General features: G+C 57.2%; 57 protein-coding genes and 5 tRNA genes (2 of these 62 only partly in view). 23 read left to right on the forward strand and 39 right to left on the reverse strand.

Translation table 11 applies throughout. From position 1 onward, the window contains the following. The 5 genes from H7850_RS10965 to H7850_RS10985 all read right to left on the reverse strand — a co-directional run. Window positions 1-196, reverse strand: partial view of a branched-chain amino acid ABC transporter substrate-binding protein gene (locus tag H7850_RS10965; RefSeq protein ID WP_227369568.1) — the start only. 917 nt of this gene lie to the left of the window's left edge; only the first 196 of its 1113 coding nucleotides appear in the window; the start codon lies at window positions 194-196; its stop codon lies beyond the left edge, outside the window. Window positions 197-430: 234 nt separating this feature from the next. Continuing rightward, window positions 431-1249 (reverse strand): endonuclease VIII, encoded by an 819-nt coding sequence (gene nei / locus H7850_RS10970; RefSeq protein WP_227369569.1) that lies wholly within the window; start codon window positions 1247-1249, stop codon window positions 431-433. Between the two features lie 3 nt (window positions 1250-1252). Beyond that, the gene (uvrB, locus tag H7850_RS10975) at window positions 1253-3280 is read right to left on the reverse strand and encodes an excinuclease ABC subunit UvrB (RefSeq protein WP_227369570.1); all 2028 of its coding nucleotides are present in this window, start codon (window positions 3278-3280) and stop codon (window positions 1253-1255) included. Between the two features lie 69 nt (window positions 3281-3349). Continuing rightward, entirely contained in the window at window positions 3350-3754 is a 405-nt protein-coding gene (locus H7850_RS10980) for an OsmC family protein (RefSeq protein WP_227369571.1), read from the reverse strand. A 22-nt stretch (window positions 3755-3776) separates the two neighbouring features. Continuing rightward, on the reverse strand, window positions 3777-3968 hold the full coding sequence (locus H7850_RS10985; protein ID WP_227369572.1) for a hypothetical protein: 192 nt from the start codon (window positions 3966-3968) through the stop codon (window positions 3777-3779). A 137-nt stretch (window positions 3969-4105) separates the two neighbouring features. On the opposite strand from H7850_RS10985, the gene H7850_RS10990 reads away from it, so the two are divergent. Continuing rightward, window positions 4106-5152 carry a YgfZ/GcvT domain-containing protein gene (locus H7850_RS10990; RefSeq protein WP_227369573.1) on the forward strand — a complete coding sequence of 349 codons (1047 nt, stop codon included), beginning with the start codon at window positions 4106-4108 and terminating at the stop codon, window positions 5150-5152. On the opposite strand, the gene H7850_RS10995 is transcribed toward H7850_RS10990, so the two are convergent. The 3 genes from H7850_RS10995 to H7850_RS11005 are packed head-to-tail and all read right to left on the reverse strand — an operon-like array spanning window position 5149 to window position 8032. Then, on the reverse strand, window positions 5149-5907 hold the full coding sequence (locus H7850_RS10995) for a TatD family hydrolase (protein ID WP_227369574.1): 759 nt from the start codon (window positions 5905-5907) through the stop codon (window positions 5149-5151). The two genes, H7850_RS10990 and H7850_RS10995, sit on opposite strands and share 4 nt — an antisense overlap. Before the next feature lie 33 nt (window positions 5908-5940). Next, window positions 5941-6423: a large conductance mechanosensitive channel protein MscL gene (mscL, locus tag H7850_RS11000; protein ID WP_227369575.1), complete on the reverse strand. Its 483-nt coding sequence runs from the start codon at window positions 6421-6423 to the stop codon at window positions 5941-5943. Window positions 6424-6442: 19 nt separating this feature from the next. Further along, window positions 6443-8032, reverse strand: coding sequence for a peptide chain release factor 3 (locus tag H7850_RS11005; RefSeq protein ID WP_227369576.1), 1590 nt, complete (start codon window positions 8030-8032; stop codon window positions 6443-6445). A 138-nt stretch (window positions 8033-8170) separates the two neighbouring features. Here H7850_RS11005 and H7850_RS11010 point away from each other — a divergent pair, with 138 nt between their 5' ends. The 6 genes from H7850_RS11010 (at window position 8171) to H7850_RS11035 (ending at window position 13653) form a co-directional block, all read left to right on the forward strand. Further along, window positions 8171-9325, forward strand: coding sequence for a hypothetical protein (locus tag H7850_RS11010; protein ID WP_227369577.1), 1155 nt, complete (start codon window positions 8171-8173; stop codon window positions 9323-9325). A 214-nt stretch (window positions 9326-9539) separates the two neighbouring features. Continuing rightward, window positions 9540-10814: an ATP-binding protein gene (locus H7850_RS11015; RefSeq protein ID WP_227369578.1), complete on the forward strand. Its 1275-nt coding sequence runs from the start codon at window positions 9540-9542 to the stop codon at window positions 10812-10814. A 29-nt stretch (window positions 10815-10843) separates the two neighbouring features. Then, window positions 10844-11386: a response regulator transcription factor gene (locus tag H7850_RS11020; RefSeq protein WP_227369579.1), complete on the forward strand. Its 543-nt coding sequence runs from the start codon at window positions 10844-10846 to the stop codon at window positions 11384-11386. A 50-nt stretch (window positions 11387-11436) separates the two neighbouring features. Continuing rightward, window positions 11437-12258, forward strand: coding sequence for an inositol monophosphatase family protein (locus tag H7850_RS11025; protein ID WP_227369580.1), 822 nt, complete (start codon window positions 11437-11439; stop codon window positions 12256-12258). A gap of 158 nt (window positions 12259-12416) precedes the next feature. Then, window positions 12417-12692 (forward strand): GrxA family glutaredoxin, encoded by a 276-nt coding sequence (locus H7850_RS11030; protein WP_227369581.1) that lies wholly within the window; start codon window positions 12417-12419, stop codon window positions 12690-12692. A 193-nt stretch (window positions 12693-12885) separates the two neighbouring features. Continuing rightward, window positions 12886-13653, forward strand: a complete 768-nt coding sequence (locus H7850_RS11035) for a DUF1338 family protein (protein ID WP_227369582.1) — start codon at window positions 12886-12888, stop codon at window positions 13651-13653. 15 nt (window positions 13654-13668) lie between these two features. Here the strand turns inward: H7850_RS11035 and H7850_RS11040 are convergent, their stop codons facing one another. After that, entirely contained in the window at window positions 13669-15015 is a 1347-nt protein-coding gene (locus tag H7850_RS11040; protein WP_227369583.1) for an MFS transporter, read from the reverse strand. A gap of 434 nt (window positions 15016-15449) precedes the next feature. On the opposite strand from H7850_RS11040, the gene H7850_RS11045 reads away from it, so the two are divergent. The 3 genes from H7850_RS11045 to H7850_RS11055 all read left to right on the forward strand — a co-directional run bounded on the left by H7850_RS11045 (window position 15450) and on the right by H7850_RS11055 (window position 19254). Further along, window positions 15450-17399: an acetoacetate--CoA ligase gene (locus tag H7850_RS11045; protein ID WP_227369584.1), complete on the forward strand. Its 1950-nt coding sequence runs from the start codon at window positions 15450-15452 to the stop codon at window positions 17397-17399. A 92-nt stretch (window positions 17400-17491) separates the two neighbouring features. Beyond that, window positions 17492-18364, forward strand: coding sequence for an acyltransferase (locus H7850_RS11050; RefSeq protein WP_227369585.1), 873 nt, complete (start codon window positions 17492-17494; stop codon window positions 18362-18364). Then, window positions 18310-19254 carry a LysM peptidoglycan-binding domain-containing protein gene (locus tag H7850_RS11055; protein WP_227369586.1) on the forward strand — a complete coding sequence of 315 codons (945 nt, stop codon included), beginning with the start codon at window positions 18310-18312 and terminating at the stop codon, window positions 19252-19254. Before H7850_RS11050 ends, H7850_RS11055 begins: the two co-directional genes overlap by 55 nt. A gap of 106 nt (window positions 19255-19360) precedes the next feature. Here the strand turns inward: H7850_RS11055 and gcvT are convergent, their stop codons facing one another. Together gcvT and H7850_RS11065 are read right to left on the reverse strand one after the other, a co-directional pair. Continuing rightward, the gene (gene gcvT / locus H7850_RS11060; protein WP_227369587.1) at window positions 19361-20473 is read right to left on the reverse strand and encodes a glycine cleavage system aminomethyltransferase GcvT; all 1113 of its coding nucleotides are present in this window, start codon (window positions 20471-20473) and stop codon (window positions 19361-19363) included. A gap of 38 nt (window positions 20474-20511) precedes the next feature. After that, window positions 20512-21891 carry an alanine/glycine:cation symporter family protein gene (locus H7850_RS11065; RefSeq protein ID WP_227369588.1) on the reverse strand — a complete coding sequence of 460 codons (1380 nt, stop codon included), beginning with the start codon at window positions 21889-21891 and terminating at the stop codon, window positions 20512-20514. A gap of 391 nt (window positions 21892-22282) precedes the next feature. Here H7850_RS11065 and gcvH point away from each other — a divergent pair, with 391 nt between their 5' ends. Together gcvH and gcvP are read left to right on the forward strand one after the other, a co-directional pair. Continuing rightward, on the forward strand, window positions 22283-22678 hold the full coding sequence (gcvH, locus tag H7850_RS11070; RefSeq protein WP_227369589.1) for a glycine cleavage system protein GcvH: 396 nt from the start codon (window positions 22283-22285) through the stop codon (window positions 22676-22678). A 111-nt stretch (window positions 22679-22789) separates the two neighbouring features. Beyond that, window positions 22790-25684, forward strand: a complete 2895-nt coding sequence (gcvP, locus tag H7850_RS11075; protein ID WP_227369590.1) for an aminomethyl-transferring glycine dehydrogenase — start codon at window positions 22790-22792, stop codon at window positions 25682-25684. A gap of 80 nt (window positions 25685-25764) precedes the next feature. Here the strand turns inward: gcvP and H7850_RS11080 are convergent, their stop codons facing one another. Continuing rightward, the gene (locus tag H7850_RS11080; RefSeq protein ID WP_227369591.1) at window positions 25765-26682 is read right to left on the reverse strand and encodes a LysR family transcriptional regulator; all 918 of its coding nucleotides are present in this window, start codon (window positions 26680-26682) and stop codon (window positions 25765-25767) included. A gap of 108 nt (window positions 26683-26790) precedes the next feature. Between H7850_RS11080 and H7850_RS11085 the strand changes: the two genes are divergently transcribed. Further along, the gene (locus H7850_RS11085) at window positions 26791-27081 is read left to right on the forward strand and encodes a hypothetical protein (RefSeq protein WP_227369592.1); all 291 of its coding nucleotides are present in this window, start codon (window positions 26791-26793) and stop codon (window positions 27079-27081) included. 20 nt (window positions 27082-27101) lie between these two features. Next, the gene (gene ppnN, locus H7850_RS11090) at window positions 27102-28466 is read left to right on the forward strand and encodes a nucleotide 5'-monophosphate nucleosidase PpnN (RefSeq protein ID WP_227369593.1); all 1365 of its coding nucleotides are present in this window, start codon (window positions 27102-27104) and stop codon (window positions 28464-28466) included. 31 nt (window positions 28467-28497) lie between these two features. Here the strand turns inward: ppnN and H7850_RS11095 are convergent, their stop codons facing one another. Together H7850_RS11095 and H7850_RS11100 are read right to left on the reverse strand one after the other, a co-directional pair. Continuing rightward, window positions 28498-28869 (reverse strand): hypothetical protein, encoded by a 372-nt coding sequence (locus H7850_RS11095; RefSeq protein ID WP_227369594.1) that lies wholly within the window; start codon window positions 28867-28869, stop codon window positions 28498-28500. Between the two features lie 34 nt (window positions 28870-28903). Next, a complete protein-coding gene (locus tag H7850_RS11100; protein WP_227369595.1) occupies window positions 28904-29365 on the reverse strand; it encodes a flavodoxin domain-containing protein in 462 nt (153 codons plus the stop codon). Between the two features lie 148 nt (window positions 29366-29513). Between H7850_RS11100 and H7850_RS11105 the strand changes: the two genes are divergently transcribed. Then, entirely contained in the window at window positions 29514-29723 is a 210-nt protein-coding gene (locus H7850_RS11105; protein WP_227369596.1) for a DUF2788 domain-containing protein, read from the forward strand. Between the two features lie 100 nt (window positions 29724-29823). On the opposite strand, the gene ihfA is transcribed toward H7850_RS11105, so the two are convergent. The 9 genes from ihfA to H7850_RS11150 all read right to left on the reverse strand — a co-directional run bounded on the left by ihfA (window position 29824) and on the right by H7850_RS11150 (window position 38880). Continuing rightward, window positions 29824-30138 carry an integration host factor subunit alpha gene (ihfA, locus tag H7850_RS11110; protein WP_227369597.1) on the reverse strand — a complete coding sequence of 105 codons (315 nt, stop codon included), beginning with the start codon at window positions 30136-30138 and terminating at the stop codon, window positions 29824-29826. A 38-nt stretch (window positions 30139-30176) separates the two neighbouring features. Next, a complete protein-coding gene (gene pheT / locus H7850_RS11115; protein WP_227369598.1) occupies window positions 30177-32579 on the reverse strand; it encodes a phenylalanine--tRNA ligase subunit beta in 2403 nt (800 codons plus the stop codon). A gap of 25 nt (window positions 32580-32604) precedes the next feature. Beyond that, window positions 32605-33624 (reverse strand): phenylalanine--tRNA ligase subunit alpha, encoded by a 1020-nt coding sequence (pheS, locus tag H7850_RS11120; protein WP_227369599.1) that lies wholly within the window; start codon window positions 33622-33624, stop codon window positions 32605-32607. A gap of 136 nt (window positions 33625-33760) precedes the next feature. After that, window positions 33761-34114, reverse strand: a complete 354-nt coding sequence (rplT, locus tag H7850_RS11125) for a 50S ribosomal protein L20 (RefSeq protein WP_227369600.1) — start codon at window positions 34112-34114, stop codon at window positions 33761-33763. 37 nt (window positions 34115-34151) lie between these two features. Then, complete coding sequence (rpmI, locus tag H7850_RS11130; protein WP_227369601.1) at window positions 34152-34346, reverse strand: 50S ribosomal protein L35; 195 nt, start codon at window positions 34344-34346, stop codon at window positions 34152-34154. A gap of 88 nt (window positions 34347-34434) precedes the next feature. Beyond that, complete coding sequence (infC, locus tag H7850_RS11135) at window positions 34435-34974, reverse strand: translation initiation factor IF-3 (protein WP_319799279.1); 540 nt, start codon at window positions 34972-34974, stop codon at window positions 34435-34437. 19 nt (window positions 34975-34993) lie between these two features. Continuing rightward, entirely contained in the window at window positions 34994-36904 is a 1911-nt protein-coding gene (gene thrS / locus H7850_RS11140) for a threonine--tRNA ligase (RefSeq protein WP_227369603.1), read from the reverse strand. A gap of 233 nt (window positions 36905-37137) precedes the next feature. Continuing rightward, window positions 37138-38031, reverse strand: a complete 894-nt coding sequence (locus H7850_RS11145; protein ID WP_227369604.1) for an OmpA family protein — start codon at window positions 38029-38031, stop codon at window positions 37138-37140. Between the two features lie 381 nt (window positions 38032-38412). Continuing rightward, a complete protein-coding gene (locus H7850_RS11150; RefSeq protein WP_227369605.1) occupies window positions 38413-38880 on the reverse strand; it encodes a DUF2489 domain-containing protein in 468 nt (155 codons plus the stop codon). Window positions 38881-39019: 139 nt separating this feature from the next. On the opposite strand from H7850_RS11150, the gene H7850_RS11155 reads away from it, so the two are divergent. Next, a complete protein-coding gene (locus H7850_RS11155) occupies window positions 39020-40480 on the forward strand; it encodes an SLC13 family permease (RefSeq protein WP_227369606.1) in 1461 nt (486 codons plus the stop codon). On the opposite strand, the gene H7850_RS11160 is transcribed toward H7850_RS11155, so the two are convergent. From H7850_RS11160 to H7850_RS11170, 3 genes are read right to left on the reverse strand one after another with little or no spacing between them, the layout of a single operon-like run. Then, complete coding sequence (locus H7850_RS11160; RefSeq protein WP_227369607.1) at window positions 40457-41590, reverse strand: COX15/CtaA family protein; 1134 nt, start codon at window positions 41588-41590, stop codon at window positions 40457-40459. The genes H7850_RS11155 and H7850_RS11160 overlap by 24 nt on opposite strands. A gap of 15 nt (window positions 41591-41605) precedes the next feature. After that, window positions 41606-42178: a hypothetical protein gene (locus H7850_RS11165; RefSeq protein WP_227369608.1), complete on the reverse strand. Its 573-nt coding sequence runs from the start codon at window positions 42176-42178 to the stop codon at window positions 41606-41608. A gap of 5 nt (window positions 42179-42183) precedes the next feature. Beyond that, window positions 42184-42894, reverse strand: coding sequence for an SURF1 family protein (locus H7850_RS11170; RefSeq protein WP_227369609.1), 711 nt, complete (start codon window positions 42892-42894; stop codon window positions 42184-42186). Window positions 42895-42909: 15 nt separating this feature from the next. Here H7850_RS11170 and H7850_RS11175 point away from each other — a divergent pair, with 15 nt between their 5' ends. Then, window positions 42910-43104, forward strand: coding sequence for a DUF2909 family protein (locus H7850_RS11175; RefSeq protein WP_227369610.1), 195 nt, complete (start codon window positions 42910-42912; stop codon window positions 43102-43104). Between the two features lie 27 nt (window positions 43105-43131). Here H7850_RS11175 and H7850_RS11180 read toward each other — a convergent pair whose 3' ends face one another. From H7850_RS11180 to H7850_RS11200, 5 genes are all read right to left on the reverse strand, one after another. Then, a complete protein-coding gene (locus H7850_RS11180) occupies window positions 43132-43992 on the reverse strand; it encodes a cytochrome c oxidase subunit 3 (RefSeq protein WP_227369611.1) in 861 nt (286 codons plus the stop codon). Then, complete coding sequence (locus H7850_RS11185; RefSeq protein ID WP_227369612.1) at window positions 43989-44552, reverse strand: cytochrome c oxidase assembly protein; 564 nt, start codon at window positions 44550-44552, stop codon at window positions 43989-43991. Before H7850_RS11185 ends, H7850_RS11180 begins: the two co-directional genes overlap by 4 nt. A 38-nt stretch (window positions 44553-44590) precedes the next feature. Continuing rightward, the gene (ctaD, locus tag H7850_RS11190; protein ID WP_227369613.1) at window positions 44591-46234 is read right to left on the reverse strand and encodes a cytochrome c oxidase subunit I; all 1644 of its coding nucleotides are present in this window, start codon (window positions 46232-46234) and stop codon (window positions 44591-44593) included. A gap of 41 nt (window positions 46235-46275) precedes the next feature. Further along, the gene (coxB, locus tag H7850_RS11195) at window positions 46276-47394 is read right to left on the reverse strand and encodes a cytochrome c oxidase subunit II (RefSeq protein WP_227369614.1); all 1119 of its coding nucleotides are present in this window, start codon (window positions 47392-47394) and stop codon (window positions 46276-46278) included. Window positions 47395-47530: 136 nt separating this feature from the next. Then, entirely contained in the window at window positions 47531-47704 is a 174-nt protein-coding gene (locus H7850_RS11200; protein WP_227369615.1) for a DUF2970 domain-containing protein, read from the reverse strand. A gap of 226 nt (window positions 47705-47930) precedes the next feature. Between H7850_RS11200 and H7850_RS11205 the strand changes: the two genes are divergently transcribed. Continuing rightward, a complete protein-coding gene (locus H7850_RS11205; RefSeq protein ID WP_227369616.1) occupies window positions 47931-48329 on the forward strand; it encodes a hypothetical protein in 399 nt (132 codons plus the stop codon). Between the two features lie 9 nt (window positions 48330-48338). Here H7850_RS11205 and H7850_RS11210 read toward each other — a convergent pair whose 3' ends face one another. Further along, entirely contained in the window at window positions 48339-49067 is a 729-nt protein-coding gene (locus H7850_RS11210; protein ID WP_227369617.1) for an LrgB family protein, read from the reverse strand. A 2-nt stretch (window positions 49068-49069) separates the two neighbouring features. Next, window positions 49070-49426, reverse strand: a complete 357-nt coding sequence (locus H7850_RS11215; protein WP_227369618.1) for a CidA/LrgA family protein — start codon at window positions 49424-49426, stop codon at window positions 49070-49072. A gap of 221 nt (window positions 49427-49647) precedes the next feature. Between H7850_RS11215 and H7850_RS11220 the strand changes: the two genes are divergently transcribed. Then, a tRNA-Pro gene (locus H7850_RS11220) sits at window positions 49648-49724 on the forward strand. Window positions 49725-49754: 30 nt separating this feature from the next. Here H7850_RS11220 and H7850_RS11225 read toward each other — a convergent pair. The 6 genes from H7850_RS11225 to H7850_RS11250 all read right to left on the reverse strand — a co-directional run bounded on the left by H7850_RS11225 (window position 49755) and on the right by H7850_RS11250 (window position 52187). Further along, a complete protein-coding gene (locus H7850_RS11225) occupies window positions 49755-50531 on the reverse strand; it encodes a hypothetical protein (protein ID WP_227369619.1) in 777 nt (258 codons plus the stop codon). 119 nt (window positions 50532-50650) lie between these two features. Next, window positions 50651-50726: transfer RNA gene (locus H7850_RS11230), tRNA-Asn, on the reverse strand. A 28-nt stretch (window positions 50727-50754) separates the two neighbouring features. After that, window positions 50755-50830 (reverse strand) — tRNA-Asn (locus tag H7850_RS11235). A 28-nt stretch (window positions 50831-50858) separates the two neighbouring features. Beyond that, window positions 50859-50934, reverse strand: a tRNA-Asn gene (locus H7850_RS11240). 145 nt (window positions 50935-51079) lie between these two features. Then, window positions 51080-51156: transfer RNA gene (locus tag H7850_RS11245), tRNA-Met, on the reverse strand. Window positions 51157-51233: 77 nt separating this feature from the next. Then, window positions 51234-52187, reverse strand: coding sequence for a choline ABC transporter substrate-binding protein (locus H7850_RS11250; RefSeq protein ID WP_227369620.1), 954 nt, complete (start codon window positions 52185-52187; stop codon window positions 51234-51236). Between the two features lie 128 nt (window positions 52188-52315). On the opposite strand from H7850_RS11250, the gene betI reads away from it, so the two are divergent. The 4 genes from betI to H7850_RS11270 all read left to right on the forward strand — a co-directional run. Continuing rightward, the gene (gene betI, locus H7850_RS11255; RefSeq protein ID WP_227369621.1) at window positions 52316-52912 is read left to right on the forward strand and encodes a transcriptional regulator BetI; all 597 of its coding nucleotides are present in this window, start codon (window positions 52316-52318) and stop codon (window positions 52910-52912) included. Between the two features lie 44 nt (window positions 52913-52956). After that, window positions 52957-54426 carry a betaine-aldehyde dehydrogenase gene (gene betB / locus H7850_RS11260; protein WP_227369622.1) on the forward strand — a complete coding sequence of 490 codons (1470 nt, stop codon included), beginning with the start codon at window positions 52957-52959 and terminating at the stop codon, window positions 54424-54426. A gap of 21 nt (window positions 54427-54447) precedes the next feature. Beyond that, a complete protein-coding gene (betA, locus tag H7850_RS11265; protein ID WP_227369623.1) occupies window positions 54448-56136 on the forward strand; it encodes a choline dehydrogenase in 1689 nt (562 codons plus the stop codon). Between the two features lie 157 nt (window positions 56137-56293). Then, window positions 56294-56808, forward strand: partial view of an acyl-CoA dehydrogenase gene (locus H7850_RS11270; protein WP_227369624.1) — the beginning only. It continues 1936 nt past the right edge of the window; the window shows 515 of its 2451 coding nt (coding positions 1-515); its start codon is at window positions 56294-56296; the stop codon falls past the right edge of the window.

A 56808-nucleotide genomic window follows, 5' to 3' on the forward strand; every position in this document is an offset into this window, starting at 1 on the left:
CGCCGTTGACGCCACCTTGCTCGTTTATGCGTTCGATGGCCATCTCGGCACCAGTGAACTGCATATCTCCGTACTGGGCCAAGGGGCCTGTCACCGGACCGGCCAGACCGATGGTAATATCCGCCTGAGCGGTCAGACTGGACATTCCCGCACCCACGGCCAGCACTAATAGCGACTTGCGTATCGTGTTTTTCATATTTTTCCCATCTCGTTGTTATGTCTAGGAAAAACCGCCGCATTCAAGCGACTGTTCGATGTTATTATTGACAGCTTAATTGCAGAGAGTAAAGCGTCTTTAGTTCAATATGAGCTCGCTGATTTCGTGCTCATCCGCCGATACAATAGCGTGAAATTTCAATCCTTTATTGCTATGATCTCAGGGAACTTATGTTTTTTAATTATAGATAACGGTATAAAACAGCTGTTATCATCAACCTTGGCATTCAGGACAGAAATAAAGCCGGCGAGAAGCCACCGCTGTGCGTTCAACCAGAGCTTGGCAGGCGTGACAGGGCAACCCACCACGCTGGAACACCGCGAAACGCCACTGTTGGCGCACCTCTCCCTGCTTGCGGGCAGCCCGGGCCCAGTCATCACGATTGGTTATCCCTTTCTGATGGTAGGCGCGCTCGACCACCGCCAGCATCGTTCGCGCCAGATGCTCTCGTTGAGCTATCGTTAGATCCACGGGGCGCTGCCGGTAAGAGAGCTGGGCAAAAAAGAGGATTTCGGAGCGAAGGTAGTTGCCAATGCCGGCAAACAGCGACTGCTCAAGCAGCAGGCCGCCGAGCCCACGACGCTTGAAACGCGGCATTTCCAAGCGCTCGACAATTGCTTCGATGCTGACGTCATGGGTCAACAGATCCGGCCCCAAACGTGCCAGGAAAGGATGTTCTTCCAGCCGACCGGCCTGCCATAGAGAGATGTCCGAGGCACTGTACAGACTCGCCGATCGGCCTTGAGCCGTTAGACGAGCCCGTAATGAGCGATTGGTATCCGGCTCTCGCTCTTCGTCGTGATACTTCCATACTCCGTAAAGCTGATTATGCGAATAAAGTACGCGACCATCATCAAAGCGGATCAGTAGCGCCTTGCCCCAGCTATCGACCGCCGTCACCTCGCGACCACATAGCGACGCCGCTTGACTTGCAAGCTCGGGAAAGGCGAACCACGCCCCATCAAGACGTCGCCCGCCAATCTGCTCCTGCAGCGCATCGGCGGTACGGCGAATTTCCGGACCTTCGGGCACTCTTCAGGCCGTTCCCAGAAGCAATTGCTGCTCCTTCAATTTGTGCAGCTGATCTCTGAGCTGCGCTGCCGTCTCGAATTCGAGATTTTGCGCCGCCTCGTGCATACCGTCTTCGACCCGGGATATCTCCTTGAGGAGTTCGTGGGGTGCCAAGGTGCTTGGATCGTAAATAGCGGCTTTTTCCGCCACCTGACGCTCGCTCTTGCGCCGATTGCCCTTCTTGCCCGGTGTCTGAGCGCCTTCCATGATATCCGCCACGGACTTGGTCACGGTTCGCGGGGTGATGCCGTGCTCTTTGTTATGCGTGATCTGCTTGGCCCGACGCCGCTCGGTCTCATCGATGGCACGGCGCATTGAATCCGTGACCCGATCACCATAGAGAATCGCCTTGCCCTTGGCGTTACGGGCAGCGCGCCCGATGGTCTGAATCAGCGAGCGCTCGGCGCGCAGGAAGCCTTCCTTGTCCGCATCGAGTATCGCTACCAGAGAAACTTCGGGGATATCCAGTCCCTCGCGCAGCAGGTTGATACCCACCAATACATCGAACTTACCCAGACGCAGATCCCGAATGATCTCGACCCGCTCCACGGTGTCGATGTCCGAGTGCAGATAGCGCACTCGGACATCGTGCTCGTCCAGGTATTCGGTCAAATCTTCCGCCATGCGCTTGGTCAGGGTGGTGACAAGCACTCTTTCACCCACGTCGGTACGCAGCCGAATCTCGGAAAGCAGATCATCGACCTGGGTCGACGCCGGGCGCACCTCGACTTCCGGATCGAGTAGCCCGGTGGGGCGCACCACCTGCTCCACCACCTGCCCCTGATGCTCGGCTTCGTACTTGCCCGGTGTCGCGGAGACGAACACCGTCTGCGGACAGACGCTTTCCCACTCCTCGAAGGTCATTGGCCGGTTATCCAGCGCCGAGGGCAAGCGAAAACCGTACTCCACCAATGTTTCCTTGCGCGACCGATCGCCTTTGTACATGCCGCCCACCTGGGGCACGCTGACGTGGGACTCATCGATGAACAGCAGCGCATCGGAGGGTAGATAGTCAAAGAACGTGGGGGGCGGCTCGCCAGGGTTGCGCCCGGACAGATAGCGCGAATAGTTCTCGATGCCATTGCAGTAGCCGAGTTCCAACATCATCTCGATGTCATATAGGGTGCGCTGTTCCAGGCGCTGGGCTTCCACCAGCTTGTCATGCTTGCGCATCCAATCCAGGCGCCCGGTAAGTTCTTCCTTGATCGAGTCGATGGCGCCCAGAATCGTATCCCGGGGCGTCACGTAGTGGCTCTTGGGATAGATGGTCATGCGCGGTACCTTGCCGCGCGCCTCCCCGGTCAACGGATCGAACAGGCTGATGCTATCGACCTCGTCGCCGAACAGCTCGACTCGCACCGCCTCCTCCTCGGAATCCGCCGGGAAGATGTCGATGACATCCCCTCGCACCCGATAGGTACCGCGCCGAAAATCCATGTCGTTGCGGGTGTACTGCAACTCTGCCAGGCGCCGCAGAAAGGAGCGCTGGTCGATGAGTTCGCCACGGTTGAAGTGCAGACGCATCTTCAGATATTGATCCGGGTCACCAAGACCGTAGATCGCTGATACCGAAGCCACGATCAGCGCGTCCTTGCGTTCCAGCAACGCCTTAGTGGCGGACAAGCGCATCTGCTCGATATGATCGTTGATCGAGGCGTCTTTCTCGATGAAGGTGTCCGAGGAGGGTACATAGGCTTCGGGCTGATAGTAGTCGTAATAAGAGACGAAGTACTCCACCGCGTTGTCCGGTAGAAACGACTTGAACTCGCCGTACAGCTGCGCCGCAAGGGTCTTGTTGGGCGCCATCACGATGGTCGGGCGCTGCAACCTTTCGACGACGTTGGCCATGGTGAACGTCTTACCGGAGCCGGTCACACCCAGCAGGGTCTGGTGGGCCAGGCCCGCTTCAAGACCCTTGACCAGCCCATCGATGGCAGCCGGCTGATCGCCAGCCGGCTGATAATTGGATTGAATACGAAAGGATTTACTCATGCGCTTGAGATGGTTCCAAAGAGGGTAAAGTTCAAGCGTAGGCGCTGTATTGAACGTAAAAGCGGGAGACTAGGAATCCATCTTGGTAATTATCTGCACCTCGGAAGTCGTCAACAGCCGATGGATCGGACAACGATCGGAAATCTCCAATAGCCGAGCCAGCTGTTCCGGGTCTTCGATGCCTTCGAAGGCCATTTTGATATCGACACGATAAATCCCGTGCCGCTCCTGGCTGTCGTCCCGGGTGATAGTCACCCCAACCTTTTCCAGCGGCCACTCCTTGCGTCGGGCGTACATGCGTGCAGTGATCGCCTTGCAGGCGCCCAGGGCCAGATCGAGATAGTCGTGGGGGTCCGGGGCACTTTCCTCGCCGCCCACGATCCTGGGTGCATCAACAACAATATCTTCGAAGGACTCTATCTCGGCGCGGTGGCGCAAGCCGTGCCGATCCATGCTGGTAACGACGATGGTCATACATTCTCCTTGTCGGCTTATTTCAGCAAGCCTTGATGCCTAGCTTTTCCACGGCGGTGATCAAGGCCTCACGGCTCACCTTGCCCTCCACTTCCGCACCATGGCGACCAACTTCTGCACTCTCGACACCGTCCAGGTTAATCAATGCGGTGGTGGCGCGATTGACCTGATCGGCATTGTCGATTCCTTCAAACGTCAATGAGATAGTGGGCATGATTTTTTCCGAGATTGGATATGCTGTCAGTCTAGCAGGGAATCTCGCCCCCTTGTTCAAAGCTGATGCCCTCGCCTTGCAATCCCTATCATCAAGCCCAATAGTCATGAACGAACCCGGCGTTCAACGGAGCCCTCATGACCAACTGGACAACTCATCTTCAAGCGGCCGGTGCGCGTGGTCTCGACGAGCGCTGGATCGATTTCGGCGATCCGAACCAGGCCCAGCAACCCAATGACGCCACCCTGCTTACGCCTCTACTCCATCTTGCCATTCTGGAAATCGAAGGAGCCGATGCCAAGCGCCTTCTGCAGGGCCAGACCAGCGCCCAGCTCGAATTGGCAGATGGTAATTTCGCGCCCTTGACCGCTTTCTGCTCGGTCAAGGGCCGCATGCTGGCCAATGCGCAATTGCTATGCCTCGCTGAAGACCGCTATTGGCTATTACTCGACCGGGATCTGGTCGAACCGCTCAAGTCGCACTTGAGCAAGTTCGCGGTGTTCTACAAGGCCCAGATCCGTCCTCGAGACGACCTGGCGCTGATCGGTCTAGTCGGCCGTGACGCCCCGGCGTTGCTGGAAGCGCGTCTGGATATGCTACCCCCGGCGGTCTGGCATCAAACCATGCAAGGCGAACGGGTTCTGCTGCATCATCCGGGGCCGCGCCCGCGCTTCATCCTGGGCCTGCCTCAGGCGGAGGCCGCTACGCTCTGGGATACGCTGGCTCGTTCGGCAACGCCGGTGGGCAATGCGGTATGGCAACTGCAGGATATCAAGGCGGGGCTTGCCTGGCTGAATGCGGCGCAGCAGGACACGTACCTTCCCCAGATGATCAACTGGGAGGCGCTAGGTGGCATCAGTTTCAAAAAGGGGTGCTATACCGGGCAGGAAGTCGTGGCTCGCGCGCACTTCCGGGGGCAGGTCAAGAAGCGCATGATGCGCGCGCAACTCGAGGGTAGCGAGGTTCCCGAGACAGGTGCACCGATATGCAATGTCGAAGGCAAGCGCCAGGGTGAAGTCGTCAGCGCCGCTCTCGATGCCTATGGTCAGGCGGAGATACTTGCCGTGTTGAATACTCGCGCCAGCGAGGAAACGCTCGAGGTCATCGGTCAACGCCTGAAGCGCCTCAAACTGCCCTACGCCATTGAGCGTCTCGATCCGGAAGAACTCGCCGCCCAAGGCTAGATGCCGAACAATCGCCGCGCCGTAGCCGTACTGCTTGCCGCGACGTGCTCGACGATTTCGCCGCGTAGCTGGGCGATATGTTCGCAGACCTGCGCCAGCCGGGCAGGCTCGTTACGCTGCCCCTGAAACCCGGCCAGGGGCATGTCGGGGCTGTCCGTTTCCAGCACGTAGCCGTCATCCGGCAGAGAAATGACCGCGCGATGAAGACGCTGGGCCCGCTCATGGGTCGTTGCCCCGCCTAAACCAAGCACAAACCCCAGATCGAGAAATTTCCCCGCCTGCTCAGGGCTGCCGGCAAAAGCGTGAATCAGCCCGCCTCTGGGCAGGCTCAGCTGACGCAAGCGCTTGGCCACCTTGTCGTTGGCCTGAACGCAGTGCACCACGACTGGAAGATTCCGCGACTTGGCCAGCTTGAGCTGTGCATCGAATAGCTGCCATTGTGCGTCCAGCGTATCCTCGAAACGCGCATCGATGCCGCACTCACCCAACGCCACGGTTTCCGGGTGTTCATCGAGCATCCTCTCCAACGCCTCGATATCTTCGTCTCCATGCTCATCCATGAAGTAAGGATGCAGACCCAGGTTCAGACTGACATCCTCGCGCCGGGCAAGCTCGATCACCGCTGGCCAACGCGCTCGGGTCGTGCCGGGTACGATGAAGTGCTCGATGCCGGCCTCACGCGCCCGCGCGAATACGGCTTCGCGATCAGTAGCGAAATCGGCGAAATCCAGATGGCAATGAGCGTCGATCAGCATTTCAGCTCCTAAACGTCACGAGACCCGCGGCTGCTAACTGGCTTGTGGACCGTCATCGAGCTTGGATGTACAGGCCGGACAGCGCGTGGCCTCCAGGGAAATCTTGCTGATGCAGTAGGGGCAACTCTTGACCGTCGGCGCAGAGGTTTCCGGCGGGTAGGCAAGATTCTTCAACCGGTTGATGTTACGCACCAGGACGAACACCGCCAGGGCAACGATCAAGAACGAAAGCAGGGCATTGAAGAAAAGGCCGTAGTTGAGCGTGGCTGCGCCGGCAGCCTGCGCCTGCTCCAGAGTATAGTAAGGCCCCTCCCCACTGCCGGGACGCAGCACGATGAACTGGTTGCTGAAATTGATATCGCCAGTGATCAGTCCGATCATCGGCGTAAAGATGTCCTTGACCAGGCTGTTGACGATAGAGGTGAAGGCAGCTCCGATGATGATGCCCACCGCCATGTCTACCACGTTGCCCTTGACCGCGAATTCGCGAAACTCCTTGATAAATTTCGATGCCATGGCCGCAAAATCCTCGTTACTAGTGTTCTCTAGTGGCATTGAAGCGCACTTCCGGCCAGCGCTCCTGAGTCATCTGCAAATTGACACGAGTCGGTGCCAGATAGGTCAGATAACCGCCGCCGTCCAGGGCAAGGTTCGTGCTGGCCTTGCGCCTGAACTCGTCGAGCCTCTTGGCATCGTCGCAGTACACCCACCGCGCCGTCTGCACGTTGATCGGCTCGTAAATGCAATCGACCTTGTACTCCTCCTTGAGCCGATGGGCGACCACGTCGAACTGCAGCGTACCCACCGCACCGACAATCAGGTCGTTGTTGTCCAGTGGCATGAATACCTGGGTCGCGCCTTCTTCGGAAAGCTGCTGCAATCCTTTCTGTAGCGCCTTCATCTTCAGCGGGTCGCGCAGACGCACGCGCTTGAAAAGCTCCGGGGCGAAATGCGGAATGCCGGTGAAGCGCATCTCCTCGCCCATGGTGAAGGTGTCGCCAATCTGAATGGTGCCGTGGTTATGCAGGCCGATGATATCTCCGGGCCAGGCTTCCTCGACATGAGCCCGATCCGAGGCCATGAAGGTCAGGGCGTCGGCGATCTTGACGTCCTTGCCGATACGCACATGGCGCATCTTCATGTTCTTGTCGTACTTGCCTGAACAGACTCGCAGAAAAGCCACTCGGTCACGGTGCTTCGGGTCCATGTTGGCCTGAATCTTGAAAACGAAACCGGAAAAACGCTCGTCGTGGGCGCTGACGGTTCGCGTATCCGTATCTCGGGCCTGAGGAGCCGGGGCATATTCGACGAAACCATCGAGCATTTCGCGCACGCCGAAGTTGCCCATGGCGGTGCCGAAATAGACCGGCGTGAGTTCGCCGCGGCGATAGGCCGCCAGATCGAACTCATGGGACGCGCCGCGCACCAGCTCGACCTCCATGCGCAGCTCCTCGGCTTGATCCGCTCCCAGGGTTTCGTCCACCTGCGGGCTGTCGAGGCCTTCGATACGCACATCCTCGGGAATACGGCTGCCCTGGCCCTGCTTGTAGAGATGGATTATGTCGTTATAAAGATGATAGACACCGCGAAAATGACGTCCCATGCCGATCGGCCAGGTCATCGGCGCGCACTGGATGTTCAGTACCGTCTCGACTTCGTCCATGACCTCGATGGGGTCGCGAATGTCACGATCCATCTTGTTGATGAAGGTCAGGATCGGCGTAGTACGCAGCCGACATACCTCCATCAGCTTGATGGTACGCTCCTCTACCCCTTTGGCGCCGTCGATCACCATCAGCGCCGAGTCCACCGCGGTCAGGGTACGGTAGGTATCCTCGGAAAAGTCTTCGTGTCCCGGCGTATCGAGCAGGTTGACGATGCGCCCCGCATAGGGGAACTGCATGACCGAGGTGGTTACCGAGATGCCGCGCTCCTGCTCCATCTTCATCCAGTCGGAAGTGGCGTGGCGCTCATTGCGCTTGCCTTTGACGGAACCGGCGAGCTTGATGGCGTTGCCGAACAACAGGAGCTTTTCGGTGATGGTGGTCTTGCCGGCGTCGGGGTGAGAAATGATGGCAAAGGTGCGGCGTAGCTCGGCCTGCTCGGCGATTGGCGTGTCGGACATCGAGTATCGTTTACCGGTTGGCGTACAGCCATGGGAAAGTTGCGTATCATGGCTGCGGGTGGATTGGATTGCCGCCAATTCTACGGATTGCAAAGGCGTTATTGTAGCCTGAATAGTTGTAGCCTTACAGGAAAGAGCATGCTGACACCTTATGACTTTGGCGCCGCAGGCGATGGGCGCACCGATGATACTCAAGCAGTCAACGAATTCCTTGCCTATGCCGCCGACCATGTCGTGCTGGAAGCCAAGTTCGTCGGCACCTTTCGGGTTACCGATACCATCAAGTTCCGCCCCAGCGATCCGGAACAGAAATCCTTTGCCACCAATGACATGCGTCTGCGTGCCACCCTGATCGTCGATCGCCCCTCGACCAACCCCGGACCGGGCATCGAAATCGCCGGCGTCAGTGGCGGCGTGTTCTCGGGCAAGCTATCGGTCAAGGGGGTGACCGGACAGCGCTGGCCGCTAGGCCGCTATATGACCCATGGCGTCGTTTATGGCGACGGTGTGCGCCAGGCCATGTTCGATTCGTTATATGTCGAAGGCGCTCTGCTGTGGGGCGTGCACAAGGATGGCTCAGACGGGAATGCGGTCGAGGACATCGGTTCGAACAGCCGTGTGCGCTACGCCATGGTGCATTGCACCGATTGCGGGCTGTCCGACAAACATGATGCGCTCGCCGGCTGGGCCAACAGCTACGTCAGCCATACCGACAACGACGCCAGGCACGGCGATGAACGTTCCATCGTCGAACTGGCCAAAGGCATACCGCCGCATATCGAGGACAAGGGCCGAAGCGCCATTCTGATCAACGGCAATGTCTACGGCATTGCGCGGGTGGTCGACGACCGGCACATCGAAATATTTCCTAGGGTCGCCGAGGACGTCTCGAAGGGCAACAAGATACTGTTCGCCATTGGCGGTGGCGTCTTTCAGGACAGCGTCGATTTCAGCTTGTGGAGCTATGGTGTGGTGGACGTGTCCTGGTGCGGCATCGGCTGGTACGACGCCAATATGTACGGTAACTCGGTGCAGTTGATGCACATTAGCAAGGTCATCATCGCAGGATTGATAGGCAGTTTTCCGACGGGCCCCCTGTACGGCGGTTTTGTTGGCCAGCTCTATACCGAAGGCAATACCCCGGTGCGCGGCTTTCCCAGCTGGGGAGATTCGTCGTACACCATCGGCGATAGTCGCATCACCGTGGCCAAGGACTTCTATCGCATCTATGCCAACAAGGGAAAGGCATACCGGCGCGCACCGTTTACCGGCACCCTGCACCGCGGTGACTAGGTGTTGTCTGAAAAGTCGACGAGCGATGGCCAGGCAAGGCAAAAATCGAAGAAAAGACGGAGTTTACATGGCGTAAATGAGTACTTTGAATCGATTTTTAACGCCGTATGGGCGAGCGCAGGCACTTTTCGGATAAAGCCTGAGCGCCCGGTCAGGGCATGGGTGACCCTGGCATAATCGGTTATCATGCCTCGAAAATCCCTTCGGACTCACCATGCAGCCTCTTCCCCTGCCGCTATCGACACCTAACCGCAACCTAGTTCGTCTGACGCTGATTCGCGGCATCAGCTGGACGGGCTTTCTCGGGGCAATCGTTTTCGGTATCGAGGTGCTCGGTTTCGAGCTGCGTGTCATGCCGGTGATCAGTGTCATCATCGCCATGGGATTGATCAACATCGTTACCTGGTGGCGCTTGAGTCGCCCTCGCGCCGTCACCAATACCGAGTACCTGCTGCAGTTGCTCGTCGAGATCGCCGGGCTCGCCATGCTGTTTTACTTCACCGGCGGGGCAACCAATCCGGTCATCAGCTACTATCTGGTGCCGGTCACCATTGCTGCGGCTACCCTGCCTTGGCTATATGCCTGGATCGTCGCCAGCGCGACCATGGCCTGCTACACCTTCCTGATGCTTTTCTACGATCGGGTACCGGAAATGAGCCACGGCCTGATGAACCCGGATATCAGCCTGCATGTATTAGGTATGTGGCTGAATTTCGGGCTGTCTGCGGGTCTCGTGACGTTTTTCATCTACAAGATGGCTTTGGCGCTGCGACGTCGCGACATGGCTCTGTCCCGCACCCGGGAAACGGTGTTGCGCAACGAGCAGGTCCTCGCTGTAGCGACTCAAGCAGCGGGCACGGCGCATGAACTTGGTACGCCGCTCTCTACCATGGCCGTACTGCTCAATGAAATGCGCTACGATGCCAAGGGCAATTCGACGCTGGAAGAAGATATCGATCTGCTGCGCCAGCAAGTCGATACCTGTAAATCCCGTCTTCAGTATTTGGTTGAGAACGCGGATCGCCGGCGCCTGGCGGAGCCGGAAGTTCGCTCCGCGCAGGACTGGTTGCAGCATCTAGTTCAGCGCTGGCTGGTGCTGCGCCCGGACGTCACGCATCGTATCGAGATACTCGGTAAGCGCAGCTCACCGGAGCTTGCCGTGGATGTCACCCTGGAACAGGCGCTGATGAATCTACTCAACAACGCGGCAGATGCCAATCCCGACGACATTCTGATCAGCCTTGACTGGAATCATGAAGAGGTGATCATCGATATTCGCGATCATGGCCCGGGCGTTGCCATGTCGATCGCCGATCAACTCGGGGACACCTTCATCTCGACCAAGAGCAAGGGTATGGGTATCGGGCTGTTTCTCTCCCATGCCACCATCAATCGCTTCGGCGGCGGTGTGAGCCTGTACAATCATGAAGAAGGTGGCACGCTGACCGAAGTCAAGCTGCCCCGCGCCCTTGGGGGTCAGACTGCCTAGACAGGAAATTACCAGAGGTTCATCAAACAATGGCCAATGACATTCCGGAACGCTTGTTGATCATCGACGACGACGAGATGTTCTGCCATGTAATGCAGCGCGCACTCAGCCGGCGTGGTTTCGACATAAGCGTTGCCAGCGATGCCGATCAGGCGTTGGAATCGGCGCGGCGCTCTCCCCCGCAACTGGCAACGCTCGACCTCAAGCTCGAGCATACTTCGGGGCTCAAGCTGCTGCCTGAGCTTCTGGCCCTGGCTCCCGAGTGTCGCGTCATCGTGCTTACAGGCTATTCGAGCATCGCGACCGCCGTCGAAGCCATCAAACTCGGTGCGGTCAATTACCTGTGCAAGCCCGCAGATGCGGACGAAATTCTTGCCGCCCTAGGGTGCGATCAAGGCAATCCGGATATCGACATCGCGGACAACCCGCCCTCGATCAACCGGGTCACCTGGGAGCACATTCAAAAGGTGCTGCAGGAGTATGACGGCAACATCTCCGCCACCGCACGGGCCCTGGGTATGCATCGCCGCACTCTGCAGCGCAAGCTGCAAAAACGCCCGGTGCGACGCTAGGCCAATACAGCATTTTGTACCACTTCTTCGCAGCATAGGCAGGAGGCCTTATGAAACTCAGCGAGCGACTTGCCCTCACCGTGAATATTGCCGAGCAGGCAGGAAACATGATTCGCAAAGCACGCCTGGAACAGAGCTTCAGCAAGCATTACAAACAAAACGATGAATTGGTCACCGATGCGGATGTCGCTGTCGATCGTTTCATCGCCGAACAGCTGGAAACCCATTTTCCTGGGGAAGCCAGACTCACTGAAGAGCTTTCGCCGGAACGAGACGTCCTCGAACAAGATGGCGATCTATGGGTGATAGACCCTATCGATGGAACGGTGAATTTCGCTCGTGGGTTGCCTCATGTAGCGGTATCCATTGCCTGGTCCCAGAAAGGCAAGGTACAGCTAGGCGTCGTACACGCCCCCTTTCTCGATGAAACCTTTACCGCCCTGCGTGGCAAGGGCGCTCGCCTCAATGACAACAACATTGAAGCCAGTACTGCCAAGCGCCTAGAGCATAGTCTGATTGCTACTGGCTTTCCCTATCGAATAGAGGGTCGCGCGCCCTTGCTGAGACGTCTGGGAGCGGTCATGGATGTCTGCAAGGATCTGCGGCGCTGCGGTTCTGCAGCGCTTGACTTGTGTAATGTGGCCTGTGGCCGCCTGGACGGCTATTACGAAAGTGTCTCGCCCTGGGATTTTGCAGCGGGTTTTCTGATTGCCCAGGAAGCCGGCGCACGCACCGGCCATCTCTACCCTTGCCCGGATAATATCCCCGAAGCGCTCTATGGCGAGCACATACTGGCGACGGCTCCGGATATCTACAAGCCGCTCTACACTCTGCTGATTCAAGCCGATGAGAACCGCATATCCGCACGTTGAAATTTCTACAGCGTCGTTTCGAAAGGCAGAATTTGATAGCAGCATGCAATAACGCGTTTAGTGACACTCTATTGGCGTTATTTTCCAGAATGCGAAACAATGACGCCACTCTTCCACCGGCTCTACCGGCCAATTTCAATTTTCTATCAGGAGTTTTCATGCTTACTGTCATTTTTGGTCGTCCCGGCTGCCCTTTCTGCGTGCGTGCAAAAGAGCTTGCGGACAATATTGCCAATCAACGGAATGATTTCAGCTATCGTTATATCGATATCCATGAAGAAGGCATCACCAAGGCAGATATGGAAAAGACCATCGGCAAGCCCGTGGATACGGTACCGCAAATCTTTGTCGATCAAACGCATGTCGGTGGCTACACCGAGTTCGATCAGTACGTTCGCGACAATGAACTGCTTTCCAGTGCCACTGCGACCTAAGACGTGATGCGTTTCATGGCGGCGCCGATCCTTTGATCGGCGCCGCCGTTTACGCGCCACATGACAAAATTACTCATAATTTCTTCTCCGGACATTCGTGTCGTTGAAACGATGTCGCGTCGACTGCCTATACTCTTTGACAGGGTCACGTTAAAGGCTCAGTGAAGGGTCGCCAACAGGGAATGCGCCAGACATGCAACGGGAAGAATTCTTACAGCAGTTATGGCTGGATTACATCCACATGCATCCGGAGCTGGGGGGCAAGCACCCTTGGGCCCAGAGTAAGGATGCCGAATATCTAGCCATACTGACGCTTAATATCGGCTCTTTTAATGCCGAGACCTTGCAAAGGTCGCTGACGCGCTTTGGCTATCGTGCTACTGGACGCTTTGCCATCGTCGATCGAGGTTTACTCTTCACTCTTCTTGCCCCACCGGATGATGATGCCTGGATATTACTGGGCGAATTCCAGACCGGCTCTTTGATGCATCAACCTCGCCACCAATTGCAGACCCTCGTCGATCAGACCCAGCCTCGGGATCTTCGCGGTCAGAATCTTTTTTGTCGTGGCCGCCCCTGGCCCATGCCGGATTGGGCGACCTATCAGGCTCTGCATGCAGAACATCCATTGGCCGCCTGGCTTGCGATTATGGGCCCCAGATTGCACCACGCAGGATTTGACTGCGAACGCCTTGGCAGTGACTTGTCTTCCCTAGACTTCAGCATGCAGCAGGCAGGTCTGCATGGGAGCATAGATCCACTACAGGATATTTTTCCCGTCTCACCCTTGCTGCACTACCGTTTCTACCCGGCAGGTGCCCAGCGTCTGCCCTTTGCTCAAGGTGACGAGCATCGTGTCACCACCGGCGGCATCGCCCTAGTCCAAAAGAGCCTACCCAATACCCAGGAGCGAGCTGCGGAGCTTCTACTACCTCATCACACCCGCTGCGAAATCGCCTGAGTCGATTTCCGGCGTTCAGGACGTCGATGGTACCAGGTCATCACGATACTCGGCGCTGGGCAGGCCTTCCGCTTCGCTGGAACGCCGCCCGGGCTCGAAATCCAACTCAAACTGGTACGGCTCATGGCGCGCCTCTTCCAGCTCATTGATATAAAGCGAGGTTTCCATCAACGGCATGGGCGCCAAGGGCTCCTGCTCCACCTCCGCTTCAGCACCCTGGCGGCCGTGCAGACGCACCATGACGAACATCGCAAGGGATAAGGCTGCCGCCCCGAGAAACAGCCATAGCCCTTCGGGACCGACGGCTTTCATCAACAATGAAGCACTGAAAGGACCGATCACCGAGCCGACGCCGTACCAGATCATCAACTTGGCATTCGCCGCAATGATCTCGGCCGGCTTAAGCCAATCGTGGGTATGGGCCAGGCTGAGCGAGTACAGCGTATGCAGCATAGCGGTATGCAAACACGCCACCACTACCAACGCCACATAGCTATAGCCGGCCGCCAAGGATATGGCGGTCCCGGTGATCGCCATGACCATCGCCATGCCGAGGATGACCTTGCGCCGATCAAATCGATCCGACACGCGCCCCAGCGTCCACTGCGCAACCAACGCCACCAAGGTGGTGATTGCCATGAACTGAGCCGTTTGCCGGGTGCTCAGCCCAATCTCTTGACCATAATAAGGCGTCATGGCGAAGAATGCCTGCGCCATCAATCCTGCCGTAAAGGCCCCTACTAAGCCTACCGGCGCACGCTTGAATAGCTCGCTTAGCTTTATCTTGTGGGCGGCTTCATGACTGCCCTGGGAGGGGCCGTGAATACGGTGGATCGAGAGGGGCACCAGGGAGAGGGCAAACAGGATACCGGCTACCGAAAACAACACCGCCGTCGCTGGATCGGCAAGATTCAACATCCATTGCCCCCCGGCCAGGGACAAGGTTGAAATCACCATATACCAACCAAGCACCTTGCCACGATTTTGATTGGTCGACTCTCCCGACACCCAGGACTCCATCACCATCAGCATGCCTGCGGTGGCGGCACCACCCGCAACACGCCAGACGAGCCAGGCCCAGCCATTGATCCAGATGCCATGCAGCATCGCCGTAACGGCCAACGTACCGGCGCAGGCGGCAAAGACGCGGATATGACCTACCGAGCGAATGCGCTTCTCGAGAAAGTAACTTCCTAGCACGAACCCCATCGAAAAACTGGACATCAACAAACCTGCCATCTGCGAGGGGAAGCCCTCGAGTGACATGCGCACCCCCAGCAGGGTCATGATCAAACCATGCCCCAGCAGGAAACTGATTTCACAGACGAACAGTATCGGTAATGTCGCCGGCAAGCTGCGCAAACGCGACCTCCTCTCATTAATGACGAAAAGCACAAAGCCTACGACCGAGCACGTTAAACGCGGCCGAAACCAAATCTTTAAGGTAATATAAAAAATACTGAGCGATTCTAACGCCTTACGTAGCTTTACTCCAAATTGAAACGATTCGACTGTGGGGGGGGGTTATACACAAAAGCTGTGGACAAGACTGTGCAAGAGCGCTGCATAGTGGATTGCAGCACCGATTATTGCCTGCCTGAGCGATAGCGGTCGTTTTTTCATCACCTCATTCGGGTGAAGTCCCCCTATCGAACGTCTAAACAACGACTTACAGTTGTCGTGATAGGCTGTCGCCAGATCATCAAAGGACTCTCTTGGCGCAGAACACTAGCGTCGAGAAGCTGGCCTAGCGTACAACTACGATAACGACCAGGATAAGAAAAGGAGGGAACGACATGTCGCAACCACTCTGGCAGCCTTCTACAGCACAAATCGAAGCGACTCAGATGCACGCTTTGATGCAGCACATCAATAATGAACATGACACTTCCCTTGCGGACTACAGCGACTTACATGCCTGGAGCATCGACAACCTGGAAGCCTTCTGGAGGCTGGTCTGGGAAGATAGCGATGTCGTGGCACAGCGCCGTGGCGAAAGCGTACTGGCACGCCCGGATGCCATGCCGGGAGCGCGCTGGTTTCCCGAGGCGCGACTCAACTTTGCCGCCAACTTGCTCAAGCGCAGGGACGATCATCCGGCATTGATTGCCTGCGACGAACGCGGGCGTCGTCGGGAGTTGAGCTACGCCGAGCTCTACACCCAGGTCGCCAAACTGGCCCATGCCTTGAAGGCCAGCGGCGTTACCGAAGGCGACCGGGTAGCCGGGTTCGTGCCCAACAGCGAACACGCCATCATCGGCATGCTGGCGGCGGCCAGCATCGGTGCGGTCTGGTCCTCCTGCTCACCGGATTTCGGCTTCAGCGGGGTACTCGATCGCTTTGGTCAGATTCAACCCAAGGTGCTTATCGCCACGGACGGCTATACCTGGAACGGCAAGCCCATCGATACCCGGGAACGAATTGCCCAGATCAGCGACGCCATCGAGTCCTTGGTGCAGGTCGTGGTCTTTCCCTTCCTGGAAGAAGAGCCCGACATCAGCACCATCGGCAAGGCCGTGTCTTGGCAGGCATATCTCGACAACGACGCAGTGGAGATCGAATTCGAACAGGAGCCCTTCGATCATCCGCTCTACATCGTCTACTCCTCGGGCACCACCGGGGCGCCCAAGTGCATCATTCATTCCGCTGGCGGCACCTTGTTGCAGCATCTCAAGGAGCATCGCCTGCATACGGACTTGCGCCAGGATGATGTGCTGTTCTACTACACCACCTGCGGCTGGATGATGTGGAACTGGCTGGTTTCAGGGCTTGCCTGCGGTGCGACTCTGGTCCTGTTCGACGGCTCGCCCTTTTCCCCGGAGCCAAAGGTGCTGTGGGAGCTCGCCGAACAGGAAGGCATCACGGTATTCGGCACCAGCGCCAAGTACATTGCCGCCTGTGAGAAGCACGCGCTGGCCCCGGGCAGGGAGCATGACCTGACGGCGCTGCGGGCGGTGCTTTCCACCGGGTCGGCCCTTGCCCATGAGTCCTTCGACTATGTCTATCGCGACATCAAGGAGGATCTGCTGCTGGCCTCGATCTCCGGCGGTACCGACATCGTCTCCTGCTTTGCCCTGGGGTGTCCGATTCGCCCGGTCCATCGTGGCCAGTTGCAATGCCGGGGTCTGGGTATGGCGGTGGATGTGTTCGATGACGACGGCACTTCGCTGCGCGAGGAGAAAGGCGAGTTGGTATGTACGCGCCCCTTTCCCTCGATGCCCATCGGCTTTTGGAACGATCCGGGTGGGGAGCGCTACATGGAAGCCTATTTCGACGAGTTCCCGGGAATCTGGGCCCACGGCGACTACGCGGAGATCACCGCCGAGGATGGCTTGATCATTCATGGCCGCTCCGATGCCGTGCTCAATCCAGGCGGCATTCGTATCGGTACCGCGGAAATCTATCGTCAGGTGGAAAAAGTCGAGGGTGTGCTGGAATCGTTGTGCATCGGTCAGGAATGGAGCGATGACGTGCGCGTGGTATTATTCGTCAGGCTGCGAGAAGGCATGGTCCTGGACGACGAACTGCGGGACGAGATCAAGCGCACCGTTCGCGCCAATACCAGCCCTCGCCACGTGCCGGCAAAGATCATCCAGGTTGAGGACATCCCCCGCACCCTGTCCGGCAAGATCGTCGAACTGGCGGTGCGCAATGTGGTCCATGGTCGACCGGTGAAGAACGAGGATGCCCTGGCCAACCCTGAGGCATTAAAGTTTTTCCAGGATCTGCCCGATCTACAGAAGTAAGCGCCTGTCCGGGATGGTCGACAGGCCATCCTGGACTGGGCAGCGTCAGTTTCGTCCAGTAGCATACCCCCAAGTCACTGAAGGAGAATGGCATGTCGACCCTGAAAGGGATCGTCAGCATGCTGCTGCTGGTACTTAGCACCCTGTTCTGGGCAGTCCCGTTGTACGCCTTGGCACTACTCAAACTGATGGCCCCCACCCAGGGGTTGCGTACGCGTCTGCTCCAAGGGCTCAACAATATTGCCTTGGCCTGGATTGGAACCAATCTGTGGTGGATAAAGCATTGGCTCAAGCCGCGCCTGGAGGTTCATTTACCGGACGGGTTGTCACCCGAGCAATGGTGGCTGGTCATCGTCAATCACCGCAGCTGGACCGATATCTTCATGCTGCAGCTGGCTCTGCATCGGCGCATTCCGATGCCGCGCTTCTTCATGAAGCGCGAACTCATCTGGGTACCGGTGATCGGGCTCGCCTGGTGGGCATTGGAGTTCCCTTTCATGCGCCGCTACAAGCGCGATCGTCTTGAACGCAATCCGCGTCTTGCCAGGCGCGACCGAGAGGCAACTCGGCTTTTATGCGCTCGCGCTCAACAAATGCCCATGGCGATCTACAACTTTGTCGAAGGAACCCGTTACTCGGTAGCCAAGCATGAAGCCCAGGCAAGTCCTTACCGGCATCTACTCAAACCCAAGGCCGGTGGCACTGCCCAGGTGGTGAGCCTGTTGGGAAAACGCCTGAGTGGCGTTCTCGATGTCACCTTGATCTATACCCGCGAACACCCCAACTTCTGGGATTTTTTATGTGGTCGCGAAACACCGGTCGCGCTCCATGCACGGCGACTCGAATTGCCGAGCTGGATGCACGATGGGGATTACCATCGAGATCCGCAGTACAAGGAACGCTTCCAGACATGGCTCAACGCCTTGTGGCAGGAAAAAGACCATACCCTTACTTCGTCGCGCTGATATTACTGGCGCTGTTGACGCTGAGTGGCTGCACCTCGTCACCCTCGACCACCTGGCGTGGACCGCAGCCGGGGAATTGGGTCACCATTCAGCGTGGCGATACGCTGGGCGCTATTGCCCGTCGCGCCGATATACCGCTAGTGCGGCTGCAACGCTTCAACCCGCGGGTCGATGCGCGTCGCCTCGCTATAGGGCAACGCATATTGATACCCAGCAAAAACGAACGCGCCCCTTCCGGCGGCCCTTATCGTTATCAAGTAAGACCCGGTGATACCTATACGAACATTGCTCGGCATTTTGGGACCGAGGCCGGGCGGATCCAGACGGCCAACCGGTCGGCGAACCCCTCCCAATTACGAGTCGGACAGTTGGTACAGGTACCTTTGAAAGGCCGCAGTCGTATTAAAAGTACTGCTGGCGCTTCAAAGTCGTCTTCCCGACCCGCGCCCAAGCCGGCACGGCGCCCGGTGGCCAAGCCTGTAACGCCTCTCCCCGCCCCAAAACCATTGCCAAGCCGCTCCAAGGGCTGGCCTTGGCCTCTCGACGATTATCGTATCGTGCGTCAATTTGGTACCGACAAGCGCGGTACCTTGCAGCCCATGTTGCTGAATAGCCGAGCCGGCAGCGAGGCTCGATCGGTGGCGGATGGCCAGGTGCGTTTTGCCAGCAGCATGCGACAACTGGGCAGGGTCGTGATCGTTCACCACCCGGATAACCTACAAACGGTGTACGCCCTTTGCGATATTCTCAAGGTCAACGATGGTGATCAGATAAAAGCCGGCACGCCGGTATGCACGGTCGGTTATAGCGGCGCAACACAGCGCTACGATCTACTGTTCGACGTGCGCCATGGCGGTAAACCCATCGATCCGCGCAAGGTGCTGCGTTGAAATATGAGCTGAGCAAATTGGCGACTGGCTGAGTCTGGTCGGCATACAAAAAAACCGCCTTGGATGAAGCGGTTTCAATTGAATAAGATAACGGTATATTTATCTATCAGCCGCGATGATAGCCTGGTTTGATAAACGGCGTCTTGCTGATTGTCATGGGCAAGCGCTTACCCCTAACCTCGGCGTAAACCACGCTATCAATTTCCGCATCATCGACATTCACATAAGCCAGCGCCACAGGCTTGCCCACGCTCGGGCCGAAGCCTCCCGACGTGACCACGCCAACAGGACGATCGTCACTGCTGTAGAGTTCGGCCCCTTCGCGCACCGGTGCGCGTCCTTCACCTAAAAGACCGACTCGCTTGCGTCGATGATCGCGCGCTTCGACCTGATGCAGGATGATATCCGCCCCCAGAAAGCCTGCCTCGCGTTCACCGCCACGACGACGCGGCTTGCCAATGGCCCAGATCAATCCTGCCTCGACCGGTGTCGTGGATTCGTCGATATCGTGCCCATAGAGACACAGCCCAGCTTCCAGGCGCAGGGAATCACGAGCGCCAAGACCGATAGCCTCCACCTCGGACTCCTGCAACAGCCGCCGCGCAATGGCGTCGGTCCGGTTCGCCGGAACCGATATCTCGAATCCGTCTTCGCCGGTATAACCGCTGCGGCTGATCCACACCTCGACGCCCTCCATGGTGAAGACGCCCTGCTGCATGAACGTCAGTTCGCAAACGTTCGGACACAGCCTCGCTATCACCTCTGCGGCCTTGGGGCCTTGTAGTGCAAGCAAGCCCCGGTCCAGTTCCTCGACGTCGTAGTCGGCGCCCAGCCCCATGCGAAGATGAGGAATGTCTCGCGCCTTGCAGGCGGCATTGACCACCAGGAAGAGATGGTCGCCGGTATTGGCTACCATCAGATCATCGATGATACCGCCCTCGTCATTGGTGAACAGCGCATAGCGCTGCATGCCTACCGGCAAGCCGACGATATCGGCACACACCAGGGTTTCGAGGGCCTCAGCGGGCTTGGGCCCGCTGATCATGACTTGCCCCATGTGCGAGACATCGAACAGGCCACAGGCGGCACGAGTATGTTCATGCTCCTTCTTGACCCCCAAAGGGTACTGCACCGGCATGCTGTAACCCGCGAACTCGACCATCTTGCCACCCAGTTCGACGTGCAAGTCGTGCAACGGAGTCTTGCTGAGCTCGTCCATTGAATCCCTCCATCAATGCGAATTATCGAATGCGTGTGTTAACGTTTCAGATCCTCACCCGGCAGTATCGACTCACCTGCGAAATGGCGTTTGGTCAGATCGAAGACCACCGGTGACAGCAGGGCCAGTGCGATCAGGTTGGGAATCGCCATCAAGGCGTTGAACACGCTGGCCATCAGCCATACGAAATTGAGTGGTGCGATTGCGCCTAGCATGATCGCCAGAATATAGACCACTCGATAGATCTTGATCGATCCCACGCCGAACAGAAACTCGAAGCACTTTTCGCCATAGAATGCCCAGCCCAGGATCGTGGTAAAAGCGAACACCGCCAGGGCAAAGGAGACAATATACTGCCCAATGCCCGGCAATGACTCATTGAAGGCCATGGTGGTCAATGCCGCCCCAGTTTCCCCGCCGGTCCAATGGGTCGAAGTGAGGATGGCAAGGGCGGTGATCGAACACACGACGATGGTGTCGATGAAGGTACCCAGCATGGCGACCAATCCCTGGCGCACAGGATTCTTGGTCTGTGCCGCCGCGTGGGCAATGGGCGCACTGCCCAGACCGGCCTCGTTGGAGAAAACTCCACGCGCGATGCCGAACTGGATGGCCTTGGCTACCGCCGCACCGGCAAAACCGCCTGCGGCGGATATGGGCGTAAATGCGTGGGTAAAGATCATGCCGAAGGCAGCGCCAACCTGCTCGGCGTTGATGATCAAGACCAGTATGCCCGCGGCAATGTAGGCGACTGCCATGATGGGCACCAGCTTGCCCGCCACCTTGGCGATGCGCCGAATGCCGCCCAGGATCACCGCGCCGGCCAGCACCATGATCACAATCCCGGTGACCCAGTGGGGCAATCCGAGAGACTGATTGAGCCCATCGGCGACGGAGTTTGATTGCACGGTATTGCCGATGCCAAACGAGGCAATGGCACCGAAAAAGGCAAAGGCGACCCCCATCCAGGCCCACTTCTTGCCCAGGCCATTACGGATGTAATACATCGGACCGCCAACGTGATCGCCATCCTTGTTGACCTCACGATAACGGACCGCCAGCACCGCCTCGGAAAACTTGGTGGCCATGCCCACCAGGGCGGTAATCCACATCCAGAACACGGCACCCGGCCCGCCCAGGAAGATGGCGGTAGCCACCCCGGCGATATTACCCGTGCCGATGGTTGCCGATAGCGATGTCATCAGGGCGTTAAAAGGCGATACCTCCCCCTCGCCTTCATCTCCCTTCTGCGTGACCCGTCCTTTCCACAGCAGGCTAAAGCCCAACCCCAGCTTGCGAATCGGCACCAGCTTCAAGCCAAGCTGCAGATAGAGCCCGACCCCCAACAGCAGGACCAGCATCAATGGCCCCCACACCACGTTCTCGATTGCCGTAAAAAATCCTGTCAAGGCTTCCATATGCGTTTTCTCCAGGTGTTTTTTTGTTATGCACCGTTGTCACCAAAGGCTACCGGTTAGCGGCACGACAGCAACGACAATGCTCGAACCCGCATACCTTAGCGGATACCCCGGGTTCTCCACCAGTATCATCGCCATGGATATTGTTTCCTATTGGAAACTTGAAGCCGTGATACCATCGCCAACCCTCGAATTCGCTGGAAAACCCTGGTCAAAATACATCAACTGGACGTTCAGCAAGAACTTGACCACTCTATAGTCGGCGGTCAACGCTTGTGGCGTTAAAAGAGTCACGAAAAACACGCTTTGCAACGCCGAAAGACTCGTCAACGCGGCCAGATGGCGTTACGATTCCCTGAAATAGAAAAACTTTTCTTATAGGAAAAAAATCATGAGCTCCATTCCCGGGAACCTGCATTACACAGAAAGCCACGAATGGGTCAAGGACAACGGTGACGGCACCGTTACCATCGGCATTACCGACCACGCGCAACAGGCCTTGGGCGATGTCGTCTTCGTCGAATTGCCTGAGGTTGGTCGTTCACTCGATAACGGTGATGAATTTGGCGTCATCGAATCCGTCAAAGCAGCGTCTGATCTTTATGCACCTTTGGCCGGCGATGTAGTCGAAATCAATGAAACTCTCGAGGAGGCACCGGAAACCATTAACGAGGCGCCTTACGAAGGCGGTTGGATCATCAAGCTGAAGCTTGCCGACAGCAGTGCGCTGGACGACTTGCTGGATACCGATGCCTACACCCGGCACGTCGAGGCAGAAGAAGACTGATCGAATATCGAATAGTGACGGGGCAGTTTCTGCCCCGTCATATCATCCAGTGCTGTTACTTTTAACCTCTGAACACCGGACCTGACCGTCCCGTTTACCTACAGGTGTCCCATGGCCAAAGATCAACGCCGGCTGGCGGAACTCGCCAGTCACGATGCTTTCGTTCATCGCCACAATGGACCGGATAGCGACGATGTCGCCCATATGGTCGAAACACTCGATGCCGATACCATCCAGGCATTGATCGACAAGACCGTGCCGTCGGGCATTCGCTTGAATCGTGAACTCAATCTGGATACACCCAAGGGCGAAGCCGAGTCCCTGGATTATCTCAAGCGTCTGGCGCGCCAGAACAAGGTGTTCAAGACCTATATCGGACAAGGCTATTACAGCACCCATACACCTGCCGTGATCGCTCGCAACGTGCTCGAGAACCCGGGCTGGTACACCGCCTACACCCCCTATCAGCCGGAAATTTCCCAAGGCCGCCTCGAAGGACTGCTCAATTTCCAGCAGATGGTCATGGACCTGACGGGCATGGATCTGGCCAATGCCTCGCTGCTCGACGAAGCGACCGCCGCCGCCGAGGCCATGGCGCTGTGCCGGCGTGCCAACAAGAAAATCAAGACGAACAGCTTCTTCGTGGCGGACGACGTGCTGCCGCAAACCGTGGACGTGCTGCGTACCCGGGCGGATTACTTTGGCTTCGAACTCATCATCGACAGCGCCGAAAAGGCAGCGGAACACGAAACCTTTGGCGCCCTGTTCCAATACCCCGGCCAGACCGGCCGAGTGCAGGATCTTGCTGCCCTGATCGAAGCCGCCCACAGGCAAGGTGCGATGGCCTGTGTGGCTGCCGATCTGATGAGTCTGGCACTGCTCAAGGAGCCCGGTGCACTGGGCGCAGACATCGTGCTGGGCAACTCTCAGCGCTTTGGTGTGCCGATGGGTTACGGCGGTCCTCACGCTGCTTTCTTTGCCACCTCTGACAAACACAAGCGCTCGATTCCCGGCCGCATCATCGGCGTTTCGAAAGATAGCCGAGGGCAGATCGCCCTGCGTATGGCCATGCAGACCCGGGAACAGCATATTCGCCGCGAAAAGGCGACTTCGAATATCTGCACTGCCCAGGCCTTGCTGGCCAACATGGCCGGTTTCTACGCGGTCTATCATGGCGCAGAAGGCATTCGCACCATTGCCACCCGCATCCATCGCCTGACGACCATCCTGGCAGAAGGCCTCAAGCGCAAGGGGCTGGAGCTTGCCAACGACAGTTGGTTCGATACGCTGACCTTGGTCGGCGCGGATGCGGGCAAGATCTACGGGCGTGCACTCTCTCACGAGATCAACCTGCGCATGTACAAGGATGGCCGCATTGGCATCAGTCTGGACGAGACTACCACCGCCGCCGATGTCGCCAGGCTCTTCGACGTATTGCTCGATGAAGAACATGATCTTTCGGTCAGCAGCCTGGACGAGGAAATCGTCGCGACGGGCACCACAGGTATTCCGAGCGGCTACGCCAGAGAAAGCGACTTCCTGACGCATCCGACTTTCAAGCGCTATCGCAGCGAGACCGAGATGATGCGCTATCTCAAGCGCCTGGAAAATCGAGATCTTTCCCTGGCTCACGCCATGATTCCGCTGGGCTCCTGCACCATGAAGCTCAATGCCACCAGCGAGATGGTTCCCATCACCTGGCCGGAGTTCGCCAACATTCATCCCTTCGTGCCCGCGGAGCAGGCGGTGGGCTACAAGCAGATGATCGATGAATTGTCCGCGTTTCTGGAAGAGATCACCGGCTACGATCATATCTCCATGCAGCCCAACTCCGGGGCCCAGGGCGAATATGCCGGCATGTTGGCCATTCGCCGTTATCAGGCAGCCCAGGGGGAGGCGCATCGCAACATCTGCCTGATTCCGAGTTCCGCCCACGGCACCAACCCGGCCTCCGCCGCCATGGCCCAGATGAAGGTGGTAGTCGTAGAGTGCGACAAGGATGGCAACATCGACCTGGAGGACCTTCGCAGCAAGGCCGAACAGTACAGCGATACGCTCTCCGCTACGATGATCACCTACCCTTCGACCCACGGTGTATTCGAGGAGAACGTGCAGGAAGTATGCGACATCGTGCATAAGCACGGCGGCCAGGTCTATATCGATGGCGCCAACATGAACGCTCAGGTGGGCCTATGCCGGCCCGGCGATTTTGGCGGCGACGTGTCGCATCTGAATTTGCACAAGACCTTCTGCATTCCGCATGGCGGCGGCGGCCCAGGCATGGGACCGATCGGTGTCAAGGCGCATCTGGCACCCTTCGTTTCCAACCATGTGGTGACGCCGATTGCCGGGGTTCGCGAAGAGTGCGGCGCCGTGGCCTCCGCAGCCTACGGTAGCGCGTCGATCCTGCCGATCTCCTGGGCCTACATCAAGATGATGGGGGCACGTGGCCTGCGCGAAGCCACGGAGCTTGCCATCATCAATGCCAACTACATCGCCCGGCGCCTGGAAGAGCACTTCCCGGTGCTGTATCAAGGCGTCAACGGCACCGTGGCTCATGAGTGCATCATCGACATTCGCCCGCTCAAGCAGGCATCAGGGATCAGCGAAGAGGACATCGCCAAGCGACTGATGGATTATGGCTTCCATGCGCCGACCATGTCTTTCCCGGTACCCGGCACGCTGATGATCGAGCCGACGGAATCCGAATCCCGTTACGAGATCGATCGTTTCTGCGATGCCATGATCGCCATTCGCAAGGAAATCAAGCGGGTTGAGAAAGGCGATTGGCCAGCGGATGACAATCCCCTGGTGAACGCACCGCACACCATGGCGGATCTGATGGACGACGAATGGGAACGCCCGTACTCACGCAAGATCGGCGCTTTCCCTTCCGAGCACGTCCAGGCTGCCAAATACTGGCCTGCGGTCAATCGTGTCGACAACGTGCACGGCGACCGGCAATTGATCTGCTCCTGCCCGAGCATCGACAATTATCGCGACTGAGCCGCAACTCGTTTGCACCCTCGCCCCTGGGCCTCGAACCCAGGGGTTTTTCATTCGTCCGGGTTACCCCTCCAACACTTTCAACTATCGCAGCCGGGCTCTTCGGAAGTCGCATAAAGGGTATTACGACGCTGCTGACTGAAATCATCGAGTAACTGGGTATATCGCTTGGGCAGTTCGGTATCTGCCAGCGCGACCACCTGCAAGGTTTCATACACTGGATTCGTCAGCATCACTTCCTTGACCTGACGCTGCCAGGGAGAGGTTTCAAGCACCAGTCGAGACACCACGGTAAAGCCCAACCCCCGGGCTACCGCATCCAGCACCATGCTTACTTCATTGGTAAATCCCTGCTTGGGCAATCGGCTCATGGAGCGGAATTCGTCGCCGAAATTGGCACTCAGCAGCTGGGTCGCATAATCGCTGGCGCCGGAATAATCGATGAAACCAAGCGCCGCCAATTCACTCAAAGCCGATCCCGTAAAATCCGCTGGCGCAAGCAGACATAAAGGCTCCTGGTACCAAGGTGTGTAGGTCAACCCAGGATGCTTTATTACCTCGGTCGTGATGCCTAAATCGTAATGCCCCTCTACTACGCCCTGCAGGATATCGCGATTGAATGCGAAGTCATAACTGACCGTCAAACTGGGATGAGCCTGTTGATAACCCAATAGGAAAGGATAGAACATCAAGCCCACGCTCCCGGGCGAGGCAATTCGACAATCGCCGGAATCCAGGGATTCGTCGTCCAGGGAGTGACGAAAATACTTGTGCTCTGCAAACAGCTTCAGCGCGTAATCGTAGGTACGCCGACCGGATTCCGTAAGCGTGAAACGGCGGCCATGGCGATTGAGCAGTGGCTTGTCGAGATACTCCTCCAGTTTTCGGATGTGCTGACTGACGCCTGGCTGTGTCATTTCCAGTCGTTGGGCAGTAAGGGTGAAACTGCCAGTTTCCACCAACGTAATGAAGGTCCGAAAGTAGTGGGTATTGAACATGGAAATTAGTCAATTCCTTGTGGCACAGCGCTGCGGGGCACTTCGGGGCATGATAGCATTCCTGCAAGAGAACCTTAATTCAACACTCTTTCAAGAGCCGGGAGTATCATGTCAGACCCATTCGTCGACCGGGCAAAAGCACTCCACGAGACGCTGCTTGCCATGGAAGGTAACGCCGCAGAAGACGACCTTTTTGCCCTTGGCTACATGATTCCACAGATCGAGCTTGTGTTAGAGATGGCAGATTATGATGCAAGTACCGTCGAAGCAGAGGACTTCGATGCCACTTACTGGCAATGGCTGGAATCGACATTCATGGAAGACGGCATGAGCGAAGACGATCGTATTCGCATCGCACAATTGTGGGAGCATGCTCGCGCCAACAGCGACGCTTCCTGACCCACCTCCTGGACATCAAGATGACCGAGAAGCTTTCCGCCACGACGACTCCCGAGGGCAGTCTAGAGGTACTTTCCCAGCACGAAGTGAATCGACTTCGCGACACTTCCGCCAATGGATTGCACGACATACTGCGCCGGTGCGCCCTTGCAGTACTCAACTGCGGCAACCCGACCGATGATGGTCTCGCCGTGATGCAGACTTATCATGACTTCGATATCGAAGTGCTGCAGCAGGATCGGGGAATTCGCCTCAAATTGACCAATGCCCCCGCAGAAGCCTTCGTCGATGGCCGTATGATTCGCGGCATTCGCGAGCATCTCTCCTCAGTGCTGCGGGATATAGTCTACGTTCACAACGAGATACAGCACCATCCCCGATTCGACCTGGCCTCCAGTGAAAGCATCACCAACGCGGTATTTCATATCCTGCGCAACGCCGGCACACTGGACCCTTCCCGGGAGCCGAGCCTGGTGGTGTGCTGGGGCGGGCATTCGATAACTCGAGAAGAGTACGACTACTCCAAGGGCGTCGGCTATCAGCTTGGGTTGCGGGACCTCGATATCTGCACCGGCTGCGGGCCCGGCGCCATGAAGGGTCCCATGAAGGGCGCGAATGTGGCTCACGCCAAACAGCGCCGCAAGCGGGGTCGCTATCTGGGCATTTCAGAACCCGGCATCATTGCCGCGGAGTCGCCCAATCCGATCGTCAACGAACTAGTGGTGATGCCGGATATCGAAAAGCGCCTGGAAGCATTCATACGAGTCGGCCACGGTATCATCGTCTTCCCCGGCGGTGTGGGCACCGCCGAAGAGATCCTTTATCTACTGGGCATTCTGCTGCATCCGAGTAATGCCAATATTCCGTTTCCAATCATCTTTACCGGGCCACGAAGTGCTGCGGAATATTTCCAGCGTATCGATGAGTTCCTGACCTATACCCTGGGCGATGAGGCACGCAGTCGCTATCGCATCATTATCGATGACCCCATGTCCGTGGCACGCGCCATGCGGGAAAGCATCGAGGAAGTCACCGCTTTTCGTCGCACCCACGACGATGCGTTCTACTACAACTGGCGACTCAACATCGAGGCGGACTTTCAGTATCCCTTCGAAGCAACCCACGAAGCCATGGCAGGGTTGGCGCTGCATCGTGAGCAACCCGTGCACGAACTGGCCGCCAATCTGCGCCGCGCGTTTTCCGGCATCGTCAGTGGTAACGTCAAGGAGCCGGGCATTCGCTCCATTGAGGCACACGGTCCATTCAAGTTGCATGCGGAGCCTGAGCTCATGGCCCGTCTGGACGATCTGCTGACCTCCTTTGTCGCCCAGGCCCGCATGAAGTTGCCCGGCAGTCACTATGTGCCCTGCTATACGCTTGAATGAGGTATTTGAACGGCAACAACCCGGGCCTGTTTCAGTGCCACGCGCTGCGTTGCTGTAGGCCCATGGCAAGCGCATGAATCAATAGTCCCAGGGTAGCGCCATGGGACAATAACAAGAGTTCATTCACGCTACTGAGAAGCACTTGCCATAGCGCTACGAGCAATAAGCCGAGTAACAACATGAGCGCCAGACGCCCCAGCAGCCTGGGTAGGCGTCGGCGTGCTTCCACGGCCAGCATGCGCCAAGCGAAGACAGCCACGACGGCGATGGCGGCAAACGCGATCAGGATCAGTGTCAGTCGCCCCTGATTGCCGGAGGCCAGATAGCGCGGCAGCGTCGCCAGGATGGCCAGAAGCACACCCACCATCACACTGAGTCGCTCGGGGGTCATTGGGGTCGTCATGACGAGGCTACTCCTGGGGTAACATCTTGAAGTTTCAATTATTCAGCCCGTGCTCTTTGATCCATTCCTCGACCCAGGGCACTGCCTCATCGTCCGCCATGAACGTCTCCATGGCATCTACCTCCAGGCGTTCGCCCAGCCGTTCTGCCCCATGCTCGTTCAGCAACGCGTCAAGCGCTCGGCCTGCACCGCAAAAGGTGTCCCCATAAGAGCTATCGCCGAGGGCGATCAAGCCATAGCGCAAATGCGCAAGAGAGGGCCCCTTTTCCGCGATGCCACTTGCCAGAGAAGCGAAATTGCCAGGGTAGTCGCCGCTACCCGTGGTCGAAACACAGAACAGTGCAAGCTTTGTCGGCGGCTCGATCAGATCTTCAAGGGTTGGCTGTTCATGAATGGTCACCGTATAACCGCAATCTTCGAACAGTGGTTTGACCTGCTCGGCAACGTCCAACGCGCCCCCGTACATAGTGGCGACGAAAATATTGAGAGTAGACATGGCGTTCGTTTGCTAGAAAATTTACGGGGATATTAGCACGCCGGAAGGATCTCACTCACGTGCGCTGGCAATGAAACCATTGGCAATGGCTTCCAGCACGATAACAATCGGACAGGTATAATAGTTGCCCAATCTTGCGGAGGGCACCATGGAGAGAACATTCGAAGCCTGGATCACGCCGCTCATGATTGGCGGGTTGATACTGTTCATGTGCTTCATCATCTGGGAATTGGCACGGGAATCGAAGGCAGGCAAGTTTGGTACGATCATGCTGTTCGTCGTGCTGGGTGCTGGAATGCTGGGATTCGTGATCAAGACAGTAATCACCGAATTGCTGGAAAAAGGTGGAGCGTTCTAAACCCCAGTGGACTCCTCACTTGCATGCCCTGGCATACTACAGAACCGGCCCTTTCAAGGCCGGTTTCGTTTTGCGTTTGCTTGGCATCCGCTCCCGGCACTCAAGTGTCCGTGAGCTCAGGCTGACCCGCGTAATCCTCGACCCTGGCCTTGAGCTTCTGACCGGGTCTGAATGTCACGACCCGACGCGCCGAAATAGGAATTTCTTCGCCGGTTTTCGGATTCCGCCCAGGGCGCTGACCTTTATCGCGCAAATCGAAATTGCCGAAACCGGACAGTTTGACCTGCTCGTTTTCGCGCAAACAGCCGCGTATCTCCTCGAAGAAAGCCTCCACCATCGTCTTGGCTTCTCGCTTCGAGAATCCCAGCTCGCTGTGCAGGTGTTCTGCCAGTTCCGCTTTGGTCAACGCCCCCATAACCACTCCCCCTCTACAGGATCTTGTCCCCCAGCCGCTCAGCCACGAAGTTCCGCGCCGAAGCGTTGACTGGTTTCAGTAACGATTGTATCGATTAACTGATTGATTTCCGCGTCATTAAGCGTGCGTGAAGGATGCTGCCAGGTCAAGCCCAGCGCAACACTCTTGTTACCCTGGGTGATACCCGCCCCGCGATAGACATCGAACAGGTGCAGATCCGTCAGCCATTCACCTGCACATTCACGCAGCGTATCGAGCAAGGCCTGAACCGGAATATCATCACTTATCACTAGCGCCAAATCACGACGCACCTCGGGATAGCGAGACATGGCACGGAAGACAGGCAAACGCCCTTGGATTAGCGTATTGAGCTGTACCTCAAAAAGAAACACCTCGAGCTTGATGCCAAGTTCGGCACGCAGCGCAGGATGCAGAGCGCCGAGCCAACCCACCGCTTCTCCTTCATGGAGCAGGCGAGCGGTCTGGCCTGGATGTAGCGCGGGATGCTCTGCCGGCTCGAAACGCCAGACCTCATCGTTGCCACCCAGCCGCAACAGGCTTTCGACGTCGCCCTTGAGATCAAAAAAATCCACAGCGTCACGACGTGCTGCCCACCCTTCCGGATCCCGGGAACCACAGACCAACCCACTCAGCATTGGAATCTGCTCGACGCTTTCCAGCTCACCCTGAAAGACAAGACCGGTTTCGAATAGCCGAATGCGCGACTGTTGTCGATTCAGGTTATAGATCAGCGCCTTGACGAGCCCCGGAAACAGACTCGCACGCATGACCGCCATATCGCTGGATATCGGGTTGGTCAGACGCGGTGCGCTCATGTCCGGTACCAACAGCGCCTGCAGTTCCGGTGCCACGAAGCTATAGCTGATGGCTTCCTGATAACCACGCGCCACCAATTGGCGACGCAAACGCGCCAGCGGTTGACGGCATTCGTCGTCGGCAGCGAGCCCGAGCCGAGCCGCCGGGCGGCGTACCGGCAAGCGATTGTAGCCATGAATACGCGCCAACTCTTCGATCAGGTCCTCTTCGATCGTTATATCAAAGCGCCAGCTGGGTATCTTGACGAACCAGGCATCGTCTTCACTGGTCTTTTCACCTACATCACTGCCAACTTGCATGCCGAGCCGTTCAAGAATATCGACGATCTCAATATCAGGTAGCCTGATGTTCAGACACTGCTCGATGCGTGATGCGCGTAACCGTACCTGGTGCTTGCCGGGTAGATGATCCGAGCTGACGGTTTCACTGAGTGGCCCTGGCTCGCCTCCGGCAATCTCGACCAGCAGCGCCGTGGCCCGTTCCGCCGCCTGGCGGGGTAATTCAAAATCGACTCCGCGCTCAAAACGGTGCGACGCGTCCGTATGCAGGCCATAGGAGCGAGCCTGCCCGGCAATCGCCAGGGGCGTAAAGAAAGCGGATTCAAGAAACACATCTCGGGTTTCAAGGCCGACACCGGAGTACTCGCCGCCCATTACTCCGGCAATTGCCAGCACCTTGTCCCGGTCCGCAATGACCAGCGTGCCTTCCCGCAGGGCAATGTCCTGGCCGTCGAGAAGCACCAGGCGCTCCCCTTTCTTAGCGGAGCGAACTTCGATCGCCTCCTGCAGATTTGCCAGATCGAAGGCATGCAGCGGCTGCCCCAGCTCGAGCATCACATAATTGGTGATATCGACCACCGCATCGATGGAGCGCAGCCCGGAACGTCGCAGCCGCTCGACCATCCATAGTGGCGTAGGTGCCGTGACATCGATATTTCTTATCACTCGCCCGACATAGCGCGGGCACTGTTCCGGCGCACTGAGTCGTACCGGGAACTCATCCTCATGACTAGGCGCTTGAGGTGCGAGATCAGGAGCGTTCAGTGTCAAACGATTGAGCACACCAACCTCCCGGGCCAATCCCTTGAGACTCAGGCAATCACCGCGATTGGGGGTCAGATCGACTTCGATGGTGCTGTCGTCCAGGGTCATCCAGGCGCGTAGATCCTCACCTATCGGTGCTTCCAGGGGCAGTTCGAGAATGCCTGGCGACGTCTCCTCCTCGAGACCCAACTCCGAGGCGGAGCAGATCATGCCTCTGGACTCGACACCCCGCAGCTTGGCCTTCTTGATCTTGAAATCGCCGGGCAGAATGGCACCTACCTGGGCGAAAGGCACCTTCTGACCTACTGCCACGTTGGGCGCGCCGCACACCACCTGTACCGGGTTGCCGGAACCGTCATTCACCTGGCAAACGTTGAGCTTGTCCGCGTCCGGGTGCGGCTCCTTGGCGACGACTTCCGCCACCAGAACGCCCTCGAATTTGGCGGCAACCGCTTCCACGGCATCCACTTCGAGACCCGCCATGGTGATCTGATCGGCAAGTGCCTGGGTCGAGAGTTCAGGTGAGACCCATTCGCGCAGCCACTGTTCGGAAAATTTCATCGTGCGTCTCCGCCTCCATTAAAAATTAAGTGAACTGGCGCAAAAAACGCAGATCGTTATCGAAGAACAGGCGCAGATCGTTGACCCCGTAGCGCAGCATGGCCAGGCGCTCGGCTCCCATGCCAAAGGCAAACCCGGTGTAACGCTCGGTGTCGATGCCGGAATGACGAAACACCTCCGGATGCACCATGCCGCATCCCATCACTTCCAGCCAGCCGCTATGGGAACATACCCGGCAGCCATCGCCGCCGCACATCACGCACTGGATATCGACCTCGGCGGAGGGCTCGGTGAAGGGGAAATAAGAAGGTCGAAAGCGTACCGAGAGATCATCGCGCTCGAAAAAGGCGTGAAGGAAATCTTCGATAGTCCCCTTTAGATCGGCGAAACTGACGTCCTCGTCGATCAATAGCCCCTCGACCTGATGGAACATGGGCGTGTGAGTCAGGTCCGAGTCGCTGCGATAGACCCGCCCCGGGCAAACGATACGAATCGGGGGTTCCTGAGATTCCATGGTGCGTACCTGCACCGGCGACGTATGGGTGCGCAGTAACCGTGTGGTGTCGAAATAGAACGTATCCGCCATGCCTCGCGCCGGATGATGCGCGGGAATATTAAGCGCCTCGAAGTTATGGTAGTCATCCTCGATTTCCGGCCCTACCGCTACATCGAACCCGATACGCGTGAACAGGCCTTCGATGCGTTCAAGAGTACGCGTCACCGGGTGCAGCCCACCGGTGGACTGGCCACGGCCTGGAAGCGTCACGTCAAGACGCTCATCTTGCAGGCGGACATCGAGCGCTATCTGTTCGAGTTCTCGTTTACGCGCCTCTATTTCGCCACTGAGCTGCTGTTTGGCCTGATTGATCCGTTCACCCGCCTCGGGACGCTGTTCCGAGGGCAACTTGCCCAACCCTTTGAGCAGTGTCGTGATCTCGCCTTTCTTGCCAAGATACTCCACACGCACCGTATCCAGTGTGGAGACGTCGTTGGCCTCGGCAATGGCAGTACGGGCCTTGGCGACCAGGGTGGGAAGATGATCCATCCGTTACTCCAATAATGTCCGTGTCTCGGAATACGTCAGCTAAACGCAACCCAAAAAACAGGGGAAGAGCGACTGCTCTTCCCCTGCGAGATCCACAACGAGCCGGTTATCTAGTGCAACCGGCTTCATCGTTCACTTAGCTAGCAGCCTTGGCCTTGTCAACGATAGCAGCAAAGGTTGCCTTTTCATGGACTGCAAGATCAGCCAGTACCTTACGATCGATCTCGATACCCGATTTCTTGAGGCCAGCAATGAAGCGGCTGTAGGACAGGCCGTTCTGACGAGCGGCAGCATTGATACGTGCAATCCATAATGCACGGAACTGACGCTTACGCTGGCGGCGGTCGCGATAGGCATACTGCCCCGCCTTGATGACCGCCTGCTTGGCAACACGAAATACACGAGACCGGGCACCGTAGTAACCCTTGGCCTGCTTCATGATCTTCTTGTGACGGCGACGTGCAACGACGCCACGCTTGACACGACTCATAGCTTTCTCCTGACGTTAAGAAATTCGACCGCGGGCGTTACAGATTGGGCAGCATGCGCTGAATCAGTGCCTTGTCGGCATCGTGAATCAGCTTGGTACCACGCAGCTGACGCTTACGCTTGGTAGACTTCTTGGTCAGGATATGGCTACGAAAGGACTGCTTGTGCTTGAAGCCATTGGCAGTCTTCCTGAAGCGCTTGGCAGCGCCACTGTTACTCTTTATCTTAGGCATGAGGGAACGCTCCACTCGGGTTCTTTAGAAAATCCGTGGCCAATGTCGAGGTATCGTTACCGCGATCATTCGTTTACTTGCCAACGGATCACTTCTTCTTGGGGGCAACGATCATGACCATCTGGCGCCCTTCCATCTTCGGAAAGGACTCGACTGCTGCCAGTTCTTCAAGATCCGACGCGATCCGCTCCATCAGCTTGCGGCCGATATCCTGGTGCGCCATTTCACGACCGCGAAACCGCAGTGTGACCTTGCCCTTGTCGCCACCTTCGAGAAATCGTATCAGGTTCTTGAGCTTGACCTGATAGTCACCCTCGTCAGTGCCAGGTCGGAATTTCACTTCCTTGACCTGAATCTGCTTGGTTTTCTTTTTCTGAGCGGCTTTCTGCTTTTTTTGCTCGAAAAGGAATTTACCGTAATCCATGATCTTGCAGACGATGGGGTCGGCGTTGGAGATCTGCACGAGATCCAATCCAGCCGCCTCGGCACGCGCCAGCGCCTCACTAGTCGGCACGACACCGATTTGTTCGCCATCGCTTTCGATCAGACGAACTTCATCTTCCAGGATTCGGTCATTCATTGGGGGGCGCTTGTCTTGGGGACGCCCACGCTGTGTATTCCGCTTGATCGTTAAATCTCCGTTCCGGTTAACGTTGTGATCGGCCCCGCTCGACCTCAAGGCGGGCAATTAGTTCGTCCACCTGCAAGGCGCCCAGATCTTCGCCGCTACGGGTGCGTACAGCTACCGAGTCGGACTCTATTTCCTTGTCCCCCACTACCAGCAGGTACGGAACCTTCTGCAACGTATGTTCCCGGATTTTAAAGCCGATCTTCTCGTTCCTCAAGTCCGCTTTGACGCGGAACCCGATTTTCTGCAATCGCTGCTCCAGCTCGACGGCATAAACACGCTGTGCATCGGTAATGGTCAGCACGACTGCCTGCTGGGGGGCAAGCCATAATGGCAGCGCCCCGGCATAATGCTCGATCAGAATCCCCAGGAAGCGTTCGAAGGAGCCCAGGATTGCACGATGCAGCATGACAGGCGTCTTGCGCGCCCCGTCTTCATCGACATATTGAGCTCCAAGACGTTCCGGCAGATTGAAATCGAGCTGCAGAGTACCACATTGCCAGACCCGGTTGAGGCAATCGCGAAGAGAAAATTCGATCTTGGGGCCGTAAAAGGCACCTTCGCCAGGTAGTAACTCCCACTCGAGACCCGATGCGTCCAGTGCCTGTGCAAGCCCCTTCTCGGCTCGCTCCCAGTTTTCCACTTCGCCGACATAGGATTCCGGCCGAGTAGACAGCTTGAGCTCCACATCCTCGAACCCCAGATCGCGGTAGACCTGTAGTGTCAATGCAATGAAGGCTTCGGCTTCCGTTTGAATCTGTGCATCCGTGCAGAAGATGTGGGCATCATCCTGGGTAAACGCGCGTACCCGCATGAGACCATGCAGCGAACCTGACGGCTCGTTGCGATGGCAGCTGCCGAATTCCGCTAGACGCAGCGGTAGATCCCGGTAGCTCTTGAGCCCCTGGTTGAATACCTGCACATGACCCGGGCAGTTCATCGGCTTTACGGCAAAATCCCGCTTTTCCGATTCCGTGACGAACATCAGCTCGGAGTAGTGGCCCCAGTGTCCCGATTTTTTCCAAAGCGATAAATCGAGCACCTGGGGCGTCTTGATTTCCTGATAGCCATGCTCTTGCTGTACACGGCGCATGTACTGCTCAAGGGCCTGATAAATGGTCCATCCGTTAGGATGCCAGAAGACCATGCCCGGCGCTTCTTCTTGAAGATGGAACAGATCCATACGCTTGGCCAGCTTGCGATGATCCCGTTTCTCGGCCTCTTCAAGACGCTTCAAATATGCCTTGAGCTGCTTGTTATCCGGCCAGGCGGTCCCGTAGATGCGTGTGAGCATGGGATTTTCCGCGTCACCACGCCAGTAGGCACCCGCCAGCTTGGTCAGCTTGAATGCCTTGAGGTGACGCGTGTTCGGCACATGAGGCCCGCGACACATGTCGACATATTCTTCATGGTGATACAGGCGAATGGTCTCGCCTTCAGGAATGCCTCGCACGATCTCCTGCTTATAGGGCTCGTCCCGGTGCAAAAATGTCAGCATCGCCTTGTCGCGATCGACGTATTCCCGCACCACGTCATAGCTGCTATCGATCAGTTGCTTCATGCGCTGCTCGATGGCAACAAGGTCATCCGGCGTAATCGAACGCTCGAAATCGATGTCGTAATAAAAACCGTCTTCGATCACCGGTCCAATCGCCATCTTGGCGTCTGGATAGAGCTGCTTGACCGCATGACCGATCAAGTGAGCGCAGGAGTGGCGAATGATCTCGAGACCGTCGGCGTCTCGCGCCGTCAAAATGGCGACCTCGGCATCACGGTCGATGATGTCCGCCGCGTCTGCGGCGATGCCATCGATCTTGCCGCCTACGCAGGCCTTCGCCAGGCCGGGCCCGATGGATTCGGCAAGCTGCATGATGCTCAGAGGTGCATCGAAGGTTCTTTGGCTGCCATCCGGCAGTGTCACGATAGGCATGAAAAAACGTCCTTGAGCGTAGTGGTGATCCATACCAGGGACCACATATCGCAGGAGAATGATGAAACATCGCTAGCAGGCAATGAAATACGAAGGGCGAAACATTAGCAGTTGGTGGCAATCTCAGTCCATACCCGATCGCTCCAGACAGCCAATCAATATGAAAAAGGGGCGCTCGCAAGCGCCCCTTTCATTCGTCATCCGTCGATCAGATAACGTTTACCAGAAACTTACTACTGCCACTCACCCAGTTCGACGCGACGGTTCTCGGCGCGGCCTTGCTGAGTTTCGTTGCTGGCAACGGGATTCTGCTCGCCGTAGCCAGTGGCCTGCATGCGGTTTTCGGGAATGCCACGAGAAGCCAGATAGGACTTCACGGAATCCGCGCGACGCTGGGACAGATCCTTGTTGTAGGAATCGGAACCAACGGAGTCGGTGTAGCCTGACACTCGCACGCGAACGTTTTCGTTGCCGCGCAGCTTGTCGGCAACGCCATCCAGGATCTGTTCGGCGCCAGAGGTCAGCTTGGCGGAATCGAATTCGAAGTTGACATCACGCAGAACCACGTCGGCTTCACAGCCAAGAGCGTTGACCTGAGCACCCGCCGGGGTGTTCGGGCACTGGTCCATGTAGTCCGGCACGCCGTCATTGTCGGAGTCAAGCGGGCAACCGGAAGCATCGACTTCGACACCGGCCGGTGTTCCTGGGCACTCGTCCTGATAATCAGGAACGCCATCACCATCGGTATCGAGCGGACAGCCGTTGGCATCCACCGCTACCCCCGCAGGCGTATTGGGGCACTGATCGCGATCGTCCGGAACGCCATCACCATCACTATCGCCAGTGGCGCTCGAATAATCGGCGCACAACATGGCACCGGCAGCTGCACCCGTAACACCGCCAATAGCCAAGCCATCGTCTTCATCGGATTCGCCACTGGTAGCGTAGCCGATGCCACCACCGATCAAACCACCCGCCAAACCACAGACGAATGGGCTCTGGTACCACGCTTTTTGATCACTACTGCTCATAGAAGACTGTGAGGACTGCCCGCCAGAGCTGGCACAACCCGACAGACCAACGACCAAAGCAGAACCTAACAGCAAGCCAGTTGTAGATTTCTTCATGTAACACTCCTTCATTCACATAACGCTAGGCGTAACGACACGTTACTCAGTGGGTCTATCCTGGAGCCCCAAATTTAGGAGGCAGAGCGGCTACCACTCAAACTTTCCCACGGAAAAAGAAAGCACATTTATGTCTTTCGAGCCAGTGCTTTCCCAATATTTTTGCAATGGTTATCAACGATACGCATTCTATTTTATCGTGAGCATCAAACCGACTTGTATGCACTGTACTGCTCAAGTCACATCTTGCATTAGCAATTTACAAGGCTGCAGAATTCTAAGCAATTATGCAAGATTACAATCAATAAACCTACTGTTAAAAGTGTAGATTCTTGGTATTGGCAAGTAAAATGTCGCTATTTCGCGACCTTTATACCGTATCTAACGCGCGCTTGACTCCCACTCTCGCTTGAAATCGAGCACAGCCGATGCCGCTTCATGAATATCGTCATGTAGCGCCTGTTCTACTGCAATACGCTCCCGATCCTCCTTGAAACGCTCTCGCGGAGTCAACGCGCGACGGGCGGAATGCGTATGCAAGTGAGCGGTACGTTGATATACCTTGGCAAAGGGTGCGAAAGAGGCTCGCTCCAGTAGGGTTGGATCAATGATCTCCAGCAGGACCTTGCAGCGTAGACTGCCTTCGATCAGATCGACCTGGTCGGCAAGCATTGCTTGAGCGATCATTTCAAGACTTTCCAGACAATTGTCGTTGGCACGACGAATTTCATTTTTACGAAATGCTTGTCGCCGCCCGACTTCTCGCAAAAGTTTCAGCGCATAACCGCTCAATGCGGCGATCACGATCACTGCGATACCCAGCAACCCCCAGGCCATGACTTCGCTCATGCCAACTCCAGCAACAGGTTTCGATGGCCAGTATACGGATCATCGACGATCGTCCCAACCGCTTCATCATCGATACCGAGTTGAACTAGTGTGTAGTAGAGTCGCGTTGCTTTTTTTCATGCCAGTCTCGAGGTAAGCCATGTCCGCATCGACACAGACACCTGACGCATCAGATACACACCCTACGATGGCCTCCCGTATCGGCCTCTGGTTGGGGCCGCTCTGGGTTCTGATGACCCTGATCCTCCCGGCTCCGTCAGGCATGCCGGAGGCAGCCTGGGCCTGTGCGGGGCTCGCATTGCTGATGGCCACCTGGTGGGCCACGGAAGCCATCCCCATACCCGGCACCGCCCTACTGCCATTGGTACTGGTGCCTGCACTTGGCATCGGCGATCTCGACGCCGCAGCACCGAGTTATGCCAATCCCATCATATTCCTATTTTTGGGTGGCTTCTTGCTTGGCATCGGCATGCAACGCTGGAATCTGCACAGGCGGATCGCCTTGAAAGTTCTTCAAATCGTTGGATCCGAGCCGCGGCGTCAAATCGGTGGATTCATGATCGCCACCGGTTTTCTCAGCATGTGGGTCTCCAACACCGCTACCGCCATTATGATGCTGCCCATCGGCATGTCCGTGGTCAGCCTGCTCGAGGACAGCGACCCGAAAGAACTCAATCGCTATGCGACCGCGCTGCTTCTGGCGATCGCCTATTCCGCCAGCATTGGCGGTATCGCGACGCTGATCGGCACGCCGCCCAACGCCCTGTTGGCAGGCTATCTAGCGGACGATCGGGGTATCGATATTGGTTTCGCTCAGTGGATGGTGATCGGCGTCCCGGTGAGTCTCGTGATGATGGCGGCGGCCTGGTGGTGGCTGACCCGAGGCGGCTTTTCGCTGGGAAACAATCAGAACAGTACCAACATGATCCGCGACGAATTGGACAAACTGGGGCACATGTCGTCGGCTGAATTGCGAGTCGGCATCGTATTCCTGCTTGCTGCCTTCTCCTGGATTTTTCGGCCCCTGCTCAATGACTTAGGCATTGCCTGGCTGTCGGATACCAACATCGCCATCGTCGCGGGGCTTTTGATGTTCCTGTTGCCCAGTGGCAGCAGCCCTGGGGTTCGTTTGCTCAACTGGGACGAAGCCAAGGAGTTGCCTTGGGGCGTACTGCTGCTGTTTGGCGGCGGTCTGGCATTGGCGAGTGTCGTCAAGAGTTCGGGGTTGGCGGAATGGATTGCCAATCAGCTATCGCTGTTCGAAGCGCTCCCCTTGATTGCGCTGATTGGAATGATCGTTCTGATCATCATTTTCCTGACCGAACTGACGTCGAATACGGCAACCGCCGCGGCCTTCCTGCCATTACTTGGGGCATTGGCCGTATCCATCGATGTATCTCCGATATTGATCACGGTGCCTGCAGCCATTGCTGCAAGCTGTGCCTTCATGATGCCGGTGGCAACACCCCCCAACGCGATCGTATTCGCAACCGGCCACTTGAAGATTCAGTCCATGATTCGGGCCGGTTTCTTGCTCAATCTCATCGGTACGGTGGTGGTCACCGGGCTTGCCTATCTACTGGTCAGCACCTTCTGGTAACCAGCGCCGTTGCATTTCATGGCGCAACCCCTGTTGACGCCGTGAAATCAACGTAAATACGCCGCCGAGGTCCGAGGCCTCGGCGGCGTTTTCATTTATCGGCAATGAATGGGCCTGGGGTAGACTCGACGCGCGCCACACAGTAACGGTCATGACAAGCGCCAGCAGCACCGCTCCCGCGGTATGAGCCAGAGCCAGATCGAGCGGTAGCCACAGCAGTACGTTGGCAATCCCCAAACCGAGCTGCAGCCCATAGATCCCCAGTAATAGCGTTAGATAAGGGCGCAGAACACGCTGGTGCCAGTAACGCAATGTGAGCAACAGCAATATGAGCCCAAGCGCGACGGCCCCCAGACGATGAGCCACTTGAATCGCGGTGCGCGCCTCCGCGTGCAATTGCCCGTAAAGGTAGTTGGGGCCGATAGTCTGAGCCAGATTGAAGCCTTCTTGCCAATCCATTGCCGGCCACCACTGCCCATTGCAGGTCGGAATACCCTGACAGGCAAGACCCGCATAATTGCTCGATGTCCAACCGCCCAACGCTATCTGTAAAACCAGCAATCCAATGGCGACCAGCCATAATGCGCCTGGTCGCGACAGCCGGTATCCGTCATCGACACGAGCATCAACTCTTTTCAGGCGCAGATACAACCACAGGAATAGCAGCGTGACGCCCAGTCCACCCAACAGATGCAAGACCACCACCTGCGGCCACAGCTTGAGCGTGACCGTGAACGCGCCAAACGCGCCTTGTAGCATGATGGCAAGCAATAAAGCGACGTTGATGCGCCAAGGGTAGCCAGCCATTCTTCGCGCGCGCCAGGCAAGAAACGTCAAACCAAGCACCAGCAACCCAAGCACACCCGCCATATAGCGGTGAACCATTTCCGCCCAGGCCTTGCCCGGCTCTAAAGGCACATGAGGCGAATGCGCCAGTGCCGTCGCGTCGTCAGGCACCGCCAGCTTGCCATAACAGCCCGGCCAGTCAGGGCAGCCGAGTCCAGCATCGACAAGGCGCGTCCAGGCCCCGAGCAGCATCACCACAAGGGCCAGCAGTACACCTAGAAGACTTAAACATCGTGCCAAGCGAACGTCTTTTGTTGTTTTCATATGGCGCCCTCTTCGTCAAATAACGCTTTTGACACTCATACCCTGGCTTGCCGAGAAGCGCTCGATCTCCGGGTTCATTCGCAGTAACCGGCGTATGTCCTTGAGAATTTCCCTTGGGTCGTCCTGCTGGTCGTAGCGCACGATGACCCGTCCCTCGAAATCGATCAGCCACACCGACTCGCCATCGCTCCAGGCAGGCTGTCTGCGCCACTGCGCCACCTGCTCACCGGGTAACGGGTCCGCCTTACCACCAAGACGCAGACGCGATACCCGTGGCGCCTCGCGTCCCAAGGCGCGATGCAATCGCCACAGGTGATCCGCTACCTCCGCGCACTTATCCTGGCAGTCATAGGCCAGTATCCAATCGTCTCGATCGTCTTCATCAACGCCCGCGGAAGCTTTCTCTAAAGGCCACTGCGACAGCACGGGCAGTTGCGGCATCAATTGGCCATGGGCGACGCGCTCATCAGGAATACCCACACGCCATTCAACCATCGCCCAGGCGGTAATCAGAGGGCCCGCAAACAGAATGATCAAGGCAATCAGCTTGAGCTTTTGACGTAGATTCCAGGATAGGCGTGGGGTCATCGGGTTTATCCTCCAGAGCGCTTGAGTCCGGCAACGCGGGGTCTTCCCAACCACATGACGATGCTGGCCGCCAAGGCGAGCCCCCACCACTGAAAGGCATAACCCAGATGGCGACTGGGCGGCATGACCGCAGGCACCCACCAGGAAGCGAAATGCCCCTTTCCGGTCTGTTGATGCAGCCAGCCCGCGTGCAAAAACGATAGATCACCTGACCAGACTGAAAGATCGATTCGTTGCACTCGCCGCCCCTCCTGATTCGGCCCAAACAGCAAGGCCTCATCCTGACCTTGTGCTTGCCATCGCCCACCGATCTCGACCTGTCCAACCGGGGTCTTGATGACGGGGTCGACTCGTTCCGGCCCAGAAGGGACGAAGCCTCGTTCGATCAACCAGTAACGCCCGGCGCTATCGATCAAAGGCGTAAGCACCGCGACCCCTACGCGCCCATCAAGTACCCGATTGTCCAGAAAGTGAGTCTGCTCCGGCAGAAAACGCCCTTTCACCGTCACTTCGGCGCCAAGCGGTGGCGAGCGTTCAGGCATGGTCAAACTGGGGGCTGCTTCGAGCCGTGCAAGATAATCGCGCTTTTCATCGGCCCGCTGCCACTGCCAGCTTCCCAACACCAGGCCAAGTGCAATCACCAGACTCCAACTCAGCCACCACAGCGACTTTTTCTTGACGCCGGAGGCAAGCTTGTTTGAACTGAAAGAGCTCATCACCGGGAGTACCTCATGCTCAAAATACTGATTGCCGCTGTCTTTCTGGCCATGCTCACCAGCTTATTGATGGGGGCCGGTTATCTGATTCATGATGATAGCCAGTCCAGACGCCTGCTGACCTCTCTCAAGATCCGCGTCAGCCTGGCGACGCTACTCATCCTCTTGTTGCTCTACGGTTTTTATGTGGGCGACCTGGGCCAGACCTAGCGTATTCGAAACGCGAATAGGCCCGACTCAAAATACGTAAACGAAAATGAACAGCCCGATCCACACCACGTCGACGAAGTGCCAATACCAGGCAGCAGCCTCGAAACCGAAATGATTGTGGGCTGAAAAATGCCCCTTCTGAACTCGCCAGAGTATGACACCGAGAATGATGGCCCCGATGGTGACATGGGCACCGTGAAAGCCCGTCAACAGGAAGAAGGTCGATCCATAGATGCCAGCCTGAAGCGTAATGCCCAGGTGATGATAAGCCTCGTAGTACTCGATCCCTTGCACGATCAGAAAGAGCACGCCCAGCAACACCGTGATGGCCAGACAATTACGGGCGGTGTCGCGGTAGCCTTCCTTGAATGCCTCATGAGAAAGCGTCAAGGTGATGCTCGATGTCACCAGAAAGAGTGTATTGACCAGAGGCAACTGCCAAGGGCTGACGATGGCCTCGGGGCCAAGCACGTTCGTATCCGGGGGATTCATCAAAGGCCATCCGGCAACGAAGTCCGGCCATAGCAAGGCGCTGACGCCCTTTGCCCCTTCGCCATCCAGCCAGGGCAGCGCAAAGACCCGTACATAGAACAGCGCACCGAAAAACGCGAGAAAGAACATGACTTCCGAGAAGATGAACCAGCCCATGCCCCAGCGAAAGGAACGGTCCATCTGAGCATCGTAGAGCCCACCTCGAGACTCCCTGACGACATCTCGAAACCACAGTGCCATGACGGTGATGATTGCCGCCGCTCCAATGGGTAACAGCACCATTCCCGTATCGAACACCAGCACGATGCCCGTACCGATCATGAACAAACCCACGGCCAAACCCGCCAGGATGGGCCATTTGCTACTTGCAGGTACGTAATAGCTGCCGCCGCTCATGCGCCACCTCCTTGGGTGAGTGCGATCACATTAGAGGAAAGCGTCTCCTCCGCCGTGGGATAGAGGGTGTAGGCCAGGGTGACGGTATGCACGTTTTCTGGCAGATCCCTGGAAAGTTGGAACATCAAGGGGAGTTCGAGCCGTTCGCCGGCCTGAAGGCGCTGCTCCTGAAAACAGAAACATGTGATCTTGCGCAAGTGCAAGGAGGCTTCCGACGGGCTGACGCTGGGCACCGCGCGGCCACGACTCGCGGTCTTGCCGTGATTGACGAAGGCGAAGCGCACCTCATGGGCCTGTCCGGGATGAACGCGTACCTGCCGATCCAGCGCCGTCAGCCGCCAGGGCAACCCGCTACCGGTACGCGTGATGAACTGCACGGTGACATAGCGCGACTCATCCACATCACCGCTGACGATCGCGCGAGGCTGACTCGCCGCCTTGCCATTGAGTCCGGTGATGTTGCAGAACACGTCGTACAGCGGCACCAGAGCAACCGTGAACCCTACCATCATCACCAGGGCAAACAGGGTCTTCATGACCGTACGCTGTACGGGCGTCATGTCAGCACTCCTTCCACATCGTCGGCTCTCCATTTTCCTTAATGAAACTTGAAGCCACGCAGGTCCGGTGGCGTTTCAAAGGTATGCAGTGGTGCCGGACTGGGTACGGTCCACTCCAGATCCGTAGCGCCCTCCCAGGCGCTGGCCGGCGCCTTCACTCCGCCACGTACGCATTTGACGATGACCCAAATGAACAGCAGTTGAGAAAACCCGAACAGAAAGCCACCGATGCTCGAGGCCATATTGAAGTCGGCAAACTGCAGGGCGTAATCCGGAATCCTGCGGGGCATGCCCGCCAACCCGGCGAAGTGCATGGGAAAGAACAGCAGATTGACACCGATCACTGACAACCAGAAATGCCAGCGCCCAAGTCGCTCGTCCGGGTAGTGGCCGGTCCACTTGGGCAACCAGTAATACACCGCCGCCATGATCGAGAACACCGCTCCGGGCACCAGCACATAGTGAAAGTGCGCGACCACGAAATAAGTATCGTGATACTGGAAATCCGCCGGAGCGATCGCCAGCATCAACCCCGAGAAGCCACCAATGGTGAACAGTACGACGAAGGCCAGGGCAAACAGCATCGGCGTCTCGAAGGTGATCTCGCCGCGAAACAGCGTGGTGATCCAGTTGAACACCTTCACCCCGGTAGGCACGGCAATCAGCATGGTGGTGTACATAAAGAATAGCTCCGCCACCAAGGGCAGTCCTACCGCGAACATATGATGCGCCCAGACCAGAAATGACAGAATGGCGATGGAGGCCGTGGCGTAGACCATGGAGGCATAGCCGAACAGGCGCTTGCGGGCAAAGGTGGGAATGATCACCGAAACGATACCAAAGGCCGGCAGGATCATGATGTATACCTCGGGATGCCCGAAGAACCAGAACAGATGCTGGAACAGCACCGGATCGCCGCCGCCGGCGGCGTTGAAGAAGCTGGTACCGAAATTGATATCCAGCAGCATCATGGTGATGACACCCGCCAGCACCGGCATCACCGCGATCAGCAGGAAAGCGGTGATCAGCCAGGTCCAGACGAACAACGTCATGTCCATCAGGCGCATGCCCGGCGCCCGCAGATTGAGGATCGTGGCGATGATGTTGATCGCCCCGAGGATCGAGCTGATCCCCGCCATGTGCAACGCAAAGATGAAGAACGTTGTGGATGGTGGCGCGTAGGTGGTGGAGAGCGGCGCGTAGAAGGTCCAGCCGAAATTGGGGCCGCCCCCGGGCATCAGCAAGGTCGACAACAACAAGGTGAAGGCGATAGGCAACAGCCAGAAGCTGAAGTTGTTGAGCCGGGGCAGCGCCATGTCCGGCGCTCCGACCTGCAGCGGAATCATCCAATTGGCCAGGCCGACGAAGCCGGGCATGACCGCGCCAAACACCATGATCAGGCCATGCATGGTAGTCATCTGATTGAAGAATTCGGGCTGTACCATTTGCAGGCCCGGCTGAAACAGCTCCAGGCGAATGATCAGCGCCATGGCACCGCCGATCATGAACATCGACAGTGAGAAGATCAGATATAGCGACCCGATCTCCTTGTGATTGGTGGTCAACAACCAGCGCAGCGGTCCACTGCGATAGTGGCGTTCCTCCACATGATGCGCCGCGGCGCTACCGGATGCGCTCTGGCTGTGCTCGAGCGTTGCCTTGGGGGGTGATTTGGGAGCCATCGATCATTCTCCTCGCAAGTCAGCTTGCGTACTCATACCTGCTAGGGGGAAACAAGCGCCTGAATATCTGCAGGCTGTACCGCATCACCGGTATCATTGCCCCAGGCATTACGCTCGAACGTTATGAGCGCGGCGATATCCACCGGGCTCAGTGTGCCGCTGAAAGCCGCCATTGCCGAACCTGACACGCCGTTGACGACGACGTCGATGTGTCTATCGAGGTCATCCATCAAGGTCTGATTCCCTGCCAGGGCCGGGAAGGTCGGCGGCATGCCCTGGCCTTCCGCCTGATGGCATGAAGCACAAATGGTGGCGTAGACCTTTTCGCCCCGCTCGACCAGCTCCTCGAGCGCCCATTCGCGATCGACGCCACCCGCCTCTGCAGCGGCCTCTTGCTTACGCTCGGCGAGCCAGGCGTCGAACTGCTCCTGCTCCATGGCATGTACCACCACCGGCATGAACCCATGATCCTTGCCGCACAGCTCGGCGCATTGCCCACGATAGATGCCCGGCTCCTCGATTCGCGTCCAGGATTCATTGACAAATCCGGGAATGGCATCCTTCTTGACCGCCAGATCCGGCACCCACCAGGAGTGAATGACATCCGCGGAAGTGGTCAGCAAGCGAATCTTGCGATCCACCGGCAGTACAAGTGGCTGATCGACCTCGAGAAGATAGTGTTCGCCTTTTTCCTCGGTGCCGGCAATCTGTTCTCTGGGTGTACTCATGTTGGAGAAGAAGGTTACATCCTCTCCCATGTAGTCGTACTGCCAGCGCCACTGATGACCGGTGATCATCACGTCGTAATCCGACTCCGAGGCGTCGTACATGTCTTTTAAAGTGGCGGTGGCGGGAATCGCCATGGCGATGAGAATGAGAAAGGGGATGGCCGTCCAGACAATTTCAATCGTCGTGTGCTCGTGAAACTGCACCGCTTTAGCGCCCTTTGATCGTCGGTAACGGTATAAGGAGTAAAACATCACGCCGAATACGATCAAACCAATTACCACGCAGATCCAGAAGATGATCATGTGCAGGCCATAAACGTCGCGACTGACCTGAGAGACGCCTACCGGCATGTTCCAATCTGATGCATGAGAAATCGAGTACGAACTGTCGAGACTCGCCAGTAACGCAGCGAGAGTGAACATCTTGCGCATCCCCTCCTCCTTAGTTGTTTTAATACGTTGGAGCGACTAGCTAAAAGATGACTAATTCAGGCATGTGTATGAGGAGTATAGAAGAGCTTTTGGAATTGTGGGAAACGAGACATCACGAAATTAAACGCGGATGAATTCAACCCGCGGCCATGCTAGCGACCACAAACACAATGACAATCATCAACAGCGCCAGGAGAATGCCGATCAGAATGAACGCACCTGCCTTACCCTGTTCGAAATCCTTACGTCGGCGCTGATCCTGCTGTACGCCGAAGAATGCAGCCAGAACCGATTTAACGACATCCCACATGGTTATTTCCCTCGATAACGTTGTCGCTACTCCCACCCAGAATCAGCGCCAGATTTTTGCACAAGGCTCGATTCAACGCTGGAACATGATCTGTATCAAGTTATAACCAGAAAGTTCATCGCCCGCCCCCCATGACTACCAGGACGGACTACGCTTTAACCATAGAGGGTAAAAATTACCAAAGCGTAGCACTGCGGTCCCGAATGCAAGCTACTCGGAGGATCCAATGGCAACAACCAGTTCCAACCGTTTAAAGAAGACAAGCCTCGGTACACTGCCGTTTCCATCCACATTGGCTAACGACGACGCTTTTGGAACGCCGGTCTGGTGGTTACAGCAATGGATGGAAACAGCGAATGCGACCACCCGACTCCAACTGATCTGGTGGGATATGCTGGGAAACGCTATGCATCAGGAGGCCGAGTTTTTCAAGGTCATGGCAAACTCGACTGAGAGGATGGCCCAGGGTGCAATGAACCAGGAATTGCTGCGCAACCCCGCCGCCATGGCAGCCCACTACCAGGATGTCGCTAGCGATGTCACCCAGGCAGCGATGAACCGCATGTCAAAAGGCTCGAGCCTATCCACAGATTTCCGAAAACGTATCTGGGAAGAAATATGCTGACAGACTATCTCACAGGCCAAACAGCGCGGTGATCAACGGCAGCAGAAAAGCAGTCAACATGCCGGTCAGGCCCATGGCCAGGCCGGCAAACGCTCCCGCCATCGCCCCCAGTGAAGCAAAACTTTGCGCCGTACCAAAGCCATGGGCGGAAAGCCCCATGGTAAAGCCCTGAACACTCGGGTCCTTGACATTGAGCCAGCGAAAGATCAGTGGCCCCAGCGCACAACCGATTGAGCCGGTCAACAGGACCAGCCCGGCGGCCAGGGAAGGAATACCCCCGATCTGTTCCGCGATACCCATGGCAATCGGCGACGTCACGGAGCGTGGCGCCAATGAAAGCAGCGTTTCGCGCTGAGCCCCCAGCAATAGACCGATACCAAGAGTCGAAGCGACCGCGACGCCAATACCCGTCACACAGGCCACCAAAATCGGCAGCAACATGCGCCGCACGCGTTCGCGATGATCGAACAGCGGGATTGCCAGAGCTACGGTTGCCGGCCCTAACAGGAAATGGATGAACTGGGCGCCCTGAAAGTAGGTGCCATAGTCGATACCGGTAATCAGCAGAAAGGCAATCAACAAGGCAATTGCGACCAATACCGGATGCGCAAACGGCGAACCGCCCAGCAGACGATTGATGCGGGTAGCCAGTATGAAGGCAATCAGAGTCACCAGCAGCGACAACAAGGGGTTACCGGATAGATAGACCCAGAGCTGGTCGATCGAGACAAAGTTCATGGCTATCTCCCCCGGGTATAGCGTCTAGCCAGCCTATCAAGCACCTTTGCCGTTACCGCCAGGGTAATCGCCGTCGAAAGCACCAGGGTGATTATCAACGTCCAGAAATCGGCACGAATCAACTCGAAATGCACCATCAGCCCGACCCCTGCGGGTACGAACAGCAAGGTCAGATAGCGCAGAAGCCCTTCACCGGTCTTGCGCAGAGCATCCGGCACATGGCCATTGATCAACAGCCCGATCAATAGAATCACCATGCCCAGCACCGGCCCAGGCACCGGAATGGTCAGCCCCCTGGATAACAACTCGCCGAGAAACTGGCATCCCAGCAACACGCTCATGCCGATAATCAGTGGCATCACTGCCTCCGCTCTGTATTGAAGTCGCGAAATAGTACAACGAAAGCTGGACGTTGCGACGCACTCTCTTCGGCAATCGTTTTATCAGTGACAACCGATTGAAACGAAAGCCGATTCCAGGCTTGCATTTGATACGGAAATCGCTAGTATATGCCTCGTTCCATGCCAGCCATATCAGCACATACTGATTTAAAGAAAGGCAGGAATTCGAAGACGAAAATCGGAGCGTGGCGCAGCTTGGTAGCGCGCTGCAATGGGGTTGCAGAGGTCGCAGGTTCGAATCCTGTCGCTCCGACCAGAAAGATTATTAAAAACCGCCACTTACGGATCATGCCAGGTGGCGGTTTTTTGTTGCTTCCAAGCCGTGCTTGGTACGCAGCTCCTGAATTCTTTGTCGATAACGAAGCAACATTTTCAAGTCCTCGACGGCTTTGAACAGTTCAGAACTCGAGTCGCTACCATCCACCCCCAGGATGCCTTGCCGTTCATTGACCGCCTCCCCTTCGTCAAACTGCTGGATCACCGCCTGGGCTCTTGATATCAAGGATGCCGAATGGCGATCAGTAGGGAGATGGGCTTGATCCGACACATTGCATACAAGCTCGTCGATAACCCTATCCGTGGTCGACAAGGCCTCTTCGTCCAACACCTCTAGTAAACGGGCCTTTTCGATATTGCCAAGCAATTCGACGAGAGAGGCACTGCGCTCACCTAGCGCCCCACTCTCATCTTCCTGAGGCTGAGCGGAATGCTTCATGAGGCCCAATGCCGTTCGATAAAGATCTATCTTGCCGGAATCGAGCTCTGCGACCAGGGTTTCCGCCTCTTTCGTCAAGCGCTGCAGCTTGATTTCGCTGCCCAGGATCGTGATATGGGTGATGCGCGGCCAGATCAACGTGACGAGCCCCACACCAAAGGCCAGCGTGAGAAGGCTGACGAAAGCGCCTCCTTCGATGTGGCCGCTGTGCAGATAGAAGAAGGCAAGCCCTGCGAGGACGCCGAAAGCGGCTACAGCGAGAAGAGAACGTTTTCGTCTTGCGTACCATGGTTCAAGTTTTTGTTCATCGCTTTCGTGCCGAGCTTTGTCAGGGAACGATTCCTTCATGCACACTCTCCACCGTCGGTCTGATTGCCCGTTCAACTGATTACAAGTCAGTTGCTGGAGATTGACAAGCTGGCTTAGGAGAACTCAGAGCCTGAAAAGGGCTTCGAGCGGAGAAACGCTGGCTCCCCGAACAGGACTCGAACCTGTGACCCAATGATTAACAGTCATTTGCTCTACCAACTGAGCTATCGGGGAACATCGAAAGCGGACTTCGGCGGGAGGTTGGCTCCCCGAACAGGACTCGAACCTGTGACCCAATGATTAACAGTCATTTGCTCTACCAACTGAGCTATCGGGGAATCGCCGAATTATGGTGATACAAAATGCTGGCTCCCCGAACAGGACTCGAACCTGTGACCCAATGATTAACAGTCATTTGCTCTACCAACTGAGCTATCGGGGAACATCTTGAACACGCGGCAGTAGTATACGTAACGAGAAACTTCCGTCAAGGCATCAAGTGCTTGGCATCCGCCCTTTGAACTACGCCACTAATGCGAATAACGCAAAAACGTCCACCAAACTATCTGGCGGACGCTTTTTAATTCTGGTGGCTACGCCCTGACTCGAACAGGGGACCCCATCATTATGAGTGATGTGCTCTAACCAACTGAGCTACGTAGCCCTTCCAACGCGGCCAAATTATGCCCGCTGACAAACCGCTTGGCAACCGCCTTGTCAGCGAATCCTCAGCACTCTCTTTTAGCCTTCGACACCCATGAATTCCTTCACCGCCGGCAGACCAGGCTCACCTTTCACCGTGGTGACGCCTTCTAGCCAGGCATCGAGCACGCCAGGATTTTCCTGCAGCCAGCTGCGCGCAGCCTCGCGCGGCTTGTCGCCTTCATCCATGATGGCGCTCATGATCTGGTTTTCCATTTCTAGGGAGAACTGTAGGTTCTTCAGTAGCGTACCGACGTTACCGCACTCCTGGACATAGCCGCTTCGCGTGTTTGTGTGCACCGTGGCGCCACCCAGATTCGGACCGAAGTAACTGTCAGCACCTTTCAAATAGGCCATGTCGAAATTGGTATTCATGGGGTGCGGCTCCCAACCTAGAAAAACCATCCACTCTTCATTGCGAGTCTTCGACTTCAACTCGGATAGCATCCCTGCCTCGGAAGAGTCGATCAACTCCCAGTCACCCAGGCCAGAAGCATCGTCATCGATCATGTTCTGGATGATCATGTTGCCGTCGTTACCCGCCTCGATGCCATACAACTGGCTATCGAACTTCTCGGCATCCTTATCGAGGTCCGCTATCGAAGTGACGCCGGCATCGTACACATACTGTGGCACTGCCAGAGTGTACTTGGCCCCTTCGAGGTTGGTCGCCACCCGATCCACTTGCCCTTTTTCGATATAGGGATCGCTGATCGAGGCCATGGAGGGCATCCAGTTGCCCAGAAAGACATCGAAGTCACCGTTTTTCATGCCCGCATAGGCGATCGGTACCGACACGGTATCGCTCCGGGTCTCGTAGCCCAGCCCTTCGAGTACTTCGCTGGTGAGTGCGGTAGTGGCGGTAATATCCGTCCACCCTACTTCCGCCAAGCGTACCGTCTGGCAGCTCTCTGGTACCTCCGCCATAGTCAAGGAAGCACTAGTGGCAAGCAAACAGCCGACAATACATCGAGTAGTTGTCTTGTAGTTCATGCAGGGCAATCCTTTTTATTGATTGAACGTTCAATAAACATATCCCATACTACTTGATCTTGTCCAATCCTCGACATACGGACTATCGGGGACTCTTGCATTCAAGCGTTTGTAGAGGAGACGCTGCGTTGCCAAAGCTAGGAATGGAGCCCATCCGGCGCCGTCAATTGGTGCAGGCCACTCTGCAGGCGATCGATGAAGCCGGGCTTGCCAATGCCACCATCGCGCGCATCGCCAATCGAGCCAATGTCTCCACCGGCATCATCAGCCACTATTTCGGTGGCAAAGAAGGACTGCTCGACGCCACCATGCGCCAGGTACTCAGCGAGCTAGGCAAGGGCATCGCCCAGCGCAGGGCACGGGCAGAGGACTCACCCCGTGCACAGATTCGCGCCATCATCGATGGCAACTTCGACGAGCACCAGGTCAGTCAGTCGGTGATGAAAACCTGGCTGGCGTTCTGGGCCTCGAGCATGCATCGGGGCAATCTGCAGCGGTTGCAGCGGGTCAACGACCGACGCCTCTACTCTAACCTATGCTTCCAGTTTCGCCGCTGCCTGGATCGTCAAGAGGCACAGGACGCGGCACGCGGACTCGCGGCCCTGATCGACGGGCTATGGCTGCGTGGCGCACTGGCCTCGGAAACCCTCGACGTCGAACGCGCTCGCCGTATCGCCTATGACTATCTGGATGGCCAGCTTAAACACACCGAAACCTTCGCCTGAGCGAGGATGAGCGTTTTAACAACTTTCAATCTGCAGGAGGCACTATGGCTTCATTGGAAACCCAGCAACTCTTTATCGACGGCCAGCGGGTAGATGCCACCTCCGACGAGACCTTCGAGGTCACCAACCCGGCCAACGGCGAGCATCTTGCGACCATCCAGCAGGCCTCAAAAGCGGATGTGGATCGCGCCGTCGCCTCTGCCCGTAAAGGCCAGAAGGTCTGGGGTGCCATGAGCGGCATGGAGCGCAGCCGTGTTCTTCAGCGCGCGGTAGCCCTGTTGAGAGAGCGCAACGACGAGCTGGCCCATCTCGAAACCCTGAACACCGGCAAACCGATTAGCGAGACCTCGACGGTGGATATCGTCACCGGTGCGGATTCCCTGGAGTATTACGCCGGGCTTGCACCCGCCATCGAAGGCACCCAGATTCCCCTGCGCGAAGATTCCTTCGTCTATACCCGGCGCGAGCCGCTGGGCGTGGTGGGGGCCATCGGTGCCTGGAACTACCCGATCCAGATTGCCTGCTGGAAAGCAGCCCCGGCCCTGGCTGCGGGTAACGCGGTGGTATTCAAACCCAGCGAGGTCACCCCGCTGACCACCCTTAAGCTCGCGGAAATCTTCAGTGAGGCCGGTCTGCCGGATGGCGTGTTCAACGTCGTTCAGGGGGCTGGCGATGTCGGCGCCATGCTCAGCGAACACCCAGATATCGACAAGATCACTTTCACCGGCGAAGCCGGCACCGGCAAGAAAGTCATGTCCGCCGCTGCCGCGTCAACCCTCAAGGAAGTGACCATGGAGCTGGGCGGCAAGTCGCCGCTGATCGTGTTCGATGACGCGGATCTCGAGCGCGCCGCAGACGCAGCGATGATGGCCAACTTCTATTCCAGCGGCCAGGTGTGTACCAACGGCACTCGGGTTTTCGTGCAGCGCTCGATCAAGGACGCCTTCGAGGAAAAGGTTCTGGCGCGGGTGGCGCGCATCAAGGCCGGCGACCCGCTGGACCCGAAGGTCAATTTTGGCCCGCTGGTCAGCTTCGAGCATCTCGACAAGGTGCTGGGCTACCTGGAACTCGGCCCCCAGGAAGGCGCACGACTGCTGGCCGGCGGCAAGCGAATGACTGAAGGCGCATTTGCAAAAGGCGCCTGGACGGAGCCCACGGTCTTTACCGATTGCACAGACGACATGCGCATCGTGCAGGAAGAAATCTTCGGCCCGGTCATGTCGATCCTGATCTTCGACGATGAGGAAGAAGTCATTCGGCGCGCCAATGACACCACCTATGGTCTCGCAGCGGGACTCTTCAGCGAGGGGTTGAATCGCGCCCACTGCGTGATCCATCGCCTCGAAGCGGGTATCTGCTGGATCAACACCTGGGGCGACTCCCCGGCGGAGATGCCGGTGGGCGGCTACAAGCAGTCCGGTATCGGGCGCGAAAACGGCCTTTCATCACTTGAACACTACACCCAGATCAAGTCGGTGCAGGTCGAGATGGGACCATTCCCGGCCGTCTTTTAATTACTTCAGAGGAGAGTGCGTATGGCGCAGCCACGAGAATTCGACTACGTCATCATCGGTGCCGGCTCAGCGGGTAACGTGCTCGCCACCCGCTTGACGGAAGACCCGGATGTGACGGTGCTGCTGCTGGAAGCCGGCGGCCCGGATTACCGTTTTGACTTTCGCACCCAGATGCCGGCGGCGCTGGCCTACCCGCTGCAGGGCAAGCGCTACAACTGGGATTTCAAGACCGACCCGGAACCCTACATGAACGACCGCCGCATGGAATGCGGACGCGGCAAGGGACTTGGCGGATCGTCGCTGATCAACGGCATGTGCTATCTACGCGGCAATGCGCTGGACTTCGACAACTGGGCCAAGACGCCAGGGCTGGAAGATTGGCATTATCTCGCCTGCCTGCCCTACTTCAAGAAGGCGGAAACCCGGGATATTGGTCCCAACGACTATCATGGCGGCGATGGGCCGATTTCAGTAACCACGCCGAAGGAAGGCAACAACGAACTCTACGGCGCCTTTATCAAGGCCGGCGTCGAGGCAGGCTACCCTGCCACCGATGACGTCAACGGCTATCAGCAGGAGGGTTTCGGGCCGATGGATCGCTTCGTTACTCGCCAAGGGCGGCGCTCTTCCACTGCTCGGGGCTATCTGGATATCGCCAAGCAGCGGGACAACCTGACCATAGAGACCCACGCCACCACGGATCGTATCCTGTTTGAAGGCAAGCGAGCCGTGGGTGTGAACTATTCCCGCAAAGGCCAGGTTCAGGAAGTGCACGCCCGACGCGAGATGCTGCTGTGCGGCGGTGCCATTGCCTCACCGCAGATCCTGTTGCGCTCCGGGGTGGGCAACCCCGAGCAGCTCAAAGAGTTCGATATTCCCGTGGTACACGAGCTGCCCGGTGTCGGCGAGAATCTTCAGGATCATCTGGAGATGTACATTCAGTACGAATGCAAGAAGCCCATTTCCCTCTATCCGGCGCTCAAGTGGTGGAACCAACCCAAGATCGGTGCCCAATGGCTGTTCCAGGGCAAGGGTGTCGGCGCCAGCAACCAGTTCGAGGCGGCGGGTTTCATCCGCACCAACGACGCCGAGGAGTGGCCCAATCTGCAATACCATTTCCTGCCCATCGCCATCAGCTACAACGGCAAGAGCGCGGTGCAGGCCCACGGCTTTCAGGCCCATGCGGGGTCCATGCGCTCCATGAGCCGCGGTCGTGTGCGCCTTACCTCTCGCGACCCCAAGGCGGCGCCCAGCATTCTGTTCAACTACATGAGCCATGACAGGGACTGGGAAGAGTTTCGCGCGGCAATTCGCATCACTCGGGAGATCATCGCCCAACCGGCGATGGACGAATATCGCGGCCGCGAAATTGCTCCCGGGCCGGATGTACAGACGGATGCTCAACTCGATGAATTCGTGCGCCAGAATGCCGAGACTGCCTATCACCCTTGTGGGACCTGCAAGATGGGTAACAAGAGTGACCCAATGGCGGTGGTGGATGGCGCCGGGCGCGTGCATGGTCTCGAAAACCTGCGCGTCATCGATGCCTCGATCATGCCGCAGATCACTACAGGCAACCTCAACGCCCCCACCATCATGATCGCCGAGAAGATGGCAGATAAAGTACGTGGGCACGAACCGCTGCCAGCGGCGGATGTGCCCTATTACACCATCGCCGATGAGCGAGGGCTTCGACAAGGAGCTTCTTGATAGCCGATGCCTGAGTGACAAACTCTATAAGACTAATGATTCAAACACGGGGCATTATCCAGCGATTACGTGCTGGTCAATCATATTTGTTTGAACTAAGCTGACCAATTCAAACAACTGTTCGAATACGCAGCTACTGATTCCCCTGGAGACGCATATGCTTCAATTACTCTTGGTCGTGCTGGCCATCGTCGGGCTTGTAGAAGTGGCACGCCGTGAAGCGGGCGCCATGTCCGCATTGGGCGTGCTGGCCATTCTTGGCGTCATCGGCCTGCTGTTCGGTGCGCCGATCATCGGTGTGCTGTTCATTCTCGGCGCCATCGTCATCGCGGCCTGCGGGCTGCCGGCGCTGCGCCGCGCCTGGCTCACACCTCGGGTGCTGGCGCTATTTCACAAGGTGGCACCCAAGGTATCCGATACCGAGCGCACGGCTCTGGAAGCCGGCACCGTCTCCTGGGATGCGGAGCTATTCTCCGGCAAGCCGCAATGGCAGCGCCTGCTCGATTACAACGATGATGGGCTAAGCGACGAGGAGCGCGCCTTCCTGGACCATCAATGCGCCGTGGCCGCGGGCATGTGCAACGACTGGGAGATTTCAGTAGAGCGTGCGGATCTATCCCAAGAGCTCTGGGACTATCTGAAGAAGGAACGCTTCTTCGGCATGATCATTCC

The sequence above is a fragment of the Halomonas sp. M20 genome (assembly GCF_020622265.1).
Classification (GTDB): Bacteria; Pseudomonadota; Gammaproteobacteria; order Pseudomonadales; family Halomonadaceae; genus Modicisalibacter.

Bases quoted from the DNA above. Each gene is read 5' to 3' on its own strand.
- uvrB (WP_227369570.1), bottom strand. From the start codon at position 3,280: ATGAGTAAATCCTTTCGTATTCAATCCAATTATCAGCCGGCTGGCGAT.
- H7850_RS10980 (WP_227369571.1), bottom strand. From the start codon at position 3,754: ATGACCATCGTCGTTACCAGCATGGATCGGCACGGCTTGCGCCACCGC.
- H7850_RS10985 (WP_227369572.1), bottom strand. From the start codon at position 3,968: ATGCCCACTATCTCATTGACGTTTGAAGGAATCGACAATGCCGATCAG.
- H7850_RS10990 (WP_227369573.1), top strand. From the start codon at position 4,106: ATGACCAACTGGACAACTCATCTTCAAGCGGCCGGTGCGCGTGGTCTC.
- H7850_RS10995 (WP_227369574.1), bottom strand. From the start codon at position 5,907: ATGCTGATCGACGCTCATTGCCATCTGGATTTCGCCGATTTCGCTACT.
- mscL (WP_227369575.1), bottom strand. From the start codon at position 6,423: ATGGCATCGAAATTTATCAAGGAGTTTCGCGAATTCGCGGTCAAGGGC.
- H7850_RS11005 (WP_227369576.1), bottom strand. From the start codon at position 8,032: ATGTCCGACACGCCAATCGCCGAGCAGGCCGAGCTACGCCGCACCTTT.
- H7850_RS11010 (WP_227369577.1), top strand. From the start codon at position 8,171: ATGCTGACACCTTATGACTTTGGCGCCGCAGGCGATGGGCGCACCGAT.
- H7850_RS11015 (WP_227369578.1), top strand. From the start codon at position 9,540: ATGCAGCCTCTTCCCCTGCCGCTATCGACACCTAACCGCAACCTAGTT.
- H7850_RS11020 (WP_227369579.1), top strand. From the start codon at position 10,844: ATGGCCAATGACATTCCGGAACGCTTGTTGATCATCGACGACGACGAG.
- H7850_RS11025 (WP_227369580.1), top strand. From the start codon at position 11,437: ATGAAACTCAGCGAGCGACTTGCCCTCACCGTGAATATTGCCGAGCAG.
- H7850_RS11030 (WP_227369581.1), top strand. From the start codon at position 12,417: ATGCTTACTGTCATTTTTGGTCGTCCCGGCTGCCCTTTCTGCGTGCGT.
- H7850_RS11035 (WP_227369582.1), top strand. From the start codon at position 12,886: ATGCAACGGGAAGAATTCTTACAGCAGTTATGGCTGGATTACATCCAC.
- H7850_RS11045 (WP_227369584.1), top strand. From the start codon at position 15,450: ATGTCGCAACCACTCTGGCAGCCTTCTACAGCACAAATCGAAGCGACT.
- H7850_RS11050 (WP_227369585.1), top strand. From the start codon at position 17,492: ATGTCGACCCTGAAAGGGATCGTCAGCATGCTGCTGCTGGTACTTAGC.
- H7850_RS11055 (WP_227369586.1), top strand. From the start codon at position 18,310: ATGGCTCAACGCCTTGTGGCAGGAAAAAGACCATACCCTTACTTCGTC.
- gcvT (WP_227369587.1), bottom strand. From the start codon at position 20,473: ATGGACGAGCTCAGCAAGACTCCGTTGCACGACTTGCACGTCGAACTG.
- H7850_RS11065 (WP_227369588.1), bottom strand. From the start codon at position 21,891: ATGGAAGCCTTGACAGGATTTTTTACGGCAATCGAGAACGTGGTGTGG.
- gcvH (WP_227369589.1), top strand. From the start codon at position 22,283: ATGAGCTCCATTCCCGGGAACCTGCATTACACAGAAAGCCACGAATGG.
- gcvP (WP_227369590.1), top strand. From the start codon at position 22,790: ATGGCCAAAGATCAACGCCGGCTGGCGGAACTCGCCAGTCACGATGCT.
- H7850_RS11080 (WP_227369591.1), bottom strand. From the start codon at position 26,682: ATGTTCAATACCCACTACTTTCGGACCTTCATTACGTTGGTGGAAACT.
- H7850_RS11085 (WP_227369592.1), top strand. From the start codon at position 26,791: ATGTCAGACCCATTCGTCGACCGGGCAAAAGCACTCCACGAGACGCTG.
- ppnN (WP_227369593.1), top strand. From the start codon at position 27,102: ATGACCGAGAAGCTTTCCGCCACGACGACTCCCGAGGGCAGTCTAGAG.
- H7850_RS11095 (WP_227369594.1), bottom strand. From the start codon at position 28,869: ATGACGACCCCAATGACCCCCGAGCGACTCAGTGTGATGGTGGGTGTG.
- H7850_RS11100 (WP_227369595.1), bottom strand. From the start codon at position 29,365: ATGTCTACTCTCAATATTTTCGTCGCCACTATGTACGGGGGCGCGTTG.
- H7850_RS11105 (WP_227369596.1), top strand. From the start codon at position 29,514: ATGGAGAGAACATTCGAAGCCTGGATCACGCCGCTCATGATTGGCGGG.
- ihfA (WP_227369597.1), bottom strand. From the start codon at position 30,138: ATGGGGGCGTTGACCAAAGCGGAACTGGCAGAACACCTGCACAGCGAG.
- pheT (WP_227369598.1), bottom strand. From the start codon at position 32,579: ATGAAATTTTCCGAACAGTGGCTGCGCGAATGGGTCTCACCTGAACTC.
- pheS (WP_227369599.1), bottom strand. From the start codon at position 33,624: ATGGATCATCTTCCCACCCTGGTCGCCAAGGCCCGTACTGCCATTGCC.
- rplT (WP_227369600.1), bottom strand. From the start codon at position 34,114: ATGAGTCGTGTCAAGCGTGGCGTCGTTGCACGTCGCCGTCACAAGAAG.
- rpmI (WP_227369601.1), bottom strand. From the start codon at position 34,346: ATGCCTAAGATAAAGAGTAACAGTGGCGCTGCCAAGCGCTTCAGGAAG.
- thrS (WP_227369603.1), bottom strand. From the start codon at position 36,904: ATGCCTATCGTGACACTGCCGGATGGCAGCCAAAGAACCTTCGATGCA.
- H7850_RS11145 (WP_227369604.1), bottom strand. From the start codon at position 38,031: ATGAAGAAATCTACAACTGGCTTGCTGTTAGGTTCTGCTTTGGTCGTT.
- H7850_RS11150 (WP_227369605.1), bottom strand. From the start codon at position 38,880: ATGAGCGAAGTCATGGCCTGGGGGTTGCTGGGTATCGCAGTGATCGTG.
- H7850_RS11155 (WP_227369606.1), top strand. From the start codon at position 39,020: ATGTCCGCATCGACACAGACACCTGACGCATCAGATACACACCCTACG.
- H7850_RS11160 (WP_227369607.1), bottom strand. From the start codon at position 41,590: ATGAAAACAACAAAAGACGTTCGCTTGGCACGATGTTTAAGTCTTCTA.
- H7850_RS11165 (WP_227369608.1), bottom strand. From the start codon at position 42,178: ATGACCCCACGCCTATCCTGGAATCTACGTCAAAAGCTCAAGCTGATT.
- H7850_RS11170 (WP_227369609.1), bottom strand. From the start codon at position 42,894: ATGAGCTCTTTCAGTTCAAACAAGCTTGCCTCCGGCGTCAAGAAAAAG.
- H7850_RS11175 (WP_227369610.1), top strand. From the start codon at position 42,910: ATGCTCAAAATACTGATTGCCGCTGTCTTTCTGGCCATGCTCACCAGC.
- H7850_RS11180 (WP_227369611.1), bottom strand. From the start codon at position 43,992: ATGAGCGGCGGCAGCTATTACGTACCTGCAAGTAGCAAATGGCCCATC.
- H7850_RS11185 (WP_227369612.1), bottom strand. From the start codon at position 44,552: ATGACGCCCGTACAGCGTACGGTCATGAAGACCCTGTTTGCCCTGGTG.
- ctaD (WP_227369613.1), bottom strand. From the start codon at position 46,234: ATGGCTCCCAAATCACCCCCCAAGGCAACGCTCGAGCACAGCCAGAGC.
- coxB (WP_227369614.1), bottom strand. From the start codon at position 47,394: ATGCGCAAGATGTTCACTCTCGCTGCGTTACTGGCGAGTCTCGACAGT.
- H7850_RS11200 (WP_227369615.1), bottom strand. From the start codon at position 47,704: ATGTGGGATGTCGTTAAATCGGTTCTGGCTGCATTCTTCGGCGTACAG.
- H7850_RS11205 (WP_227369616.1), top strand. From the start codon at position 47,931: ATGGCAACAACCAGTTCCAACCGTTTAAAGAAGACAAGCCTCGGTACA.
- H7850_RS11210 (WP_227369617.1), bottom strand. From the start codon at position 49,067: ATGAACTTTGTCTCGATCGACCAGCTCTGGGTCTATCTATCCGGTAAC.
- H7850_RS11215 (WP_227369618.1), bottom strand. From the start codon at position 49,426: ATGCCACTGATTATCGGCATGAGCGTGTTGCTGGGATGCCAGTTTCTC.
- H7850_RS11225 (WP_227369619.1), bottom strand. From the start codon at position 50,531: ATGAAGGAATCGTTCCCTGACAAAGCTCGGCACGAAAGCGATGAACAA.
- H7850_RS11250 (WP_227369620.1), bottom strand. From the start codon at position 52,187: ATGAACTACAAGACAACTACTCGATGTATTGTCGGCTGTTTGCTTGCC.
- betB (WP_227369622.1), top strand. From the start codon at position 52,957: ATGGCTTCATTGGAAACCCAGCAACTCTTTATCGACGGCCAGCGGGTA.
- betA (WP_227369623.1), top strand. From the start codon at position 54,448: ATGGCGCAGCCACGAGAATTCGACTACGTCATCATCGGTGCCGGCTCA.